General features: G+C 74.2%; 53 protein-coding genes and 1 riboswitch (1 of these 54 running past the window's edge). Of the genes, 32 read left to right on the forward strand and 21 right to left on the reverse strand.

Features of this window, described 5'->3' with window-relative positions; all coding sequences use genetic code 11:
• Positions 1–98: 98 nt before the first annotated feature.
• Positions 99–944, reverse strand: coding sequence for a DUF3027 domain-containing protein (locus BIV57_RS13095; RefSeq protein WP_079170291.1), 846 nt, complete (start codon positions 942–944; stop codon positions 99–101).
• A 382-nt stretch (positions 945–1,326) separates the two neighbouring features.
• Between BIV57_RS13095 and BIV57_RS13100 the strand changes: the two genes are divergently transcribed.
• The 3 genes from BIV57_RS13100 (at position 1,327) to BIV57_RS13110 (ending at position 3,432) form a co-directional block, all read left to right on the forward strand.
• Positions 1,327–1,788 carry a hypothetical protein gene (locus BIV57_RS13100; protein ID WP_071656947.1) on the forward strand — a complete coding sequence of 154 codons (462 nt, stop codon included), beginning with the start codon at positions 1,327–1,329 and terminating at the stop codon, positions 1,786–1,788.
• 11 nt (positions 1,789–1,799) lie between these two features.
• Positions 1,800–2,468 carry a futalosine hydrolase gene (locus tag BIV57_RS13105; protein WP_071656948.1) on the forward strand — a complete coding sequence of 223 codons (669 nt, stop codon included), beginning with the start codon at positions 1,800–1,802 and terminating at the stop codon, positions 2,466–2,468.
• A 79-nt stretch (positions 2,469–2,547) separates the two neighbouring features.
• Positions 2,548–3,432 (forward strand): 1,4-dihydroxy-6-naphtoate synthase, encoded by an 885-nt coding sequence (locus tag BIV57_RS13110; protein WP_071656949.1) that lies wholly within the window; start codon positions 2,548–2,550, stop codon positions 3,430–3,432.
• Positions 3,433–3,439: 7 nt separating this feature from the next.
• On the opposite strand, the gene BIV57_RS26565 is transcribed toward BIV57_RS13110, so the two are convergent.
• The gene (locus tag BIV57_RS26565) at positions 3,440–3,823 is read right to left on the reverse strand and encodes a cold-shock protein (protein WP_071656950.1); all 384 of its coding nucleotides are present in this window, start codon (positions 3,821–3,823) and stop codon (positions 3,440–3,442) included.
• A gap of 142 nt (positions 3,824–3,965) precedes the next feature.
• On the opposite strand from BIV57_RS26565, the gene BIV57_RS13120 reads away from it, so the two are divergent.
• Positions 3,966–4,259: a hypothetical protein gene (locus tag BIV57_RS13120; RefSeq protein ID WP_245797635.1), complete on the forward strand. Its 294-nt coding sequence runs from the start codon at positions 3,966–3,968 to the stop codon at positions 4,257–4,259.
• Here the strand turns inward: BIV57_RS13120 and BIV57_RS13125 are convergent.
• On the reverse strand, positions 4,243–4,857 hold the full coding sequence (locus BIV57_RS13125) for an HAD family hydrolase (RefSeq protein ID WP_071656952.1): 615 nt from the start codon (positions 4,855–4,857) through the stop codon (positions 4,243–4,245). The genes BIV57_RS13120 and BIV57_RS13125 overlap by 17 nt on opposite strands.
• Positions 4,858–5,011: 154 nt before the next feature.
• On the opposite strand from BIV57_RS13125, the gene BIV57_RS13130 reads away from it, so the two are divergent.
• From BIV57_RS13130 to BIV57_RS13140, 3 genes are read left to right on the forward strand one after another with little or no spacing between them, the layout of a single operon-like run.
• Positions 5,012–6,073, forward strand: a complete 1,062-nt coding sequence (locus tag BIV57_RS13130; RefSeq protein ID WP_071656953.1) for a FecCD family ABC transporter permease — start codon at positions 5,012–5,014, stop codon at positions 6,071–6,073.
• Positions 6,070–7,161, forward strand: a complete 1,092-nt coding sequence (locus BIV57_RS13135; RefSeq protein WP_419185706.1) for a FecCD family ABC transporter permease — start codon at positions 6,070–6,072, stop codon at positions 7,159–7,161. The genes BIV57_RS13130 and BIV57_RS13135 overlap by 4 nt, the downstream gene beginning before the upstream one ends.
• The gene (locus BIV57_RS13140; RefSeq protein WP_071656955.1) at positions 7,158–7,949 is read left to right on the forward strand and encodes an ABC transporter ATP-binding protein; all 792 of its coding nucleotides are present in this window, start codon (positions 7,158–7,160) and stop codon (positions 7,947–7,949) included. Before BIV57_RS13135 ends, BIV57_RS13140 begins: the two co-directional genes overlap by 4 nt.
• Before the next feature lie 15 nt (positions 7,950–7,964).
• Here the strand turns inward: BIV57_RS13140 and BIV57_RS13145 are convergent, their stop codons facing one another.
• Complete coding sequence (locus BIV57_RS13145) at positions 7,965–8,963, reverse strand: HAAS signaling domain-containing protein (RefSeq protein ID WP_071656956.1); 999 nt, start codon at positions 8,961–8,963, stop codon at positions 7,965–7,967.
• 196 nt (positions 8,964–9,159) lie between these two features.
• Here BIV57_RS13145 and BIV57_RS13150 point away from each other — a divergent pair, with 196 nt between their 5' ends.
• Positions 9,160–11,676: a helicase C-terminal domain-containing protein gene (locus tag BIV57_RS13150; protein WP_071656957.1), complete on the forward strand. Its 2,517-nt coding sequence runs from the start codon at positions 9,160–9,162 to the stop codon at positions 11,674–11,676.
• A complete protein-coding gene (locus BIV57_RS13155; protein ID WP_071656958.1) occupies positions 11,673–12,248 on the forward strand; it encodes a CGNR zinc finger domain-containing protein in 576 nt (191 codons plus the stop codon). The genes BIV57_RS13150 and BIV57_RS13155 overlap by 4 nt, the downstream gene beginning before the upstream one ends.
• Before the next feature lie 140 nt (positions 12,249–12,388).
• Here the strand turns inward: BIV57_RS13155 and BIV57_RS26425 are convergent, their stop codons facing one another.
• The 3 genes from BIV57_RS26425 to BIV57_RS13165 all read right to left on the reverse strand — a co-directional run bounded on the left by BIV57_RS26425 (position 12,389) and on the right by BIV57_RS13165 (position 14,658).
• Positions 12,389–12,520 (reverse strand): hypothetical protein, encoded by a 132-nt coding sequence (locus BIV57_RS26425; RefSeq protein WP_265736992.1) that lies wholly within the window; start codon positions 12,518–12,520, stop codon positions 12,389–12,391.
• 172 nt (positions 12,521–12,692) lie between these two features.
• Positions 12,693–13,292: an RloB family protein gene (locus BIV57_RS13160; protein ID WP_245797637.1), complete on the reverse strand. Its 600-nt coding sequence runs from the start codon at positions 13,290–13,292 to the stop codon at positions 12,693–12,695.
• Positions 13,285–14,658: an AAA family ATPase gene (locus tag BIV57_RS13165; RefSeq protein ID WP_071656960.1), complete on the reverse strand. Its 1,374-nt coding sequence runs from the start codon at positions 14,656–14,658 to the stop codon at positions 13,285–13,287. The genes BIV57_RS13160 and BIV57_RS13165 overlap by 8 nt, the downstream gene beginning before the upstream one ends.
• A 193-nt stretch (positions 14,659–14,851) precedes the next feature.
• Here BIV57_RS13165 and BIV57_RS13170 point away from each other — a divergent pair, with 193 nt between their 5' ends.
• Together BIV57_RS13170 and BIV57_RS13175 are read left to right on the forward strand one after the other, a co-directional pair.
• Positions 14,852–16,501, forward strand: a complete 1,650-nt coding sequence (locus BIV57_RS13170; protein WP_071656961.1) for a DNA repair helicase XPB — start codon at positions 14,852–14,854, stop codon at positions 16,499–16,501.
• 173 nt (positions 16,502–16,674) lie between these two features.
• Complete coding sequence (locus BIV57_RS13175) at positions 16,675–18,723, forward strand: HelD family protein (RefSeq protein WP_071656962.1); 2,049 nt, start codon at positions 16,675–16,677, stop codon at positions 18,721–18,723.
• Positions 18,724–18,807: 84 nt separating this feature from the next.
• Here the strand turns inward: BIV57_RS13175 and BIV57_RS13180 are convergent, their stop codons facing one another.
• Positions 18,808–19,491 (reverse strand): copper homeostasis protein CutC, encoded by a 684-nt coding sequence (locus BIV57_RS13180; protein ID WP_071656963.1) that lies wholly within the window; start codon positions 19,489–19,491, stop codon positions 18,808–18,810.
• A gap of 48 nt (positions 19,492–19,539) precedes the next feature.
• The gene (locus tag BIV57_RS13185) at positions 19,540–19,932 is read right to left on the reverse strand and encodes a hypothetical protein (protein WP_071656964.1); all 393 of its coding nucleotides are present in this window, start codon (positions 19,930–19,932) and stop codon (positions 19,540–19,542) included.
• A gap of 88 nt (positions 19,933–20,020) precedes the next feature.
• Here BIV57_RS13185 and BIV57_RS13190 point away from each other — a divergent pair, with 88 nt between their 5' ends.
• From BIV57_RS13190 to BIV57_RS13210, 5 genes are all read left to right on the forward strand, one after another.
• Complete coding sequence (locus BIV57_RS13190) at positions 20,021–20,965, forward strand: MurR/RpiR family transcriptional regulator (RefSeq protein ID WP_071656965.1); 945 nt, start codon at positions 20,021–20,023, stop codon at positions 20,963–20,965.
• Positions 20,966–21,015: 50 nt separating this feature from the next.
• The gene (murQ, locus tag BIV57_RS13195) at positions 21,016–21,954 is read left to right on the forward strand and encodes an N-acetylmuramic acid 6-phosphate etherase (RefSeq protein ID WP_071656966.1); all 939 of its coding nucleotides are present in this window, start codon (positions 21,016–21,018) and stop codon (positions 21,952–21,954) included.
• A gap of 57 nt (positions 21,955–22,011) precedes the next feature.
• Positions 22,012–23,544 (forward strand): PTS transporter subunit EIIC, encoded by a 1,533-nt coding sequence (locus BIV57_RS13200; RefSeq protein ID WP_079170285.1) that lies wholly within the window; start codon positions 22,012–22,014, stop codon positions 23,542–23,544.
• A gap of 126 nt (positions 23,545–23,670) precedes the next feature.
• Positions 23,671–24,444 (forward strand): SDR family NAD(P)-dependent oxidoreductase, encoded by a 774-nt coding sequence (locus BIV57_RS13205; protein WP_071656967.1) that lies wholly within the window; start codon positions 23,671–23,673, stop codon positions 24,442–24,444.
• On the forward strand, positions 24,441–25,067 hold the full coding sequence (locus tag BIV57_RS13210) for an HAD family hydrolase (protein WP_245797640.1): 627 nt from the start codon (positions 24,441–24,443) through the stop codon (positions 25,065–25,067). The genes BIV57_RS13205 and BIV57_RS13210 overlap by 4 nt, the downstream gene beginning before the upstream one ends.
• A 110-nt stretch (positions 25,068–25,177) precedes the next feature.
• On the opposite strand, the gene groL is transcribed toward BIV57_RS13210, so the two are convergent.
• The 4 genes from groL to thrC form a co-directional block, all read right to left on the reverse strand.
• On the reverse strand, positions 25,178–26,806 hold the full coding sequence (gene groL / locus BIV57_RS13215; RefSeq protein WP_071656968.1) for a chaperonin GroEL: 1,629 nt from the start codon (positions 26,804–26,806) through the stop codon (positions 25,178–25,180).
• A 263-nt stretch (positions 26,807–27,069) separates the two neighbouring features.
• Entirely contained in the window at positions 27,070–27,273 is a 204-nt protein-coding gene (locus tag BIV57_RS13220; RefSeq protein ID WP_018386095.1) for a cold-shock protein, read from the reverse strand.
• Positions 27,274–27,721: 448 nt separating this feature from the next.
• Positions 27,722–28,000 carry a ubiquitin-like small modifier protein 1 gene (locus BIV57_RS13225; RefSeq protein ID WP_071656969.1) on the reverse strand — a complete coding sequence of 93 codons (279 nt, stop codon included), beginning with the start codon at positions 27,998–28,000 and terminating at the stop codon, positions 27,722–27,724.
• Positions 27,997–29,316 carry a threonine synthase gene (gene thrC, locus BIV57_RS13230; RefSeq protein WP_071656970.1) on the reverse strand — a complete coding sequence of 440 codons (1,320 nt, stop codon included), beginning with the start codon at positions 29,314–29,316 and terminating at the stop codon, positions 27,997–27,999. The genes BIV57_RS13225 and thrC overlap by 4 nt, the downstream gene beginning before the upstream one ends.
• Positions 29,310–29,451: riboswitch (SAM riboswitch) on the reverse strand. It overlaps the preceding gene by 7 nt.
• Before the next feature lie 180 nt (positions 29,452–29,631).
• Between thrC and BIV57_RS13235 the strand changes: the two genes are divergently transcribed.
• On the forward strand, positions 29,632–31,092 hold the full coding sequence (locus tag BIV57_RS13235; protein WP_071656971.1) for an alpha,alpha-trehalose-phosphate synthase (UDP-forming): 1,461 nt from the start codon (positions 29,632–29,634) through the stop codon (positions 31,090–31,092).
• A gap of 16 nt (positions 31,093–31,108) precedes the next feature.
• The gene (otsB, locus tag BIV57_RS13240; RefSeq protein ID WP_245797642.1) at positions 31,109–31,933 is read left to right on the forward strand and encodes a trehalose-phosphatase; all 825 of its coding nucleotides are present in this window, start codon (positions 31,109–31,111) and stop codon (positions 31,931–31,933) included.
• Positions 31,934–31,953: 20 nt separating this feature from the next.
• Here the strand turns inward: otsB and BIV57_RS13245 are convergent, their stop codons facing one another.
• The 3 genes from BIV57_RS13245 to BIV57_RS13255 all read right to left on the reverse strand — a co-directional run bounded on the left by BIV57_RS13245 (position 31,954) and on the right by BIV57_RS13255 (position 34,569).
• Positions 31,954–32,181 (reverse strand): DUF3263 domain-containing protein, encoded by a 228-nt coding sequence (locus BIV57_RS13245; RefSeq protein ID WP_071656973.1) that lies wholly within the window; start codon positions 32,179–32,181, stop codon positions 31,954–31,956.
• A complete protein-coding gene (locus BIV57_RS13250) occupies positions 32,182–33,546 on the reverse strand; it encodes an extracellular solute-binding protein (RefSeq protein WP_071656974.1) in 1,365 nt (454 codons plus the stop codon).
• A 237-nt stretch (positions 33,547–33,783) separates the two neighbouring features.
• A complete protein-coding gene (locus tag BIV57_RS13255) occupies positions 33,784–34,569 on the reverse strand; it encodes a DeoR/GlpR family DNA-binding transcription regulator (RefSeq protein WP_071656991.1) in 786 nt (261 codons plus the stop codon).
• Between the two features lie 240 nt (positions 34,570–34,809).
• Here BIV57_RS13255 and BIV57_RS13260 point away from each other — a divergent pair, with 240 nt between their 5' ends.
• From BIV57_RS13260 to BIV57_RS13295, 8 genes are all read left to right on the forward strand, one after another.
• Entirely contained in the window at positions 34,810–35,754 is a 945-nt protein-coding gene (locus BIV57_RS13260) for an SIS domain-containing protein (protein WP_071656975.1), read from the forward strand.
• Between the two features lie 114 nt (positions 35,755–35,868).
• A complete protein-coding gene (locus tag BIV57_RS13265) occupies positions 35,869–36,804 on the forward strand; it encodes an ROK family protein (RefSeq protein WP_071656976.1) in 936 nt (311 codons plus the stop codon).
• A gap of 44 nt (positions 36,805–36,848) precedes the next feature.
• The gene (gene nagA, locus BIV57_RS13270; RefSeq protein ID WP_071656977.1) at positions 36,849–38,003 is read left to right on the forward strand and encodes an N-acetylglucosamine-6-phosphate deacetylase; all 1,155 of its coding nucleotides are present in this window, start codon (positions 36,849–36,851) and stop codon (positions 38,001–38,003) included.
• A complete protein-coding gene (locus BIV57_RS13275; RefSeq protein WP_071656978.1) occupies positions 38,000–39,010 on the forward strand; it encodes a 1-phosphofructokinase family hexose kinase in 1,011 nt (336 codons plus the stop codon). The genes nagA and BIV57_RS13275 overlap by 4 nt, the downstream gene beginning before the upstream one ends.
• On the forward strand, positions 38,967–39,815 hold the full coding sequence (locus BIV57_RS13280) for a class II fructose-bisphosphate aldolase (protein WP_071656992.1): 849 nt from the start codon (positions 38,967–38,969) through the stop codon (positions 39,813–39,815). Before BIV57_RS13275 ends, BIV57_RS13280 begins: the two co-directional genes overlap by 44 nt.
• Before the next feature lie 392 nt (positions 39,816–40,207).
• Positions 40,208–41,968 (forward strand): ATP-binding cassette domain-containing protein, encoded by a 1,761-nt coding sequence (locus BIV57_RS13285; RefSeq protein WP_071656979.1) that lies wholly within the window; start codon positions 40,208–40,210, stop codon positions 41,966–41,968.
• A complete protein-coding gene (locus tag BIV57_RS13290) occupies positions 41,965–43,767 on the forward strand; it encodes an ABC transporter ATP-binding protein (protein WP_071656980.1) in 1,803 nt (600 codons plus the stop codon). The genes BIV57_RS13285 and BIV57_RS13290 overlap by 4 nt, the downstream gene beginning before the upstream one ends.
• A gap of 113 nt (positions 43,768–43,880) precedes the next feature.
• Entirely contained in the window at positions 43,881–44,732 is an 852-nt protein-coding gene (locus tag BIV57_RS13295) for an SAM hydrolase/SAM-dependent halogenase family protein (RefSeq protein WP_071656981.1), read from the forward strand.
• A gap of 64 nt (positions 44,733–44,796) precedes the next feature.
• Here BIV57_RS13295 and BIV57_RS13300 read toward each other — a convergent pair whose 3' ends face one another.
• Entirely contained in the window at positions 44,797–45,786 is a 990-nt protein-coding gene (locus BIV57_RS13300) for a carbohydrate-binding protein (RefSeq protein ID WP_139275638.1), read from the reverse strand.
• A 196-nt stretch (positions 45,787–45,982) separates the two neighbouring features.
• Entirely contained in the window at positions 45,983–47,635 is a 1,653-nt protein-coding gene (locus BIV57_RS13305; RefSeq protein ID WP_245797644.1) for a sensor domain-containing diguanylate cyclase, read from the reverse strand.
• A 343-nt stretch (positions 47,636–47,978) separates the two neighbouring features.
• On the opposite strand from BIV57_RS13305, the gene BIV57_RS13310 reads away from it, so the two are divergent.
• Entirely contained in the window at positions 47,979–48,512 is a 534-nt protein-coding gene (locus tag BIV57_RS13310) for a flavin reductase family protein (RefSeq protein WP_071656983.1), read from the forward strand.
• 71 nt (positions 48,513–48,583) lie between these two features.
• Here the strand turns inward: BIV57_RS13310 and arfB are convergent, their stop codons facing one another.
• Entirely contained in the window at positions 48,584–49,039 is a 456-nt protein-coding gene (gene arfB, locus BIV57_RS13315) for an alternative ribosome rescue aminoacyl-tRNA hydrolase ArfB (RefSeq protein ID WP_079170288.1), read from the reverse strand.
• 248 nt (positions 49,040–49,287) lie between these two features.
• On the opposite strand from arfB, the gene BIV57_RS13320 reads away from it, so the two are divergent.
• Positions 49,288–50,301, forward strand: a complete 1,014-nt coding sequence (locus tag BIV57_RS13320) for an MHYT domain-containing protein (protein ID WP_175548747.1) — start codon at positions 49,288–49,290, stop codon at positions 50,299–50,301.
• A gap of 142 nt (positions 50,302–50,443) precedes the next feature.
• Here BIV57_RS13320 and BIV57_RS13325 read toward each other — a convergent pair whose 3' ends face one another.
• A complete protein-coding gene (locus BIV57_RS13325) occupies positions 50,444–51,982 on the reverse strand; it encodes an FAD-dependent oxidoreductase (protein WP_245797646.1) in 1,539 nt (512 codons plus the stop codon).
• A 129-nt stretch (positions 51,983–52,111) separates the two neighbouring features.
• Entirely contained in the window at positions 52,112–52,888 is a 777-nt protein-coding gene (locus BIV57_RS13330) for a GNAT family N-acetyltransferase (protein WP_071656985.1), read from the reverse strand.
• Positions 52,889–53,099: 211 nt separating this feature from the next.
• Here BIV57_RS13330 and BIV57_RS13335 point away from each other — a divergent pair, with 211 nt between their 5' ends.
• The 4 genes from BIV57_RS13335 to BIV57_RS23535 form a co-directional block, all read left to right on the forward strand.
• Positions 53,100–54,329, forward strand: a complete 1,230-nt coding sequence (locus BIV57_RS13335) for an HNH endonuclease signature motif containing protein (protein ID WP_071656986.1) — start codon at positions 53,100–53,102, stop codon at positions 54,327–54,329.
• 197 nt (positions 54,330–54,526) lie between these two features.
• On the forward strand, positions 54,527–55,141 hold the full coding sequence (locus BIV57_RS13340) for a hypothetical protein (protein ID WP_071656987.1): 615 nt from the start codon (positions 54,527–54,529) through the stop codon (positions 55,139–55,141).
• 530 nt (positions 55,142–55,671) lie between these two features.
• Positions 55,672–55,989: a hypothetical protein gene (locus tag BIV57_RS24130; RefSeq protein WP_071656988.1), complete on the forward strand. Its 318-nt coding sequence runs from the start codon at positions 55,672–55,674 to the stop codon at positions 55,987–55,989.
• 14 nt (positions 55,990–56,003) lie between these two features.
• A protein-coding gene (locus BIV57_RS23535; RefSeq protein WP_107409561.1) for an SAF domain-containing protein crosses the window boundary here: on the forward strand, positions 56,004–56,420 show its 5' portion. 315 nt of this gene lie beyond the right edge of the window; 417 of the gene's 732 nt are visible here — the first part of the coding sequence; its start codon is at positions 56,004–56,006; its stop codon lies off the right edge, out of view.

The raw sequence follows: 56,420 nt of genomic DNA on the forward strand, positions 1-56,420 counted from the left end.
CCGCCGCTCCGCCCCGGCACCCCGCCCGGGGTCCGTTCGGTGGCAGCGGACCGAGTGGCCCGCGGACGGGTGGAGTGCCGGGGCGGGGGGCGGGCCGCCTACTGGTCGATCTCGATCTGCCACTCGTCCATGACGGGCGGGGGCGGCTTGGGCGGGGCGGGCATGACGGCCGCCTCGGAGTGGCCGCCGCAGCCGTAGGCGAGGGAGACCATGCGGCCGTCGGACGTGGTCGCCTCGTTGCTGCAGATGCCGAACGCCTGGCCCAGTCGCCCGCCGATGCGCATCAGGAAGCCGCAGCTCAAGCACTTCGCGGGGGCCGCCTGCGCCATCGCCGTCGCGGCGCCGAAGGCCTCGTCCCAGCGGTCGGCCGAGGTGTCCAGGCCGAAGCGGGACGGCACCCGCGGGCGGTCCAGGCCCAGCTCCACCGCGACGTCGGCGATCTGGCCGCGGCCGTGGATGTCCGCGCCCACCGCGTCAAGGTCGTCCTCGGCCTCGGCCGTAACCTCACCCGAAAGAGTGGACAGTTCGTCAACCGGCCTACGGGGACGTTCGATCGGCTCGTCCGCCGCGGTGTACCCGGGCTCCAGGCGCGGGTCGTCCGCGTCCACCGGCAGCAGGTCGCCCGGGCCCATGTCGCCCGGCTGCAGCCGCTCGTTCCACGGCACCCACTCGGGCGCCAGCAGCGCGTCGGTGCTCGGCAGCAGGGTGACCTCGTCGACCGTGACGGCCTTGGAGCGCGACGCGCGCGCCACCGTCACGGCCCAGCACCAGCCGCGGTACGCGGGCTCCTTGCAGGCGAAGTAGTGGGTGACGACGCGGTCGGTGTCCTCCGGCCGCGCGTCGACATGCTCGCCGACGGCACCCGCACCGGCGAGGTCCTCGGCGGCGGCACGGGCGAGCCCGACGGCCTCCAAGCAGAGACGGTCGGGGGTACGGCTTCGCATCGCGGCGCTCACGGAATCGATTCTCTCCTACCCTGGCTGCACGGTGGACCTCACTGCCCGTTCGGCCCGCCGCACGTCCACGGAAGACATTCGGTGCGGCGGCCTCGGCACCGCGCGACGCACCGGGCAGCGCCGCGGGTATCGCGGCAGCCGGCGGAGCGGGCGATGCGGCCGCCTGCGGGACCGCGCCGATCGAGCGGCGCAGGGCACCATGTCGTGCAGGGGCGCTCCCATTGTGCGCGATAACGGCACCCGCTGACCACGGGGCCCGCCCGACGCCCTTCCAACGGCCCTGTCGAACCCTGTCGAAGGGGCGCCGTCCGCCGCGCCGCCACCCGACCCGGCGTCGGTCGGCGAGGTGCCGGACGCTAGTCTTCGGATCATGACGATTCGCCGCCGCGCCACCGTACTGGGCGCCGCCGCCCTGTCCCTCGCCGCCCTGTCCGCGTGCGGGATGACGAAGCCGACGCCGGTCGCAACCGTCGGCAGCAACACGGCCACCGCGCACTCCGAGGCCGCCTGCTACCACGGCGGCGACGCGCTGCCCGCGTCCGAGCTGCAGAGCTGCGCCAGCAAGGATGTGCAGAAGCTGACGGTGGTCGACGGCAACAAGGTCCGCTTCGGCGTCGACACCTCGATCGCCAAGAAGGGCTGGTTCATCCTCGTCGGGCAGCGCCAGACCGGGACGACCAGGCTGACCTACCGCACGCTCGACTCCGCGAGCCTGTTCACCGACAGCCAGGGCCAGCAGTCCAAGACCGTGGACGTGAAGATCGTGCAGAGCCCCGACGGCCAGTCCATCCACGGCATGTGGAACTTCCGGCTGCAGCTCAGGGACTCCTGACGGCCCGTCCGATGAGCAGCGCCGCAGCCCCCGCCCTGGTCGTGACCGCCGTGGAGGCGGAGCGCGCGGCCGTCCTCGGCGGCCTGCCGGACGGCGCCCGGGTGCACGCCGTCGGCGTCGGCCCGGCCGGCGCCGCCGCGGGCACCGCGAAGCTGCTCGCCGAGGAGGCCGCCGCGGGGCGGCTGCCCCGCCTGCTGCTCTGCGCCGGCATCGGCGGCGGCTTCGCGCCGCGAGCCCGGATCGGCGACCTGGTCGTGGCGGACGCGATCGTCGCCGCCGACCTGGGCGCGGAGGCGCCGCAGGAGCCGGGCGGCTTCCTCCCCGTCGACGCGCTGGGCTTCGGCACCGGCCGCCGCCTCCCGCCGGCCGACGCGGTCGCCGAGGCGGCGGACCTGCTGGGCGCGGGCGCGCTCACCGGGACGGTGCTCACCGTCACCACGGCGACCGGCAGCGCCGCCACCGCGGCGGAGCTGACCCGCCGTCACCCCGCGGCCCTCGCCGAGGCGATGGAGGGCTTCGGCGTCGCCGAGGCCGCCGCGCTCTTCGGCGTCCCGGTGCTGGAGATCCGCGCGGTCTCCAACGCCGTCGGCCCGCGCGACCGCGGCGCCTGGCGCATCAAGGAGGCGCTGGAGGCGCTGCGCCGGGGATGCGCACGGCTGGCGCCGATGTTGACGCCCTGACAGAGCTGCCGGGCCGAGCAGGACCACAGCAGGAACCGGAGCAGCAACCGGAGCAGCAACCGGAGCAGGAGGAGCCCCCATGACCACCGAGCCGCGGACCGAGCCGCTGACGCTGGTGCACTCGCCGTGCCCGAACGACACCTTCGTCTTCCACGCCTGGACGCACGGGCTCGTCCCCGGCGCGCCGGCGGTCGACCTCTCCTATGCGGACATCGACGTCACCAACGGCCAGGCCGAGCGCGGCGAGCTGGACGTCATCAAGCTCTCCTACGCCCAGCTGCCGTGGATCCTCGACGAGTACGCGCTGCTGCCGACCGGCGGCGCGCTGGGCCGCGGCTGCGGCCCGCTGGTCCTGGTCCGCGACGCGGGCGCGTCCGTGGCGGTGGCGCCGTCGGCGCTCACCGGGCGGACGGTGGCCGTGCCGAGCGAGCGCTCCACGGCGTACCTGCTCTTCCGGCTCTGGGCGGCGGCGGAGGTGCCGGGCGGCGTCGGGTCGATCACCGTGATGCCGTTCGACGAGATCATGCCGGCGGTGGCGGCGGGCAAGGTGGACGCCGGACTCGTCATCCACGAGGCCCGGTTCACCTACCGCGACCACGGGCTCAGCTGCCTCGCCGACATGGGCGAGCACTGGGAGGCCACCACCGGCCTGCCCATCCCGCTGGGCGCGATCGTGGCGCGGCGCAGCCTGGGCGCGGAGGCGCTCGGCCGGATCACCGACTCCATCCGGGCCAGCGTCCGCCACGCCTGGGACCGCCCGGAGGACTCCCGGGCCTATGTGCTGGAGCACGCGCAGGAGATGGACCCGGGGGTGGCGGACCGCCACATCGGGCTCTACGTCAACGAGTTCACCGCGGACCTCGGCGAGGACGGCTACGCCGCCGTCCGCGGGCTGCTGACCCGGGCGGCGGCGGAGGGGCTGGTGCCGCCCGTGCCGAGGGAGCGGCTCGACCCCGCCGGCTGACCCTCCGTCACACGTCCAGCTGGTCGGCGACGGCGCGCAGCACGCTGGCGATCTTGTGGCCGTCTGCGCGGTCCGGGTAGCGGCCGCGCTGCAGGGAGCGGGAGACCTGCTCCAGCCAGGTGGTGAGGTCCTGCACTATCGGCAGCAGTTCGTCCGGCCGCCGCCGCTGCGCCGCGGCCACCGAGGGGGCCGGGTCGAGCAGCTTGACGGAGAGCGCCTGCTCGCCGCGGTGGCCCGCGGCGACACCGAACTCCACCCGCTGGCCGGGCTTCAGCGCCGTCACCCCGTCGGGCAGCGCCGAGGCGTGCACGAACACGTCGCCGCCCTCGTCGCGCGACAGGAAGCCGAAGCCCTTGTCGGGGTTGAACCACTTGACCTTGCCGGTGGGCACGGGTGACCTCTTGTCCTCGTCGAAGGAGCAGGAAGGAGCAGCAGGGCGGGTGGGCGTGGTGCCGCATCAAGAGTAAGCGGGATCACCCCCGAAGGGAGAGCGCATTTGCGGCGCACGCCCGGCAGGGTCCTACCCTGGGTCGGTGAGTTCTACTGCCCCCACCCGGCCTTCCGCGCGACCCGACGCGGACCACCCGGACGCCCGCCGGCCCGGCGATCTGCTGGTGCGGATCGGCGCCGTGCTCTTCCTGGTCGGCGCGGTCGCCACCATCGCGACCGTCGTGCCGTTCCTGATCCACTCCCACCCGCTGCCGACCGCGGCCTACCTGGTGTCGATGGTGATGCCGCTCGGCATGGCCCTCGCCCTGATCGGGCTGCTGACGTCGGCGCTCGCGCAGAAGCGGCGGATCGCGGCGAAGCTCAGCGCCGAGCGCTGACCCAGGCGTCCAACCAGGCCGGAAAGGCCGTCAGATCGTCGAGGACGACGTCCGCGCCGGCCGCCCGCAGCTCGTCCGCGGGGATCGGGCCGGTGGCGACGGCGACGCTCACCGCGCCCGCCGTCCGGGCGCCCTTGATGTCGCCGAGGTGGTCGCCGACGTAGATCGCGGCGTCCGCCTCGCGCAGCGCCTCGCCCTTCTGCTCCGCCCACAGCCGGCCGATCACCTCGTCGGCCGGCAGGTTGAGGTGCTCCACGTGCATCCGGGCGTTGGGGGTGTGCTTGGCGGTGACCACGATCACCCGGCCGCCGTGCGCGTGCACCGCGTCCATCGCCGCGCGGGCGCCGCGCATCGGCAGCGTCGGGTCGATGGCGTGGTCCGGGTAGAGGGAGCGGTACAGGTCGCCCGCCTCGTCGATCCGCGTCGCGGGGAACCACTCCGCCAGCTCCTCGGTCAGCGGCGGGCCGAGCCGGGTGACGGCGAGGTCGCTGTCGACGTGGACGCCGGTCTCCGCGGAGAGCGCGTCCCAGGTGGCCTTGATGCCGGGGCGCGAATCGATCAGCGTCATGTCGAGGTCGAAGCCGACGGTGAGGGACATGCGCCCCACCGTACGCGAGTGATCGCGAGGGGGCCGGGGCCGGGACGGGGCACGGTGGGCACCGCCCGCGGCGGATGGCACAATGGCACGGGTTTGACTTAGGCAAGCCTAAGCAGGCCCCATTCGACCACTGCACAGGAAGTGACGGAGCGTCATGTCCGCACCCGCGCTCGCCGCCCCCGGCGGCGCGTCCGCGGCACCCGCGCCGTCCCGCCCCCGGGCAACCCGCCGCCGGCTGCTGTGGGTGCTCGCCGCGGTCGTGCTGCTGGCGCTGGTGACGCTGCTGAGCCTCGCCGTCGGGGCGCGCGCGATCCCGCCGTCCCATGTGATCGACGCGATCCTGCACGGCGGCAGCTCCAACGACGCCCTGGTGGTGCGCACCCAGCGGCTGCCGCGCACCATCGTCGGCCTCGTGGTCGGCGCCTCGCTGGGCGTCGCCGGGGCCGTGATGCAGGGCATCACCCGCAACCCCATCGCCGAACCCGGCGTGCTGGGCATCTCCAACGGCGCGGCGGGCGGGGTGGTCTGCGCGATCGTGCTCTTCGACGTCCACTCGCTCACCGGCTACGTCTGGTTCGGCTTCGCGGGGGCGCTGATCGCCGCGATCTGCGTCTACGCGGTCGCCTCGGCGGGGCCGGGCGGGTCGACGCCGGTCAAACTCGCGCTCTCCGGGGCGGCGTTCGCGGCGCTGCTCGGCTCCGTCATCTCCGGCGTGATGTCGACGCAGGCGCAGGCGCTGGACGAGTACCGCTTCTGGCTGGTCGGCTCGCTCGGCGGGCGCGGCTGGGACGTGGCCCTCCAGGTGCTGCCGTTCCTGGGGGTCGGGCTGGTGCTGGTGTTCGCGGTGGCCCGCGGGCTGGACGCGCTGGCCCTCGGCGAGGACGCGGCACGCGGGCTGGGCCAGAACGTGGCGCTGGTGCGGGGCGTGGGCGCGCTGGGGGCGACGGTGCTGACCGGCTCCGCGGTGGCGGCGGCGGGGCCGATCGCCTTCGTGGGGCTGGTGGTTCCGCATGCGGCGCGGCGCCTGGTGGGGACGGGGCACCGCTGGGTCCTGGCGATGGCGGCGCTGCTGGGGCCGGCGATGCTGGTCGTCTCCGACGTCATCGGGAGGGTGCTGTTCCCGCCCTCGGAGGTGCCCGCCGGGGTGATGACCGCGCTGATGGGCGTGCCGGTCCTGGTGGCGCTCGTCCGCGGCCGGAAGGTGATCGCGTCGTGAGCAGTACGGACGGACCCGTCACCCGGGGGCGGGTGGGGCGCCGGGGCGGAGGGGCGGCCAACCGGTACGCGGTGCTGCGCGCCGGGCGCGCGTCGTTCCTGATGCACCGCCGGAGCGTCCTCGTCGCGGTGGCGCTGCTCCTCGTCCTGGCGGCGGGCTTCCTGCTCGCGCTCTGCGTCGGCGACCGCTTCACCCCGCCCTCCTCCGTCCTCGCCGCCCTCACCGGCGGCGACTCCCCGGACGCGTTCACCGTCGAGGTGCTCCGGCTGCCCCGCGCCACCGTCGGCCTGCTCGTCGGCGTCTGCCTCGGCCTCTCCGGCGCCACCGTGCAGACCGTCGCCCGCAACCCCCTCGCCAGCCCCGACATCATCGGCGTCACCCAGGGCGCCGCCGCCGCGACCGTGGTGTGCACGGTCCTCGGCGTCGCCTCCGCCGCCGCCATGCCGTTCGTCGCCATCGGCGGCGGCATCGCCGCCACCGCGCTCGTCTACGGCCTGGCCTGGCGCCGCGGCCTGCACGCCCAGCGGTTCGTGCTGATCGGCATCGGCATCAGCCTCGCCCTGCAGTCCGTCGTCCACCTCTTCCTCACCAAGGGCGACGCCCTCCAGGCCCAGCAGGCCAAGGTGTGGATCACCGGCAGCCTCAACGGCACCACCTGGTCCTCCGCCTGGCCGCCCGTCATCGCGCTGGCCGCCTGCCTCGTCCCGCTGGTCTGGGCGGCCCGCGCGCAGCGCGCCGTCGCCCTGGACGACGCCACCGCCACCGGCCTCGGCACCCGCCTGGACCGCTCCCGGCTGGGGCTGATCGCCATCGGCGTGGTGCTCGCCTCGGTCGCCGCCGGGGCCGCCGGGCCGATCTCCTTCGTCGCGCTGGTCGCCCCGCAGCTGGCCCGCCGCCTCACCCGCACCTCCCAGCTGCCGCTGGTCTGCGCGGGGCTGGCCGGCGCGGTGATCGTCACCGTCGCCGACATCCTGGCCCGCGTGCTGCTCTCCCCGACCGAGCTGCCGGTCGGGGTGCTGACTGCCGTCGTCGGCGCCCCGTACATGCTGTGGCTGCTCGCCCGCTCCCGCACCGGAGGCCGTTCATGACCCGCCTCACCGCCCGCGGCGTGACCCTGGGCTACGAGTCCCGAACGGTCGTCGAGGGCCTCGACCTGGACGTCCCGGACGGCCGCGTCACCGTCATCATCGGCCCCAACGCGTGCGGCAAGTCGACGCTGCTGCGGGCGCTCGGCCGGCTGCTGCGGCCCGAGGCCGGGCAGGTGCTGCTGGACGGCCGCGACATCGCCCGCACGCCCACCAAGGAGGTGGCCCGGGAGATCGGGCTGCTGCCGCAGACGCCGATCGCCCCCGAGGGCATCACCGTCGCCGACCTGGTGGGACGCGGCCGCCAGCCGCACCAGACCTGGTGGCGGCAGTGGTCGGAGGAGGACGAGCGGGCCGTCCTCGAGGCGCTGGCCCGCACCTCCACCGCCGAGCTCGCCGAGCGCTCCGTCGACGAGCTCTCCGGCGGCCAGCGGCAGCGCGTCTGGATCGCGATGGCCCTCGCCCAGGGCACCGACCTGCTGCTCCTCGACGAGCCGACGACCTACCTGGACGTCGCGCACCAGGTGGAGGTGCTGGACCTGGTGCGGCAGCTCAACCGCGACCAGGGGCGGACGGTCGTCGCCGTGCTGCACGACCTCAACCAGGCCGCCCGCTACGCCGACCACCTGGTGGCGATGCGCGGCGGGCGGATCGTCGCCGAGGGCGCGCCGGCGGACGTCGTCACCGCCGAGCTGGTGGAGGAGGTCTTCGGGCTGCGGGCCGTGGTCATCGAGGACCCGGTGACCGGGACCCCGCTGATCGTCCCCGGCCGCCCGTGGGACTCCCGCTGACCCCGCTGACCCCGGCTACTCCTCGCCGCGGGCGGCGCGGCGGCGCATCAGCCGCCAGCACAGGAAGAGCGAGGTGACGATCGCGCCCGTCCAGCCGAGCACCGGCAGCATGTGCTCCAGCGCCTTCACCACGTCGTGCTTGCCCAGCGGGGGCGCGCCCATCCGGCCCGTCCGCCGCGCCCACAGCCATACCGCGCCGCCGGCCAGCACCAGGCCGGGGATCAGCACCGACGCCGTCATCCGCTCCACCGGCCGCAGCCGGGGCGCGAAGTAGAGCAGCGCCCAGCCCGCCAGCAGCAGCGGCCAGAAGCCGGAGACGGGGCCGGCCAGCAGCAGGGCGATGCCGAGGAGTTCGCGCGGGTGCCGGACCAGCTGGACGATCAGCGAGCCGACGGCGCCGACCAGCGGCGGGGGGCCGGAGCGGGGCTCGCGCTCGCGTACGGCGGAGGCGGCGGCGGGCTTCGCGTCCCGCGCCTGCCCTCCCGCGCCGCCCTCGTCCTCCTCCTCGTCGTCCTCGTCGTCGTCGAGGTCCTCGTCGCGGACCATCAGCAGCGGCGCGCCCGCCGACCGCTTGTCGAACCGGACCCGGCCGCCCTCGCCGACCAGGTGGTCGTCGCCGAACTCGCGGCCGTCGCCGACCGCCGGGTCGACGATCACCGGGGTGCCGTCCTCCGCGACGGGCGCGGCCGGCGCCCGCCGGTCCTCGGGCTCGCGCGGCGGGGGCGGCGGCGCGGCCGCGGCCTCCGCGCGGCGGCGGGCGGACCGCTCCGCGTCCCGCCGGCCGGTGCCGCCGCCCGCGTCGCGGGCCTTGGCGACCACGTCCTCCGGGGTGCCCATCCGCGCCAGCGCGCGCCGCACGGTCGTCGGGCTGCCGCCGTCGCCGATCCGCGCGTTGAGGTCCTCGCGGACCCGCGCGACCAGCTCGACGCGCTCCCCCGGCGACATCTCGCGCTGCGCGGCGTCGCCGACCTGGCTGAGGTAGTCGTAGACCAGGCGCTCGCCCTCGATGCCCATCGGCGACCCACTCCCCGGTACCCGGTACTCGGCGCCGTCCGGCCGAGCTGTCGAACTCAGGCTACCCAGCGGGGCGTTGGCGCGGCACCAGCCGCGCCGGACGTGCCCGGACACCGGGCGGCGCGCACTGTGACCTCCGCCGCGGCGAGCGCCGCGCGGGCCCGGTCGCCGACACCCGTCCGCTAACGTGGGCCGGATGAGCAACCGGCGGACCCCTCTCCCCCGCACGCTGGCCGAAGCGCTGCGGCAGCGCGGCGACGAGGCGCTGGGCGCGCTGCTGCGCGCCCGCCCGGATCTGCTCGCGCCGGTCCCCGGCGACCTCACCCAGCTGGCGACGCGCGCCGGCACCCGGGCCTCGGTGCTGCGCGCGCTGGAGCGGCTCGACCGGTTCACGCTGCAGGTCGCCGAGGCGGTGGCGGTGGCCCCGGACGGGGCGCCGCGCCGCGCGGTGGAGGCGCTGCTGCCGGGGGCGCCGCGCGGCGCGGTGCCGGCGGCGGTGGAGCGGCTGCGGGAGCGGGCGCTGCTGTGGGGGGCGGCGAACGGCTCGGAGCTCCATCTGGTGCGCACCGCCCGCGATCTGCTCGGGCCCTCGCCCGCGGCGGCCCCCGCCCAGCAGGGCCGGCTGGCGACGGCCGGGCTGGGCCCCTCGCTGGCGGACTGCTCGGCGCTGGTGCAGCCGTCCCGGCTGCAGGAGATCCTCGCCGACGCGGGCCTGCCCGGCACGGGCGACGGCGTCTCGGCGGCGGCCGCGCTGGCCGCGCACTTCGCGGACGGCCCGCGGCTGGAGGCGCTGCTGGCGAACGCGCCGGAGTCGGCGCGCGGCGCGCTGGGCGAGCTGGTGTGGGGCCCGCCGACCGGCCAGGTGCGGGACGCCGCCCGCCCGGTGCGCGCCGCCGAGGCGCGGACCGGGGTGGAGTGGCTGCTCGCCCGCGGGCTGCTGCTGCCGGCCGGCGCGGACACCGTGGTGCTGCCCCGCGAGGTGGCGCTGGCGCTGCGCGGCGGACGCGTGCACCGCGAACTGGAGCCGTCGCCGCCGCCGGTGGAGGCCGCCGACCGCGGCGCGGCGACCGTGGACGCGGCGGCGGCCGGCGAGGCGCTCACCGCGGTGCGGCTCGTCGAGGAGCTGCTGGAGCCGTGGGACGCGGGCGGCCCGCCGGTGCTGCGCTCCGGCGGCATGGGCGTGCGCGAGCTGCGGCGCGCCGCGGTTGTGCTGGAGGTGCCGGACGAGCAGGCCGCGTTCTGGCTGGAACTGGCGTACGCGGCGGGTCTGTTCGCCTCCTTCGGGGAGGACGACGAGCTGGGCGAGGTGTTCCTGCCGACCCCCGCCTACGACGAGTGGCTGGGCCTGCCGGCCGCCGAGCGGTGGGCGCGGCTGGTCGGCGCCTGGCTCTCCGGCACCCGGGTGCCGGGGCTGACGGGACGTCGGGACGCCAAGGGCCGGGTGCTGAACGTGCTCGGCGACGGGCTCAACCGCGCGGCGGCGCCCGAGGTGCGCGGGGCGGTGCTGCGCGAACTGGCGGCGCTGCCGCCGGGGTCGGCCCCCGCGGCGGGCGCGCTCGCGGCCCGGCTGCGGTGGCGGCGCCCGCTGCGCGGCGGCGGCGACACCGCGGCCATGGACGAGCTCGCCGGCTGGGCGGTCGCCGAGGCCGGGCTGCTCGGCGTCACCGGCCGCGCCGCGCTCGCCTGCTACGCCCGCGTCCTGGTCCCCCCGCCCGCCCCGGACGAGGCCCCGGCGCCGGAGGCCGCCGCGCGCGGCGCGACCGCAGCCGCCGCCGCGGCCGCCATGGCCGCCGTGGAGCTGGAGCCGCTGCTGCCGGAGCCGGTGCGGGAGGTGCTGCTGCAGGCGGACCTCACCGCGGTGGCGCCCGGGCCGCTGGTGCCCGAGGTGGGGCGGCGGATGGGCGTGCTCGCCGACATCGAGTCCAAGGGCGGCGCCACCGTCTACCGCTTCACCCCCGCGTCGGTGCGCCGCGGCCTCGACGCCGGGCTCACCGCCGCCGACATCCAGGCCTTCCTCGCCGGGCACTCCGCCACCCCCGTCCCGCAGCCGCTCGCCTACCTGGTGGACGACGTGGCCCGCCGCCACGGGCTGCTGCGCGTCGGCACCGCCGGGGCGTACCTGCGCTGCGACGACGACGCCGTGCTCAGCGAGCTGCTCGCCGACCGGCGCACCGCCGGCCTCGGGCTGCGCCGCCTGGCGCCCACCGTCCTGGCCGCGCAGGCCGCGCCGGACACCCTGGTCGCGCGGCTGCGCGAGCTGGGCTACGCCCCGGCCGCCGAGTCCGCCGCCGGGGAGGTGGTCGTCGCCCGGCGGGACGCCCGCCGCACCGGCCCGCGCCGCCCGCCGGAGCCCGTCCACGAGGGGCCGCCCGCGCCCGACGCGGCGCTGCTGGCCGCGGCCGTCCGCGCGGTGCGGGCCGGCGAGGAGGCGGCCGGCGCGGCACCGGACGGCACCGCCGCCGCGGCCGATCCGGACGCGCCCGTGCCCCGCACGCCCGCCGCCGACATCCTTGCCACCCTTCAGGCCGCCGCGCTGACCGGCGGTCAGGTGCTGATCGGCTACGTCTCCCAGGAGGGCCGGGCCACCCGCCGCGTCATCGAGCCGGCCCGGGTGGAGGGCGGCTGGGTGGAGGCGTACGACCATCTCACCGACGCGGTGCGGTCGTTCGCGCTGCACCGGATGACCGGCGCCGCCGAGCGGGACCCGGCATGACCGGCCGCGGGCGGCCCGGGCCGTTCGACCTCCCGCAGCCGGGCGGGCGCGCTCCCGCGCCCCAACCGCTGCGCCTGGTGCAGGACTTCGTGAACACCCTCGACGCCGAGCACGGGATCGACCTGCTCGCCGAGGACGCCGCCGGCTGGCTGCACGCCAAGGGACTGGGCGGCGGCGGGCCCGTCCGGCCCGCCGAGCTGGCCCGCCTCGTCCGGGTCCGCGAGGCGCTGCGCGCGCTGCTGCTCGCCCACACCCCGGGCGGCGGACCCGCCGGGGAGGCCGCCGAGGTGCTCAGCGCCGCGGCGGGGCCGCTGCGCTGGCGGATCGACGCGGACGGCGCGGTGCACCCGGAGGCGGCGTCCGCGCCGGGCTCCCGGGCGGTGGCCGCGGTGCTGCTGGGCGCGGTGCACCGGGCGCAGGCCTCCGGCGACTGGCCGCGCCTGAAGGCCTGCCCCGGCCCGCGCTGCGGCTGGGCCTTCTACGACCGCTCCCACGGCGCGCGCTCCACCTGGTGCTCGATGGACGTCTGCGGCGCCCGCGCGAAGATGCGCCGCTACCGCGCCCCGCGCTGAAGCGCGCCGTCAGCGCAGCATTCGGCAGAGGTCCTCGGCGGGGCCGGCGAGGGCCAGCAGGGCGCCGGACTTGTCCGGGTACTCGCCGCGGAGCAGGAACGACAGGTACGTGGTGGCGATCAGCAGCCGGTGCGGCGGGCTCAGGTGTCGGTGAGCCCTGCGGCCCAGTGGTCGCCGCCCATCACCACGATGTCCTTGCCGAACCACTGCTTGGTGTCGGAGCCGCCGGTGTCGCGGACGACCGTGCGGGCGACCAGCGACCGGCCCCGCACCCTCCGACTATCACCCTCCGCCGCCGGCGCCACTCGGAACGACCGCCGCAACCGATCCATCCCGAACTCCCCCTCCAGGCCGCGGGGTTGTCGTTCTCCGCCTGTTGCAGGCAAATCCGCCACTCCGTCCCCGCCGTGCCGACAGTTTCTCCCGCAGCGGCACTCAGCCGTATCAGCGGCGCGCCTCTCGCCGCTGGGCCAGCAACCCGTTGACGAGCACATCGACATCGGTCCAAGGGTTGACATCGCGAGGCGCCTCCGGGCTGAGCGGGGCAGCGCCGCGCAGGTCCGCAGCCCGGCGGGCTGCGACGGGGTGAAGGGGGCGCAGCACCTCGTAGTCGACACACTTGCGATCCGCGCGATAGCCGCACCCGGCATGCGTCTCGAGGAGCTTCTGCGCCGCTTCTGACGTGCGATATCCACGCACCTCCTGGAAGTGCAGCAGCAACCACAGCTCGAAGCACGGGTTGCTGAGCGCGACGCTGAGCCCGGCGGCGCGCGCCTCACGCAGCGCGTCGGCGAGGTCCGGATGAGCGCTCGGTGCCTCGACGTCCATGACGCACCACACCTCGTCGTACGGAGTGAACCGGTCCTCGCGGCAGTGCGCGGCACGCATCTGGTGCTTGGTCGCCGCGCGAACCAGTTCTGTCGGCACGCCATGGCGGGGACCGATCTCAACCTTGACCGGAAGCCCCCTCAGGTCGGCGCGCAGACCCAGCAGATACTGGCGCTCAGTACACTCCCCCTCGCAGTAGATCAGGATCCTACGCAACTCCGGCCGTCTCGCCGACCTCCGTCCCAACGGCTTCCCCCGCCTCACCCGCACCTCCTTCCGCGGTATCCGCAGCGACCCGCCGTAGCAGTTCGTCGTCGAGATGCGGCAACGCTCCGTAGCGACCCGAGAGATAGCGCCTCTCAAGGTTGTCCCGAGAGTCCGGCGAGTCGCGGACGTAGAAGTCCGTGATCGGAAACAGCCGGGTTGCCAGCGTCTCCAACGGCTTCTCGGTGAACCAGACCTGGTCCCGGGACAACTCGGTGCGCGCATGAGGCCCGAGCAGGGACGCCTCATGGGTCGTGAACACCAGTTGCGCGCCGTGCCTATTGAGATCCGCGTTCTGGAACATGCCCACAAGGGCGTCGGCGAGATACGGGTGAAGGCGAGCGTCGAGTTCGTCCACGGCCAGGACGCTGCCGGCCGCCAACGCCCCCAGGACCGGTCCGAGCATACCGATCCAGGTGCGCGTTCCGCTGGACTCCTCGTTCAGCTCCAGATCGAACACGCCTTCCTCGGTTCGATGTTGGACAGTGACCCGATACTCGGGCCCGTCGTTCTTGACCGGACGTCCGAGCGCCTCGCTGAGCGCCGTCGTGACCCGCTTGTACTCCGCCAGATACTTCTCGTCGTGCCGGCTGAACTCAAGATGCTCGACTCCGAGGTCGGCGAACCGAAGCAGGTCCACCAAGGTGGAGCTTCCGGTGTCTCGGCGGCGCAGGAGCCCGACGGTGTAGTCGAGCCGGGCAGCGAAGTTGCCATCGGTCGCCGTGCGCATTCCGTTCCGGAACCATCGGTGAAGGCGGCCGAGGAGCTCGTGGTTCTGTGCGGCAGCCACAGACAGGTAGAGGCTGTTGGGTCGGAGGAGATCCGAGATGGTCTTGCGACGTCCGGTCAGCGAACGCCCGAAGGAGAGCGAAGCAGGATCGCTGCCGGTTCGGGTGTACAGCGCGCGCCTCTTGCCCTCGGGGAAGCACGCCAGCCACTCCTCCAGGACGCAGGCGTCGTCGACGGTGAATCCGAACTCGTAGCGGATGCCGTCGACAACGAAGTCGAGTTCGTAGGTGCTGGGGTGGGTTTGGGGATCCGGACGCAGGCGGAATGGCCTGCGGGGCACTCCGCCGGACGGATCCCAGCGGCGAAACGAGTCGAGTACAGCCCGGCGCATCCAGCTCATCGCGTCCACCAGATTGGACTTCCCCGATGCGTTGGAACCGTAGATGGCGGCGACTGGGACAGCTTTCAGTGACGCCGCGCCGGGCACGGGCCTCTGCGCGCGAGCCCCTCGGTCGTCCCCCGCGATGAGCGACAGCTCCTGTTCATCGCGAATGGAGGCGTGATTGGTCACCTGGAAGCGAAGAAGCATGGCGACCCCCTGACGATGCGGTCGTTGTTGTCGTTAGAGGCAGCATCTCGTCGTACTACGACGATAGCCAGTTCTTGGCGGCATGCGAGGTGAACTTCAGCCGATCGTGGGAGCAAACTCCGGCCGCCTCGCCGGATGAGGCACACTGGAGGGTCGCCCCCGCCTCCAGCCCCGCGTCGAGAGGACAACCGCCGTGCCCAACGGTCCCCTGATCGTCCAGTCCGACAAGACGCTGCTGCTGGAGGTCGACCACCCCGACTCCGAGGCGTGCCGGCGCGCGATCGCGCCGTTCGCCGAGCTGGAGCGGGCGCCCGAGCACATCCACACCTACCGGGTGACGCCGCTCGGCCTGTGGAACGCGCGCGCCGCCGGGCACGACGCCGAGCAGGTCGTCGACGCCCTGGTCACGCACTCCCGCTACCCCGTGCCGCAGGCCCTGCTCGTCGACGTCGCCGAGACGATGGACCGCTACGGCCGGCTGACGCTCAGCAAGGACCCCGCCCACGGCCTCGTCCTGACCACCACCGACCGGCCCGTGCTGGAGGAGGTGCTGCGCAGCAAGCGCATCGCCCCGCTGGTCGGCACCCGGATCGACCCGGACACCGTCGCCGTCCACCCCTCCGAGCGCGGCCAGATCAAGCAGCAGCTGGTGAAGCTCGGCTGGCCCGCCGAGGACCTCGCCGGCTACGTCGACGGCGAGGCCCACCCCATCGAGCTCGACCAGGACAGCTGGCAGCTGCGCCCCTACCAGGAGCAGGCCGCCGAGGGCTTCTGGCACGGCGGCTCCGGCGTCGTGGTGCTGCCCTGCGGCGCCGGCAAGACGCTCGTCGGCGCGGCCGCCATGGCCCGCGCCAAGGCCACCACCCTGATCCTGGTCACCAACACCGTCTCGGCCCGCCAGTGGAAGCACGAGCTGGTCCGGCGCACCTCGCTGACCGAGGAGGAGATCGGCGAGTACAGCGGGACGAAGAAGGAGATCCGCCCCGTCACCATCGCCACCTACCAGGTGATGACGACCAAGCGGAAGGGCGTCTACCCGCACCTGGAGGTCTTCGACTCCCGCGACTGGGGCCTGATCATCTACGACGAGGTGCACCTGCTGCCCGCGCCCGTCTTCAAGTTCACCGCCGACCTCCAGGCCCGCCGCCGCCTCGGCCTCACCGCCACACTGGTGCGCGAGGACGGCCGCGAGTCCGACGTCTTCTCCCTCATCGGCCCCAAGCGGTTCGACGCTCCCTGGAAGGAGATCGAGGCGCAGGGCTACATCGCCCCCGCCGACTGCGTCGAGGTGCGGGTCTCGCTCACCGACTCCGAGCGGCTCACCTACGCCACAGCCGAGCAGGAGGAGAAGTATCGCTACTGCTCCACCACCGCCACCAAGCGCAACGTCGCCGAGGCGCTGGTCGCCCGCCACAAGGGCGAACAGGTGCTGGTCATCGGCCAGTACATCGACCAGCTGGACGAGCTCGGCGCCGACCTCGACGCGCCCGTCATCAAGGGCGAGACCAGCAACGCCCAGCGCGAGAAGCTCTTCGACCGGTTCCGCACCGGCGAGCTGAACGTGCTGGTGGTCAGCAAGGTCGCCAACTTCTCCATCGACCTGCCCGAGGCGGCCGTCGCCATCCAGGTCTCCGGCACCTTCGGCTCCCGCCAGGAGGAGGCCCAGCGCCTCGGCCGGGTGCTGCGCCCGAAGTCGGACGGCCGCGTCGCCCGCTTCTACTCGGTGGTCGCCCGCGACACCGTCGACCAGGACTTCGCCGCCCACCGGCAGCGCTTCCTGGCCGAACAGGGCTACGCCTACCGCATCGTGGACGCCGACGACCTGCTCGCCGGCCGCGACTGACCGGGCCGCCGCACCGGGTTTAAAGGTTGGACGGGCGGGCCAAGGGCCCGTAACGTGGTGCGTTCCGCCCTGCGAACGCACCGCCTCCGCAGGGCGCCGGCCGGACGGAAACCGGCTCGGCGTTCTTCACCGCGTTCACGCACCACCCCAACGCCCACGCGGAGGCTGACGAAGTGCGCCCCACCACCGACGACCCGCTCGAACTCGAACGCGCCCACCTGCGGGAGAGCCGGGCCGCCCTGCGCGCCATGCGCAAGGACTTCGAGAACCTCGACCTCACCGACATCGCCGCCTCCTGGGTCAGCGCCGAGGTGGTCCGCGGCGAGGTCCGCGACCGCATCAAGACCCTCGCCGACCTCGCCGAACTCCCGCTGTTCTTCGGCCGCGTCGACTACCTGCACCCGCCGGGCGGCGCCCCGGCCGGCGAGGACGACGGCCCCGAGCGCTACTACATCGGCCGCCGCCACGTCCACGACGCCGGCGGCGAGCCGATGGTGCTGGACTGGCGCGCCCCCGTCTCCCAGCCGTTCTACCGGGCCAGCCGCACCGAGCCGCTGGACGTCGCGCTGCGCCGCCGGTTCGGCTACGAGCGGGGCGAGCTGACGGCCTACGAGGACGAGCACCTCACCGACCCGGCCGAGGCCGCCACCGCCTCCAGGCTGCTCGCCGCCGAGATCGAGAAGCCCCGCGTCGGCCCGATGCGCGACATCGTCGCCACCATCCAGCCCGAGCAGGACGTCATCGTCCGTATGGACATCGGCGACACGCTCTGCGTCCAGGGCGCCCCTGGCACCGGGAAGACCGCGGTGGGCCTGCACCGCGTCGCCTACCTGCTCTACTCCCACCGCGAGCGGCTGAAGCGCACCGGCACGCTGGTCGTCGGCCCCAACGACTCCTTCCTGCACTACATCGAGCAGGTGCTGCCCTCGCTCGGCGAGCTGGACGTCGCGCAGGCGACGGTCGGCGAACTCGTGGGCAAGCAGACCGGGTTGGCGGTGCGCGGCACCGACACCGCGCGCGCCGCCGGCCTCAAGGGCGACGCCCGGATGGCCGAGGTGCTGCGCGGCGCGGTCCGCAGCCACGTCGGCCGGGTGGAGGAGTCGCTGGTTTTGGTGCGCGGCTCGCGGCGCTGGCGCGTCCCGCAGCACGAACTGCAGGAGCTGGTCGATCAGCTGCTGGAGCGCGAGATGCGCTACGGCGCGGCCCGCGACGCGCTCCCGCAGCGCATCGCGCACGCGGTGCTGACCCGGATGGAGCTGGCCGGCGAGGCGCCGGACGACCGGGTGCAGAACGCGGTGGCCCGCTCGGCGCCGGTCAAGGCCGTGGTGAAGGCGGTGTGGCCGGCGGTCGACCCGGCGAAGCTGGTGCTGCGGCTGCTCTCCGACGCGGAGTTCCTCGCGGCGGCGGCGGACGGCCTGCTGACGGAGGACGAGCAGGCGGCGGTGCGCTGGGCGAAGCCGGCCCGCGGGGTGAAGACCGCGCCGTGGACGGCGGCCGACCTGGTCCTGGTCGACGAGGCGCTGGACCTGGTGGAGCGCACGGGCAGCCTCGGCCATGTGGTGCTCGACGAGGCGCAGGACCTCTCCCCCATGCAGTACCGCGCGGTGGGCCGGCGCTGCTCGACGGGGTCTGCGACGGTGCTCGGCGACATCGCGCAGGGCACGACGCCGTGGGCGACGGGCTCGTGGGAGGAGGCGCTCCTCCATCTGGGCAAGAAGGGCGCGGCGGTGGAGGAGCTGACCGCGGGCTTCCGGGTGCCGAAGGAGATCATCGACTACGCGTCGCGGCTGCTGCCGCACATCGCGGAGGGGCTGGCGCCGGCGTCGTCCGTCCGCGAGGCGCTGGGGTCGCTGACGCGGCGCGAGGACGGCGACGTCGCCGCCGCGGTGCGGGGCGCCCTGCGGCACGAGGGGTCGGTGGGGGTGATCGTCGCGGACGCGCGGATGGCGCAGGTGCGGTCCGCGCTGGAGGCGGCGGGGGTCGCGTTCCTGGACGACCCGGGGGCGGAGACGACGCAGGAGCGGCGGGTGACGCTGCTGCCCGCGTCGCTGGCGAAGGGTCTGGAGTACGACCATGTGGTGGTCGACGAGCCGTCGTTGATCGTCGAGGGCGAGCCGGACCGGCGGACCGGCTTGCGCCGGCTGTACGTGGTGCTGACGCGTGCCGTCTCGGGCCTGACGGTGGTCCACTCGGTGCCGCTGCCCGAGGAGCTCGCCGCCTGACGGCGGTCCCTCTTCGCCGCCCCTCCGCCCCGGGTGGGGTGCCGGGGCGGCGGGCCGGCGGACACGGCACCGCGCGGCCGCGCGTCAGCCGTCCAGGGCGGTGCGCCAGACCTCCACCTTGGCCGCGTCCACCGGCGCCGCCCACGAGCCGCCGCGCACCGCCGAGCCGACATGGAAGGCGTCGACGCCGAACCCCTTCAGCCCGGGCACGTGCTCCAGCTTCAGCCCGCCGCCGACCAGCAGGCGCGGCCCTCCCCGGCCCGCCTCCCGCTCCAGCACGGGCATGCCCGCCGGCACACCGTCCGCCGAACCCGCCGTCAGGAACGTGTCCAGCCCGGGCAGGCCCGCCAGGGCCTCCCGCGCCGCGTCCCGGTCGCGCACCCGGTCGACCGCGCGGTGGAACGTCCACCGGCAGCCCTCCAGCGCGTCGACGACGCCCTTCACGGCGTCGACGTCGACCTCGCCGTCCGGGGTGAGGAAGCCCAGCACGAACTCCTCCGCGCCCTCGCGCCGCAGCGCCGCCGCCGCGTCCCGCAGCGCGTCCACGCCCTCCGGGCCGCCCGCCGCGAAGGAGTCCTCCGCGCGCAGCATCACCCGCAGCGGGACGTCCACCGCGGCGCGGATCTCCGCGAACCCGGCCGGGTCCGGGGTGAGCCCGTCGGCCGCCATGTCGCGGACGATCTCCAGCCGGTCCGCGCCGCCGGCGACCGCGGCCCGGGCGTCGTCCGCACCGGTCGCAATGACCTCGAACAGAATTGGTCTAGACACCTGCTTAGCGTGCCATACGAACGGGCCCCGCCCCCGCCGCAACCCGCCTCACCGCACGTCCGCGTCCGCCAGCGAGCCCACCGCGGCCACCTCGCGGCCCGTCGTCCCGCACACCCACCGCGGGTCCGGACCCAACTCGGGCTCCACCGACAGCGGATGCAGATCCGCCGCCCCGCCGTCCTCCGCGTGCAGCGGGCACACCGGCCAGCGCCCGTACCGCTCCAGCAGGGCGTCCTGCATGTCCTGCGCCACCAGACCGGCGAGGAACTCCGCGCCCTGCGGCCACTGCTCCACCCACCAGCGGCGATGCCGGACCGCCTCCTCCAGCAGGGAGACCACCGGCGCCTCGCACACCCCGGTCGCCTCCAGGTCCGCATGCACCAGCGCCCGCGCCGCGTGCAGCACCCCTTCCAGATCCCCGCGCTCCTCGTTGTTCTCCATAACCCCAGCCTCACCCCTCACACAGATCACATCGACGAGATGACCAAAGTACTTGCGACGTCCCACCTCAGAAAATTATCTTCACAGTATGGCCGCACCGAAGAAAGAAAACTTCAGCGAAGGACCCATGCCCCGGGCCACCTCCGCCGACGCGCTGCGCGCCAAGGTCCGCGCCCTGCTCCCCTCCATGACGCGCTCCATGCAGCGCATCGCCGAGACCGTCGCCGAGGACCCCGCCGGCTGCTCCCGGCTCACCGTCACCGAGCTGGCGCACCGCACCGACACCAGCGAGGCCACCGTGGTGCGCACCGCGCGCCGCCTCGGCTACCCCGGCTACCGCGACCTGCGCCTCGCCCTCGCCGCGCTCGCCGCCCGCCAGGAGACCGACGCCGGCCCCGAGGTGATGGCCGGCATCGCCCTCGACGACCCGCTCCCCCAGGTCGTCGCCAAGCTCGCCCACGACGAGCAGCAGGTCCTCGCCGACACCGCCGCCGGACTCGACCCCGCCCAACTGGAGGCCGTCGTCGCCGCCATGGTCGACGCCCGCCGCATCGTCGCCTTCGGCATCGGCGCCTCCGCCCTGGTCGCCGAGGACCTCGCCCAGAAGCTGCTCCGCATCGGCCTCGTCGCCCACGCCCACGGCGAGATGCACCAGGCCATGACGGACGCCGTCCAGCTGCGCCCCGGCGACGTGGCCATAGGCGTCTCGCACTCCGGCGGCACCGTCGACGTCGTCGAGCCGCTCCAACTGGCCTTCCACAACGGCGCCACCACCGTCGCCGTCACCTCCCGCCCCGACGGGCCGCTCACCCAGTACGCCGACCACGTGCTGGCCACCGCCGCCGGGCAGGAGAGCGACCTGCGCCCCGCCGCGATGAGCAGCCGCACCAGCCAACTGCTCGTCATCGACTGCCTGTTCATCGGCGTCGCACAGCGCACCTACGAGACCGCCCGGCGCGGCCTCGCCGCCTCCTACGAGGCGCTCGCGCCGCGCCACCGCACCGCCCTGGACGAGGGCGGCACCCGCCGTTGAACCCCGAAGAGACGCCCGCACCCGCACCCCGAGAGATTGAGCCGCCCGCCATGAGCACCGCCCCGTACGCCGAACTGCGCGCGCAGCTGGAGACGCTGACCACCGAGGCCGTCCGCCCCGACCTCGCCGACATCGACCGGCTGCCCACCGAGGAGATCGCCCGCCGGATGAACGCCGAGGACGCCGCCGTCCCCGCCGCCGTCGCCGAGCAGATCCCCGCCATCGCCGCCGCCATCGACGGCATCGCCGCCCGGATGGGGCGCGGCGGACGGCTCGTCTACGCCGGCGCCGGCACCGCCGGCCGGATCGGCGTCCTCGACGCCAGCGAGTGCCCGCCCACCTTCAACACCGCGCCCGGCCAGGTCGTCGGCCTCATCGCGGGCGGCCGCAGCGCCATGACCGACGCGGTCGAGGGCGCCGAGGACGACGCCGCCGCCGCGGCCGCCGACCTGGACGCGCTCGGCCTCACCGCGGACGACACCGTCATCGGCATCTCGGCCTCCGGCCGCACCCCCTACGCCATCGGCGCCGTCCGGCACGCCCGCGCCAAGGGCGCGCTGACGGTCGGCTTCGCCTGCAACGCCGGCTCCGCGCTGGGCGCCGCCGCCGAGCACGCCATCGAGGTCGTCACCGGCCCCGAGCTGGTCAGCGGCTCGACCCGGCTGAAGGCCGGCACCTCGCAGAAGCTGGTCCTCAACATGATCTCGACGGTCACGATGATCCGGCTCGGCAAGACCTACGGGAACCTGATGGTCGACGTGCGGTCGTCGAACAAGAAGCTGCAGGCCCGCTCCCGCCGCATCGTCGCCCTCGCCACCGGCGCGGACGACGCGGCCATCGAAAGCGCCCTCGCCGCCACCGGCGGCGAGGTCAAGAACGCCATCCTCGTGATCCTCGGGGATGTCGACGGAGAGACCGCCGCCCGCCTCCTTCTCGAGTCGGACGGCCATCTGCGCACCGCCCTCGAAGCGGCCCGCGGCGCCTCCTGAAGCACCTCCGGCACGTCCCCACCCTCTCTGCAACGACGCACTGAACTGAGCACCACCATGGACAAGTACAGCCAGACCGCGGCCGATCTGCTCGACCTCGTCGGCGGCCCGGAGAACGTCACCTCCGTCGCCAACTGCATGACCCGGCTGCGGCTGGGCATCGCCGACCCCGCGCGGGTCCGGGACCAGCAGATCAAGGACCACGGCAGCGTCCTCGGCACGGTCGACGACGACACCTACCAGATCATCCTGGGGCCGGGCGCCGTCACCAGGGTCGCCGACGCCTTCGGCACGCTGATCGAGGAGCGGCGTGCGGCCGCGCCGGCGGCCGGAACCGGGACCGGGACCGGGACCGGGACCGCGGGCGACGACGCCGCGGCCCGACTGGCCGCCGAGGGCGCCGCGATCAGGGCCCGTCAGAAGCAGCGGAACGCCACCCCGTTCAAGCTCTTCCTGCGGCGCATCGCCAACATCTTCGTGCCGCTGATCCCCGCGCTGATCGCGTGCGGCATCGTCGCCGGCGTCAACGGGCTGATCACCAACCTGCACTGGCTGCCCGCCATCCAGCCCGCGCTCGGCGCCATCAGCGGCGGCTTCATGAGCCTCATCGCGGTGTTCGTCGGCTACAACGCGGCCAAGGAGTTCGGGGGGACGCCCATCCTGGGCGGCGCCGTCGGCGCGATCGTGGTCTACGCCGGGGTCGCCGACATCTCCGCCTTCGGCGAGAAGCTGAGCCCGGGACAGGGCGGCGTCATCGGCGCGCTCGGCGCGGCCGTGCTCTGCGCCTCCCTGGAGAAGTGGCTGCGGCGGGTGGTCCCCGAGGCGATCGACGTGCTGGTCACCCCGACGCTCGCGGTGCTGGTCTCCGGCCTGGTGACGCTCTTCGTCCTGATGTACGTCGCCGGGCAGATCTCCACCGGCATCGGGCACGGCGCCGGCTGGCTGCTCGCGCACGCCGGCGCGGCGGCCGGGCTGATCCTCGGCGGGCTCTTCCTGCCGCTGGTGATGCTGGGGCTGCACCAGGCGCTGATCCCCATCCACACCACGCTCATCGAGCAGCAGGGCTACACCGTGCTGCTGCCCATCCTGGCGATGGCCGGCGCCGGCCAGGTGGGCGCGGCGGTCGCCATCTACCTGCGGCTGAAGAACAACGCGTCGATCCGCAGGACGATCCGCTCGGCGCTGCCGGCCGGCTTCCTGGGCGTCGGCGAGCCGCTGATCTACGGCGTCTCGCTGCCGCTGGGCCGCCCGTTCGTCACCGCCTGCGCGGGCGGCGCGCTGGGCGGCGGGTTCGTCGGCCTGCTGAGCCAGCTGGGCACGACGGTCGGCTCGACGGCGATCGGCCCGTCGGGCTGGGCGCTGTTCCCGCTGCTGGACGGCAGCCGCGGGATCGGACCGGCGGCCGCGATCTACGGGATCGGGCTGCTGGTGGGGTACGCGGCGGGCTTCGCGGCGACGTACTTCTTCGGCTTCAGCAAGGCCATGCTGGCGGAGCTGAACGCTCCGGCTGCGACGCCCGGCGAGGGGGCCGGCGAGGCCGACGAGGAGCCGGCCATAGCGGCGCCGGAGCGGGCCGCGGTCGACGCCTAGCCCGCGCCTGGCGCCTGGCCCGCGCCCAGCCCGCGGCCGTCGCGGCGCACGGTGCGCCGCCCACGTCCCGGCATCCCGCCCGGCCCTCCGGGCCGAGGGGATGCCGGGGCGTTTAATGTGAGCCCCATGAGTGATGTTGAGAGGAAGACCGCGGTCGTCACCGGGGCCAGCGGGGGGATCGGGGCGGCGACCGCCCGCGCGCTCGCCGCGGCCGGGTACCACGTGGTGGTGACGGCCCGCCGGCTGGACCGGCTGGAGGCGCTCGCCAAGGAGATCGGCGGCACGGCCCGCACCCTGGACGTCACCGACCGCCCCGCGGTGGACGCCTTCGGCGCCTGGTTCGCGGAGGAGTTCGGCGCCTCCAGCAGCTTGTCCGTTCTGGTGAACAACGCCGGCGGCGCGATCGGCACCGAGACGGTGGCCGCCGGCGACCCCGAGGACTGGCGGACGATGTACGAGGTGAACGTCCTCGGCACGCTGCACGTCACCCAGGTCCTGATGCCCCGTCTGATCGCCTCCGGCGACGGCGTGGTCGTCATCCTCTCCTCGGTCGCCGGGCTGGTCCCCTACGAGGGCGGCGGCGGCTATGTCGCGGCCAAGCACGCCGAGCACTCGATGGCCGGGACGCTCCGGCTGGAGCTGCTGGGCGAGCCCGTCCGGGTGGTGGAGATCGCCCCCGGGATGGTGCAGTCCGAGGGCTTCGCGGTGACCCGCTTCCGCGGCGACGAGACCGCCGCCGCGAAGGTCTACGCGGGCGTGCCGGACCCGCTGACGTCGGAGGACGTCGCGGAGACCGTCGCCTGGGCGGTGACCCGTCCGCCGCACGTCAACATCGACCTGCTGGTGGTGCGGCCCCGGGCGCAGGCGGCGGCGCACAAGGTCCTGCGGATCACCGAGTGATCCCGGCCGCGCTGCTGTGCGACATGGACGGCACGCTGGTCGGCACCGAGCGGCAGTGGCTGGCCGTCGGCGCGGCGCTGCTGCCGGAGGGGACGCCGCAGGCCGCGGTGGAGTCGCTGGCCGGGATGGGCTTTCCCGAGGCGTCGGAGGCGCTGACGGCGCTGGGCGCGGACCCGGCGGCGGTGACGGAGGCGGCGCTGGACGCGGCGTTCACCGCGCGGGTGCGCGCGGAGGGCGTCTCCGTCCGCCCGGGCGCGCTGGAACTGCTGGACGCGGCGCGGGCGTTGGGGGTGCCGATCGCCCTGGTGACGGCGTCCGAGCGGCACCTCGCCGAGCATGTGGTGGGGGCGGCGCTGGGCGCGTGGCGCTTCGCGGTGATGGTCGCGGGGGCGGAGGCGGGCGCGGGCAAGCCGGCGCCGGATCCGTATCTGAAGGCGGCGGCCGAGCTGGGGGTGGCCGCGGAGGACTGCCTCGCCGTGGAGGACACGCTCACCGGTGTGACGGCCGCGGTCGCGGCGGGATGCCGCGTCGTGGCGGTGCCGAGCGTCGCCGGCAGCATCGCCGCGGGCGAGCGCGTCACCCTGCGGGACACGCTCGTCGGGTTCGACCTCGCGTCCGCCTGACCGGCCGCCCGAACCCGGCGCCGCGCGGACGCGGAAGGGGCGGTGCGGCCGGTCGTGAAACCGGCGCGCACCGCCCCTGGTGACGCGTGGAGCTCAAGATCCGGGACGGATCAGAAGTCCATGCCGCCGCCCGGCATGCCGCCGCCCGCGGGGGCCGCAGCCTCCTTCTCGGGCTTGTCGGCGATGACGGCCTCGGTCGTCAGGAACAGACCGGCGATCGACGCCGCGTTCTGCAGCGCGGAGCGGGTCACCTTGGTCGGGTCGATGACGCCCGCGGCGACCAGGTCCTCGTACTCGCCGGTGGCCGCGTTGAGACCGTGGCCGGCCGGCAGGTTGCTGACCTTCTCCGCAACGACGCCGCCCTCGAGGCCGGCGTTGATCGCGATCTGCTTCAGCGGGGCGCTGACGGCCAGACGCACGATCCCGGCGCCGGTGGCCTCGTCGCCCTCGAGCTCCAGCTTGGCGAACGCGTCCTTGGACGCCTGCAGCAGGGCCACGCCGCCACCGGCGACGATGCCCTCCTCCACGGCGGCCTTGGCGTTGCGCACCGCGTCCTCGATGCGGTGCTTGCGCTCCTTCAGCTCGACCTCGGTCGCCGCGCCGGCCTTGATGACGGCGACGCCGCCGGCCAGCTTGGCGAGGCGCTCCTGGAGCTTCTCGCGGTCGTAGTCCGAGTCGGAGGCCTCGATCTCGGCGCGGATCTGGTTGACCCGGCCCTCGACGGCGGAGGTCTCGCCCGCGCCGTCCACGATCGTGGTCTCGTCCTTGGTGATGACGACCTTGCGGGCGCGGCCCAGCAGGTTCAGGTCCGCGTTCTCCAGCTTGAGGCCGACCTCCTCGGAGATGACCTCGCCACCGGTGAGGATGGCGATGTCGCCGAGCATGGCCTTGCGGCGGTCGCCGAAGCCGGGGGCCTTGACGGCGACCGACTTGAAGGTGCCGCGGATCTTGTTGACGACCAGCGTCGACAGGGCCTCGCCCTCGACGTCCTCGGCGATGATCAGCAGCGGCTTGCCGGACTGCATGACCTTCTCCAGGACCGGGAGCAGGTCCTTGACCGCGGAGATCTTGGAGTTGGCGATGAGGATGTAGGGGTCCTCGAGCTCCGCCTCCATGCGCTCCATGTCGGTCGCGAAGTACGCCGAGATGTAGCCCTTGTCGAAGCGCATGCCCTCGGTGAGCTCGAGCTCGAGCCCGAAGGTCTGCGACTCCTCGACGGTGATGACGCCTTCCTTGCCGACCTTGTCCATCGCCTCGGCGATGACGCCGCCGATCTCGGTGTCGGCCGCGGAGATCGAGGCCGTGGAGGCGATCTGCTCCTTGGTCTCGACGTCCTTGGACATGTTGCCGAGCTGCTCGGCGACGGCCTCGACGGCCTTCTCGATGCCGCGCTTGAGGCCCATCGGGTTGGCGCCGGCGGCCACGTTGCGCAGGCCCTCGCGGACCAGGGCCTGGGCCAGGACGGTCGCGGTCGTCGTGCCGTCACCGGCGACGTCGTCCGTCTTCTTGGCGACCTCCTTGACGAGCTCGGCGCCGATCTTCTCGTACGGCTCCTCGAGCTCGATCTCCTTGGCGATCGAAACGCCGTCGTTCGTGATCGTGGGGGCGCCCCACTTCTTCTCGAGGACGACGTTGCGGCCACGCGGGCCAAGCGTGACCTTGACGGCGTCGGCGAGCTGGTTCATACCGCGCTCAAGGCCGCGCCGCGCCTCCTCGTCGAACGCGATGATCTTGGCCATGTGAAGTGGTCCTCCCGGACGGGGTGGCTTCTACCCGGGACCGCGCCGGCGCCCGCGACGGACGGCACCCGGGGACGGCTTCCTGGCCGCCGCCCCCGTGGGCCTCACCGCTCGGTCCACTGTCACTCTCAACCTCAGAGTGCTAACGCCCATGATTAGCACTCGCGGGGGTCGAGTGCAAGAACGAACCGAAACGAAGGGGCCCGCCCGGCAAGCCGGGCGGGCCCTGAAGTCGTGGTCGCGAAGGCGCGGCCAGCGGGAGGTCAGCCGGTGACGCGGACCATGTCGGCCTGCGGACCCTTCTGGCCCTGAGAGATCTCGAACTCGACCCGCTGCCCCTCCTCAAGGGTGCGGTAGCCGTCCATCTGGATCGCGCTGTAGTGGACGAAGACGTCCGCCCCACCGTCGACCGCGATGAAGCCGTAGCCCTTCTCCGCGTTGAACCACTTGACGGTGCCCTGAGCCATTACCAACTCCCCTATTGCCGGCCCCTGTCACGGATTCCGCACTGCACGGAACCGGGTCTCGTCTCTCCGGTGCATGCGGCGCGTGCGGTGGAGCCTCGACCGACGCTGAATGTATCCGCACCAATGCCCAGCGCAACAGGTCGCGGGGGACAGAAAAATCAACGATCAGGAAACGACGAAACGGGAGGAAAAGGGCCTGCGGCGCATAGCGGGCCGGACGAATGAGGACGGGCCTCGCATCCCGCCCCCCGCACGCAGACGCACGCGCGTGCCGTGTTCGAGACAATTCGGGCCGGGGACTGCGCGGGCCCAGAGATTCCGCTTCCTCGCCGCCACCCTACCGCCCCTGTCATGACATTCGTGCATCGCCCTTGTTGTCCGGTAAAGCGAAGGGCCGGGCTCCGGAAAGGTATTCCGGAGCCCGGCCCTGGGCCGGCCCTATGGGGCGTCAGCAGCCGCCCGCCACCGCGGGAATGATCGAAACGCCCGCGCCGTCCGGCGTCGCCGTCTCCAGGCCCTCGGAGAACCGGACGTCGTCGTCGTTCACATAAACGTTGACGAAGCGGCGCAGCTTGCCGTTGTCGTCCAGGATGCGGGCGCGAATGCCGGGGTGGCTGTTCTCCAGCGCGTCCAGCACCTCCGCGAGGGTGCCGCCGTCGGCGGGCACCTCGGACCGGCCGCCGGTGTAGGTGCGCAGGATGGTCGGGATGCGGACGTTGACGCTCATGCGAGGCCAGCCTCTCGGAAGGAGTCCAGGGTCGGGTCGATGACGGCGGTGGCGCCGGTGGTGTCGGCGATCGCGTCGAGGGTCTTGAGGCCGTCGCCCGTGTTGAGGACGACGGTCTCCTCGGCGGGGTCGATCCGCCCGTCGGCGATCAGCTTGCGCGTCACGCCGAGCGTGGTGCCGCCCGCCGTCTCGGCGAAGATGCCCTCGGTGCGGGCCAGCAGCCGCATCGCGTCGCGCACCTCGTCGTCCGTGGCGTCCTCCACCGCGCCGCCGGTGCGGCGGGCGATGTCCAGCACGTACGGGGCGTCCGCCGGGTTGCCGATGGCCAGCGACTTCACGATGGTGTCCGGCCGCACCGGGCGGATCACGTCGTGGCCGGCCTTGTAGGCGGTCGAGACCGGGGAGCAGCCCTTGGCCTGGGCGCCGAAGATCTTGTAGGGCTTCTCCTCGACGAGGCCCAGCTTGATCAGGTCCTGAAGGCCCTTGTCGATCTTGGTGAGTTGGGAGCCCGACGCGATCGGGATCACCAGGTTGTCCGGGAGCCGCCAGCCCAGCTGCTCGCAGATCTCGTAGGCGAGGGTCTTGGACCCCTCCGCGTAGTACGGGCGGAGGTTGACGTTGACGAAGCCCCAGTTCTCGCCGATCTCGTCGCCGATCAGCTCGGTGCAGAACCGGTTGACGTCGTCGTAGTTGCCCTTGATGGCCACCAGGTGCCCGCCGTACGCCGCGGCCACCACCTGCTTGGCCTGCTCCAGGTCGGAGGGGATGAAGACGCAGGACTTCAGCCCCGCGCGGGCCGCCGCCGCGGCGACCGCCCCGGCGAGGTTGCCCGTCGAGGAGCAGGAGAGGGTGTCGAACCCGAACGCCCGGGCGGCCTCCAGGGCCTGCGAGACCGGGCGGTCCTTGAAGGAGTGGGTGGGATTCCCCGAGTCGTCCTTGACGTACAGGCCGCCGGTGACGCCCAGCTCGCGCGCCAGGTTCTCGGCGCGCACCAGCTTGGTCAGGCCCGGCTCCAGGTTCGGCCGGGAGGCGACGTCCGCGGGGACGGGCAGCAGCGGCGCGTAGCGCCAGATGTTCGCGGGGCCGGCCTCGATCTGCTCCCGAGTGATCTCCGGGAACTCGTAGGCGATCTCCAGCGGCCCGAAGCACTCCAGACACGCGAAGGACGGTCCGAGCGGCACGCGGGTGCCGCACTCGCGGCAGACCAGGGCGACGGCGTTGCCGAAGTCGGGAGCGGAGGCGGTGGTCGGGTCGGACGTCCCGGAGGACGTGCGGGGTGCGGCTGACACAGCCAAAACGAGGCCCTTTCTCCTCATCTTCCCCGGGCGTATCTCGCCACAGGACGGACTTGGCACCTTCCCCGCCGGGGCCTCACACGCATGAGCGTGAGGATCGGCTGGAGGGTTGCCGGGGCTTCAACGGGCCGTTCCCTCTGCCCCTCTGGATGAGCGTTGACGGCCGCGCCGTCCGTTTCCGGGGACGCCTGCCGTGTTTGTTTCTCGCGACCGACTGTAGCCGACGGGGGGTGGGGGCGATCAACCGCGTCCCAGTCCGTGGAAAGGTCCGCCGGTCGGCGGGGGTCGCACCGGCAGGGGGTTTCAGCGGCGGGCCGGGTGGCTAGGTTTCGGCTCATGAGTGGAGTGCGCGCATCGGTCCTGGCCGCCTCGAACCGCGGGCCGGTGTCGTTCCGGGTCGGGGACGACGGCTCGCTGGAGGCGCGCCGCGGCGGCGGCGGCCTCGTCTCGGGGCTCTCCGCCGCCGGCGGCGGGCCGGACCGCAGATGGGTCTGCGCGGCCCTGTCCGACGCCGACCGGCACGCCGCCCGGGAGGCCCCGGACGGCCGCCTCGACCTCGCCGGCCTCGACGTCGGCGACCAGCCCGTGCGGATGCTGGACATCGACCCCGGCACCTTCAGCCGCGCCTACAACGGCATCGCCAACTCCACCCTGTGGTTCGTCCACCACCTGATGTACGACGGCTCCACCCAGCCGGTCTTCGACGCCCACTTCCGCCGGCAGTGGGCGTCCTACCTCGACTACAACCGGGCCTTCGCCGAGGCGCTCGCCGAGGAGGCCGCCGACGGCGCCACCGCGGTCGTCCAGGACTACCACCTGTCGCTGGCCCCCGCGATGCTCCGCGCGCTCCGGCCCGACCTGCGCATCGGCCACTTCTCGCACACCCCCTGGGCGCCCCCGGACTACTACCGGATGCTGCCCGACGACGTCGCCGCCGCCGTGCTGGAGGGCATCCTCGGCGCCGACCGGGCCGGGTTCCTCACCGACCGCTGGGCGCGCGCCTTCGCCGACTGCTGCCGCGCGGTGCTGGGCGCGGACGTCTCGGAGGACGGCGGGAGCCTCGCCGTCACCCACCGGGGCCGCACCACCGAGCTCGGCGTCCACGGCCTGGGCACCGACGCGGAGTTCCTGCGCGAGCGGGCCTACCGCCCGGACGTGGACGCCCGCCGCGCCGCGCTGCTGGAGCGGATCGGGCCGGGCCGCAAGGTGATCGTCCGGGTGGACCGCACCGAGCTGTCGAAGAACATCGTCCGCGGCCTGCTCGCCTACCGGGAGCTGCTGCGCCGCCATGCCGAGTGGCGCGGCCGGGTGGTGCACGTCGCGTTCGCCTACCCCTCCCGCCACGACCTGCCGGAGTACCGCGAGTACACCGCGGCGGTGCAGCGGGTGGCGCGGGAAATCGAGGACGAGTTCGGGACGGCCGACTGGTCGCCGCTGATCCTCCATGTCGAGGACGACTTCCCGCGGTCGCTGGCGGCCTACCGGATCGCGGACGTGGCGCTGGTCAACCCGATCCGGGACGGGATGAACCTGGTGGCCAAGGAGATCCCGGTGGCCTCCGAGAACGGCTGCGCGCTGGTGCTGAGCCGGGAGGCGGGCGCCTTCGCGGAGCTGGGCGGGGAAGCCGTCCCGGTCAATCCCTTCGATGTGGACATGACGGCCGAGGCGCTGCGGGAGGCGCTGGAGATGCCGGACGACGAGCGGGCCGAGCGGAGCAAGCGGCTCGCCGCGGCGGCGGTGGCCCTGCCGCCGCAGAAGTGGTTCCTGGACCAGTTGGAGGCGCTGCGGCATGAATGACGGCACGGAGGACGGCGTGAGCACGAACGACGGGGTGCGGAAGGCGGCCGAGCTGCTCGGCGCGGAGCCGTCGCGCGCGGTGGCGGCGGTGGACTTCGACGGGACGCTGGCGCCGATCGTGCCGCGCCCGGAGGACGCCCGCGGCGACGCGGCGGCGGTCGCCGCGCTGGGCCGGCTCGGCGAACGGATCGGCACGGTGGCGGTGGTGACGGGCCGTCCGGCGGAACTGGCCGTGGAGTACGGCGGGTTCGCGGAGGTGCCCGGGCTGGAGCGGATGGTGGTGCTGGGCCACTACGGCGCGGAGCGGTGGGACGCGGCGGCGGGCCGCGTCGAGCCGGTCGGCGAGGCGGTGCCGGCCGGGCGACTGGCCGAGCTGCGGGCGGGGCTGGAGCGGCTGACGGCCGATCGGGAGCAGGCACCGGAGGGCGTCCGGCTGGAGGACAAGGGCCGGGCGCTGGCGGTGCACGTCCGGGAGACGGACGACCCGGTGCGGGCGCTGGCGCTGCTGGACGGGCCGGTGCGGGCGCTGGCGCGCGAGGTGGGGATGGTGGTGGAGCCGGGCCGGATGGTCCTGGAGGTGCGTCCGGCGGGTGTGGACAAGGGCGCGGCGCTGGCGTCGCTGTGCGGGGCCGCGGGGACGCCGGTGCTCTACGCGGGGGACGACCTCGGGGACGTGCCGGCGTTCCGGGAGGTGCGCAGGCGGGGCGGGTTCCTGGTGTACGTGGCGGCGGAGACCGGGGAGGCGCCGGTGAAGGCGCTGGCCGCGATGGCCGACGTGATCGTCGACGGGGTGCCCGGCCTCGCGGAGTTCCTGTCCGCGGTCGCCGACCAGCTCGCCTGAGCGCCCTGTCCGCCGCCCGGTCAGCCGTGCAGGTGCCGGCGGCGGGCCTCGCGGACCCGGCGGAGCCGGTTGACCAGGACCGGCGCGTGGGCCAGCGCCTCCTCGCGGTCGAGCAGGGCGTTGAGGACCTGGAAGTAGCGCGTCGGGGACATGCCCAGCTCCTCGCGTATCGCGCGCTCCTTGGCGCCGGGACCGCGGAACGTCCGCCCCTCCAGCGCGAGCACCGCCCGCTCCCGGTCCGTCAGCATTTACGTGTCCGTCTCGGACTGCTTCGCCGCGGCTATCGCCGCCCTGAGCCGCTCCACGACCGCCGCCGGCCCGTTGCCGCCGCCGACGGCCGCGGTGAGCGCCTTGCCGGTGCCGTTCTGCAGCACCGACTCCACGTCGGACCAGCCGGTGGCGCCCTCGGGGTAGGCGGTGACGGAGCCGCGCAGCGCGTCCAGCCACGGGGTGAGGTCGCCGCCGCGCTCGGCGGTGACGGTGTCGCGGCCCTGGCCGGTGGTGGGCAGCAGGCCCTCGCCGGCGTCGGTGAACGCGGCCTGCTGCTCGGGCGCGTAGAGGAAGTCGAGGAACTGCTTGACGGCGTCCTGGTTGCCGTTCTTCTTGAACGCCACCATCCAGTCGCTGGTGGTGAGGGCGGACGTCTGGGCGCCGGTGCGGCCGGGCATCTGCGCGGTGGCGTACTGCAGGGCCGCCCCCTTGCCCGTGCTCGCCGCGGTGAGGCGCCGCACCAGCGAGGGGTCGGCGCTCATCATGCCGACCTTGCCGGCGAGGAAGCGGGACTCCAGGGCCTCCTCGTTGACGCCGGACGGGTTCTGGCTGCCCGTCAGCCCGCCGGTGACGAGGTTCTTCTGCACCCAGGCGAGCGCGCCGGACTCCCTGCTGCCGCCGAGGGCGAGCTGCCCGTCGCCGTCGGTGAGGGAGGCACCGCTGCCGAGCATCCACTGGGTGGCCTCGGCGAGGGCGCCGCTCTGCGCGCTGCCGGCCGTGGTGCCGGTGGCCAGCGCCATGCCGTAGGGGGTGTCGGTGCCGGACCGCTTGAGCTTCTCGGCGGCGTCCTTCAGCTCGCCCCAGGTGGCGGGGGCGCTCTCGATGCCGGCCTTGCGGAACAGGTCCTTGTTGTAGACCAGCAGGTGGGGGCGGGCGCCGAAGGGGATGCCGTACTGCACGCCGCTGATCGAACCGGCCTGCCGCAGCGTGCTGTTGAGGTCGCCGCGGACGGTGCCGGAGAGCACGTCCTGCGCGCGGAGGAGCTGGCCGCTGGAGGCGAGCGAGGCGTAGGAGTCGGAGAGCAGCAGATCCGGCACCTGGTTGTTCTTCACCATGACCGACACCTGGGAGTCGATCTGGGACCAGGGGATGAGCTGGACGTCGACGCCGATGCCGGGGTGGTCGTGCTCGAACTGCCCGATGACGGTGGACCAGTAGTGCTTGGTGGAGGCCGCGCCGGTGCCGCCGTAGTCGGCCGCGATCAGGCGCAGGGTGACCGGGCCGCCGGTGCTGGCGGTGCTGGTGGGGGCCGCGTCGCTGCTGGTCGTGGAGGTGCCGCCGGAGGGGGCGGGGCTGCCGCAGCCGCCGAGTGCGAGGGCGCCGACGAGGGTTCCGGCCGCCACGGCGCCGCCCAGGGCGCGCCCCGGTCCTGCCCCGTGTGTGCCTCGCCGTCTCATCGTTCCCCTCAGCGTTCCCTTCCGTCCCCGCTGCCGTCGCTCCGCGGTCGGCCCTCCGCGGTCGGCTCGTTCCGCGGCAGGCTACCGGATCTGACGAGGGATCGAGTCGGACCAGTCACCTATGTCGGACATATGACACGCGAGTTTCACAGGGTTCACAGCGTGCGGGCCGTGTGGCTCCTCTCACGCGGTGATGACGCGCACCCCGGCATCGGTGAACTCGGCCACCGCGGCCTCGTCCACGCCGGAGTCGGTGACCAGGACGTCGATGCGGTCCGGGCCGCAGATGCGGGCGAAGGCGCGGCGCCCCACCTTGCTGGAGTCGGCGACCACCACCACCTGGTCGGCGCGCTCGGCGAGCAGCCGGTTGGTGCTGGCCTCGCCCTCGTGGTGGGCGCTGGCGCCGGTGGCCGGCTCGATGCCGTCGACGCCGAGGACGGCGATGTCCAGCGTCAACTCCCCCAGCACGCCTGCCGCCAGGGGCCCGATGAGCTCGTAGGACTGCGGCCGGGCCACCCCGCCGGTGACGACGATCTTCACATGGGGCCGCACCGCCAGCTCGTTGGCGATGTTGAGCGCATTGGTGACCACGGTGAAGGCGGAGCGCTTCTCGCCCTGCGGCGGGTCGGAGCGGACGGCGAGGGCGCGCGCCACCTCGGTGGTCGTGGTGCCGCCGTTGAGGCCCACCACCGAGCCGGGGGTGACCAGTTCGGCGGCGGCCTGGGCGATCAGCTGCTTCTGGGTGGCGTGCCGGGCGGTCTTGTAGCGCAGCGGAAGGTCGTAGGAGACGTTGTGGGCGACCGCGCCGCCGCGGGTGCGGGTCAGCATCTGCTGCTTGGCGAGCTGGTCCAGGTCCCGGCGGATGGTGGCGGCCGACACATCGAGCCGCTCGGCGGTCTCCTCGACCTCCAGCCGCCCGTCCTCGGCGAGCAGCTCCAGCAGCGCGTTCCAACGCTCGTAACGGGACACCCGCGTCACCCCTCTGATCGGTCCGCCGGTTCGCACGTTCGCTTGTTCGCAGACTCTACGCAGAAACGCGCGACTTCCGGTTCCTCCGGCCGAAGCCTTGCACACCAGGCCAGCGACCGGGGCCCGGGGCCTCTAACGAGTGGCCCTCTTGCTGGTTTGTGCTCACAAGTGCTATCAATCAAGCACAATCACACAGCTCTATTCTGACCCGTCCCCTGCCCGCGACGCCAGGAGAGAACGATGCCCAGCAGCAGTTCCTCGCTCACATCCCAGGAGATCGACTCCCAGCCGCAGTGCTGGCGACGCGCGGCCGAGACCGCGACCGCCGGCCCGGCCGGGACCGGCGAACTCGCCGCGCTCCCCGAGCCCGGCGAGCGCGTCGCCGTCATCGGCTGCGGCACCTCCTGGTTCATCGGCCAGTCCTACGCGGTGCTGCGCGAGCGCGCCGGCCAGGGCGAGACCGACGCCTTCACGCCGACCGAGTTCCCGGCCGGCCGCACCTACGACCGCGTCGTCGCGCTCTGCCGCTCCGGCACCACGACCGAGGTGCTGGAGCTGCTCAACCGGCTCCGCGCCGAGCGCAGCGGCTCCCGTCCGCGCGTCACGGCGGTCACCGCCGACCCCAAGACGCCGATCATGGACGCCGTCGATGACATCCTTGTCCTGGACTACGCCGACGAGCAGTCCGTCGTCCAGACCCGCTACGCCACCACCCAACTCGCCCTGCTCCGCGCGCACCTGGGCGACGCGGACGGGGTGGCCCGCGCGGCCGCGTCCGCCGAGGCCGCGCTGCGCGAGGAGCTGCCGGCGGCGGCGCTCGCGGCGGAGCAGTTCACCTTCCTCGGCGCCGGCTGGACGATCGGGCTCGCGCAGGAGGCCGCGCTGAAGATGCGCGAGGCCGCCGGCGCGTGGACCGAGGCGTACCCGGCGATGGAGTACCGCCACGGCCCGATCAGCATCACCGGTCCGGGCCGGGTCTCCTGGGCGCTCGGCGCGGTCCCGGAGGGGCTGCGGGAGCAGGTCGCCGAGACCGGCGGCACGCTGATCGCGGACTCCGAGGCGGGCGGGCTGGAGCCGATGGCGGACCTGGTCCGGATCCAGCGGCTCGCGGTGGCGCTGGCGGAGGGGAAGGGCTACAACCCGGACTCGCCGCGCAACCTGACCCGGTCGGTCGTGCTGAAGTAGTCGCCGCGGGAACGTCCACCGCGGCCGCGGTGGACTAGACCTTTATGGACGGCTCGGCGAGACTGTGCGGCGAAGGCTCGCCGCACGCCGTTTGACGGAGGATCGGAAACACCCTTGAAGCACGTCATAGCCCTCGACGTCGGGGGAACCGGGATGAAGGCCGCCCTGGTCGCGGCCGACGGCACCCTGCTCCACGAGGCCCGCCGTCCCACCGGGCGCGAGCGCGGCCCCGACGCCGTCGTCGAGGCCGTCCTCGACTTCGCCGCCGATCTGCGCGCCGAGGGCGAGAAGCGCTTCGGCGTGCCCGCGGTCGCCGCCGGCGTCGCCGTCCCCGGCGTCGTCGACGAGAAGAACGGCGTCGCCGTCTACGCCTCCAACCTCGGCTGGGACCGCGTCCCCTTCCGCGACCTGCTCGGCCACCGCCTCGGCGGCGAGGGCGGCGTCCCCGTCGCCCTCGGCCACGACGTGCGCTGCGGCGGGCTCGCGGAGGGGCGGATCGGCGCCGCCCGCGGCATCGAGCGGTACTTCTTCCTCGCCCTCGGCACCGGCATCGCCGGGGCCATCGGCATCGAGGGCCGGATCGAGTCCGGGGCCAACGGCGCCTCCGGCGAGATCGGGCACATCCAGATCCGCCCCAACGGCCCGCAGTGCGGCTGCGGCGCGCTCGGCTGCCTGGAGTCCGTCGCCTCCGCCTCGGCCGTCGCCCGCGCCTGGTCGGCCTCGGGCGGCGGCCCCGGCGCGAGCGCCGCCGACGCGGCCCGCGCGGTCGAGGCCGGCGACCCCGATGCGGCAGCCGTGTGGCAGTACATGGTGGATGCGCTCGCCGACGGCATCGTCACCGGCCTGCGGCTGCTCGACCCGAGTACCTTCGTGATCGGCGGCGGCCTCGCCGAGGCCGGCGACACCCTGTTCGAACCGCTCCGGCGGGCCGTCGCCGAACGGGCCCGGTTCCAGGCGCCCCCGGCGCTGGTCCCGGCGCGGCTGGGCGACACCGCCGGATGCCTCGGCGCCGGACTCCTCGCCTGGGACCTGCACGGCGCAGGCCACTAGCGGGGGACCCCTGACGGACCACCAGAAAGGTTTGGCTGCCCGATATGACCGCGGACCGCAGTCTGCTGCTGAGGGGTGCCCGGGTCGTGCGGCCCGGCCGCGTCTCGACCGAACCCCTGCTCGTCGAGAACGGCCTGCTCGCACCCGCCCCCGCCGGCACACCCGACGGCCTTGAGGCAGTCGACCTGACCGGGCGCTGGATCGTGCCCGGGTTCGTCGACCTCCACACCCACGGCGGCGGCGGCACCAGCTACTCCACCACCGACCCGGACGAGGCGCGCACCGCCGTCGCCCTGCACCGCGCGCACGGCACCACGACAACGATGGCGTCCCTGGTCACCGGCGAGCTCGACGACCTCGTCCGGCAGGCCGCGATGCTCTCGGAGCTGGTGGAGGACGGCGAACTGGCCGGCGTCCACTTCGAGGGCCCGTTCATCTCCCAGCACCGCTGCGGCGCCCACAACCCCGACCTGCTGCGCGACCCCGACCCAGCGGACGTCCGCAAGCTCGTCGAGGGCGCCCGCGGCGCGGCCCGGATGATGACGCTCGCCCCCGAGCTCGCGGGCGGCATGGAGTCCGTCCGGCTGCTCGCCGACAACGGCGTCATCGCCGCCGTCGGCCACACCGACAGCGACTACGACGCCGCGCTCGCCGCCGTCGACGCCGGCGCCACGGTCGCCACCCACCTCTTCAACGCCATGCCCGGCCTGCACCACCGCGCCCCCGGCCCGATCGCCGCGCTGCTGGAGGACGAGCGGGTCACCGTCGAGCTGATCACCGACGGCATCCACCTCCACCCGGCCGTCGTCGACCTGGTGTGGCGCTCGACCGGCTCCCCCGGGCGGATCGCCTACATCACCGACGCGATGGCCGCGGCCGGCATGAGCGACGGCAAGTACATGCTCGGCCCGATGGAGGTCAACGTCGAGGACGGCGTCGCCCGCCTCGTCCAGGGCGGCTCCATCGCCGGCTCCACGCTGACGCTGGACACCGCGCTGAAGCGGGCCGTCCAGGTCAACGAGATCCCCATCGAGCAGGCCGTGGTGCCGCTCAGCCTGGTGCCGGCCCGGCTCCTCGGCCTCGACGGCGACCTGGGCACGCTGGAGGACGGCAAGCGCGCCGACCTCGTCGTCCTCGACGACGACCTGGAGGTCGTCGCCGTGATGCGCGGCGGCAGTTGGGTGCACGGCGCCCCGTGATCGTCACCGTCACCCCCAACACCGCGCTGGACATCACCTACCGGCTCGCCGGCGACGGCCCGCTGCGGCTGCACACCACCAACCGGGCCGCCGCGGTCACCGCCCGGGCCGGCGGCAAGGGCCTCAACGTGGCCCGGATCGCCGCCGCGCTCGGGCACCGGGTGGTCGCCACCGGCCTCGTCGGCGGCGCCGTCGGCGAGGAGCTGCGCGCCGAACTGGCCGCCTCCGCGCCGACGGTGGACGACGCGCTCCACCCGGTGGCCGGCGCCACCCGGCGCACCGTCACCCTGGTCGACGGCAGCGGCGACGCCACCATCGTCAACGAGCCCGGCCCGCAGGTCTCCGCCGCGGAGTGGGCCGCCTTCCGGGCGCACGTCCGGGAGTTGGCCTCCCGCCCGGGCGTCCGGGCCGTCGCGCTCTGCGGCTCGCTGCCGCCCGGAGCGCCCGCCGACGGCTACGCCGAGCTCGTCGCCGACGCCCGCGCCGCCGGCGTCCCCGTGCTGCTGGACGCCTCCGGCGAGGCGCTCGCCCGCGGCCTGGCGGCCCGCCCCGACCTGGTCAAGCCCAACGCCGACGAACTGGGCCAACTCGCCGGGCTGGACGGTCCGGTGGACGGTCCCGAGGCCGCCGTCGCCGCCGCCCGGGCGCTGCCCGCGGGCGCGGTCGTCGCCTCCCTCGGCGCGGACGGACTCGTCGCCGTGGCCGGCGACGCGCCCGCGATCCATGTGCCCGCCCCGGAGCGGATCGCGGGCAACCCCATCGGAGCCGGCGACAGCGCGGTCGCCGGCCTGCTCACCGGCCTCGTCGAGGGTCTCGACTGGGAGCGGCGGCTGCGTCGCGCGGTCGCGCTCTCGGCGGCGACCGTCGCCGCCCCGGTGGCGGGCGACTACGACCGGGGCGTGTACGAGCGTTTGACGGCGCGGCTGGCGATATCCGCCGCGCCCTGGGAAAGGACTGCCGAACATGGCACTGGTGACGACCGGCGAACTGGTCTCCGAGGCGGCTGAGGCGGGACGCGGTGTCGCCGCGTTCAACGTCATCACCCTTGAGCACGCCGAGGCGATAGCGGCGGGCGCGGAGGCGGCCGGGCTCCCGGCGATCCTGCAGATCAGCCAGAACGCGGTGAAGTACCACGGCGGCCGGCTGGGCCCGATCGCCGCCGCGTCGGCGGCCGTCGCCCGCGACTCCTCGGCGCGGCTCTCGCTGCACCTGGACCACGTCGAGGACGAGGCGCTGCTGCACGCGGCGCCCGAGCACGGCTTCTCCTCGGCGATGTTCGACGCCTCCAAGCTGGCCTACGCGGACAACGTGGCGGCGACGGCGGAGGCGGCGGCGTTCGCGCACCGCCACGGGATGTGGCTGGAGGCGGAGTTGGGCCGGGTCGGCGGCAAGGAGGGCGACGGCCCCGCCGACGCGCACGCGCCGGGGGCGCGGACGGATCCGGACGAGGCGGTGGCGTACGTCGCCGCGACGGGTGTGGACGCGCTGGCGGTGGCGGTCGGCAGCAGCCACGCGATGACCTCGCGGTCGGCGTCGCTGGACCACGAGCTGATCGCGCGGCTGGCGGCGGCGGTGCCGGTGCCGCTGGTGCTGCACGGGTCGTCGGGGGTGCCGGACGAGGTGCTGGCGGCGGGGGTGCGGGCCGGGATGGTGAAGATCAACATCGGTACGGCGCTGAATGTGGCGTTCACGGGGGCGGTGCGGGGGGTGTTGGACGGGGACGCGGGCTTGGTGGACCCGCGCAAGTACCTGAAGCCGGCGCGTGCCGCGACGGCGGACGTCATCGCCCACCTGGCCAAGGTCGCGCACTAGCCGGCGGGGGCGCCGGGGCCGCTGTCCGCCGCCCCTCCGCCCCGGCACCCCGGCACGCCGGCACCCCGCCCGGGGTCGGCGCGGTGAAGGCGCCGTCGGCTGCTCGCGGGGATGCCTACGTACCGTCATGTGACCGGGATCACACGGTAATTAGTGGGCGGGCCCGCCCTCCGCTCCCCCAAGGGTGCGCACGCGCCGCTGAAGGGTGCGCGGGCCGTCCGAAGGGCCGGCGCGAAGGGAGGGGGCCGACTGCCGGGGCTCAGGCCCGAGGCCGCCCGCACACGGCGTTCCGGCGGCTCCGCGCCCGCCTTTACATCCCTCATGGCGCAGGCCACAGTGCCAGCACCGACTACCGGGGGTGTGCAGCCGTGTGGGGTCTCCTTCGCTACAGCATGCGAGTCGCGCCGGGGGCGACCGCCGTCAATCTGCTCTGGTCGGTGGTGACCACCGCCGCCCAGACCGGGGTGCTGGTCGCCACCGGCCGCCTCGTGGGGGCGCTGCCGGACGCCGTCCGGCACGGGTGGACGGCCCGCGTCACCGCCGATCTCGCCGTCCTCGTCGCGCTCTTCACCGTCTCGCAGGTCGTCCCCGTCCTGTGGGAGCACGGCCGCTACCACCTGAAGAACGTCGTCAAGACCGCCGTCTCCGCCGACGTCTCCGACCGGATGCTCGCCCCCGCCGGCGTCGCCCACCTCGAGGACCCCGCCGTCCAGGACGAGTACACCCGCGCCGCCGGCTTCATCGGCTACACCATCCGCGACGGCGCCAACCAGGCGCAGCGGATGCTGCAGAACCGCCTCTCCGCGCTCGCCGCCGCCGCCCTGATCGGCGTCCTCTTCCACTGGTGGCTCGCCGTCCTCGCCCTCGCCGCGCTGTGGGCCACCGAGAGCTACCACGCCCGGATCCTCTACCGGGAGGACGACACCTGGCACGGCGAGTCCGAGCACCACCGCGACGCCGAGTACCACTTCGGGCTCGGCATGGGCCCCGCCGCCAAGGAGCTCCGCGTCTTCGGCCTCGGCCGCTGGCTCACCGACCGCTACGACGACCGCTGGACCACCGCCTCCGCCCCGATGAACGCCGTCCGCCGGGCCACCGCCGCCCGCGGCGCGCTCGTCTCCACCTGCGGGCTCGCCGTCTTCGGCGCCGCCATCTGGTTCACCGCCGCGGCCGCCGCCGACGGCGCGCTCCCGCTCGCCGCCACCACCTCCGTCGTCGGCGCGCTGCTCCGGCTCGCCACCGACGTCAGCGGCTACGTCGTCTCCGTCACCCGACGCGGCAGCGTCTGCCTGCGCGCCCTGCGGCGCCTCCCCGGGATGATCGCCGAGCGCGCCCCCGAGCGCGGCGGCACCGCCGCGCTCCCGGACGGCGCCCCGCACCACGAGATCCGCTTCGAGAAGGTCTCCTTCCGCTACCCCGGGCAGCGGCGCGACATCCTCCGCGACCTCGACCTGACGATCCGCGCCGGCGAGGCCCTCGCCCTGGTCGGCGTCAACGGCGCCGGGAAGTCCACCCTCGTCAAGCTGCTGACGGCCGCTCATCTGCCCACCTCCGGACGGATCCTGGTGGACGGCGTCTCCCTCGCCGACCTCTCCCCGCAGGCGCGCGCCGCCTGGCAGCGCCGCGCCTCCACCATCACCCAGGACTTCCTGCGGCTGCCGCTCAGCGCCGCCGAGAACGTCGCCCTGCGCGAGGTCGGCGGCGACCCCGCGGACCGCGCCGCCCTGGACGACGCCGCCGAGCGGGCCGGCGCCGCCGACCTCGTCGCCCGCCTCCCGCACGGCTGGGACACCGTCCTCGACAAGGCCCACGCGAACGGCACCGACCTCTCCGGCGGCGAGTGGCAGCGCATCGCCCTCGCCCGCGCCCTGCACGCCACCGCGCACAGCTCCGGGGTGCTGATCCTGGACGAGCCCGCCGCCGCGCTGGACGTCCGCGCCGAGGCGGCCCTCGTCGAGCGCTACCTCGAACTCACCTCCCGCGTCACCTCGCTGATCATCTCGCACCGCTTCTCGGTCGTCCGGGACGCCGACCGCATCGTCGTCCTGGAGGGCGGCCGCGTCACCGAGCACGGCACCCACGCCCAACTCCTCGCCACCGACGGGAAGTACGCCACCATGTTCCGCACCCAGGCCGATCGGTACGCGGCATGAACCGGGCCTCCCGCTCCCGGCGCGCGCTCCGCGCCCTCGCCCTGTGGCCGGAGACGGCCCTGCGCGCCGCCCCCGGCCACACCGCGCTGCTCGCCGTCTGCGTCACCGTGCAGGCCGTCGCCGCGCCCGCGCAGTCCTTCGGGCTGGCCCGGCTGCTGGACGGCGTCACCGCGCACGACCGCCCGCGCATCAGCGTCGGCGCCGCCGTGATCGTCGCCGCGCTGCTCGGGGTCGCCGTCGTCAACGCCTTCTCGCTGCTGCTGGAGTCCGGCCTCTACGACCGGCTGCACGGCCATGTCCACCGCGAGCTGCTGCGCGTCAACAGCCTCGTCCCCGGCATCGAGCACCACGAGGACCCGGCCGTCGCCGACCGGCTCTCCCAAGTCCGCGACGACGTCGAGGACATGGCGCACTCCGCGCTCTACCTGATGGCGCCGATCGCCACCGCCGTCTCCACCGTCACCTCCCTCGGCCTGCTCGCCTCCGTCCACCCGCTGCTGCTGCTCGTCCCGCTCTTCGGCCTCGCCCGGATGTGGGCGGCCACCCGCGCCGCCCGGCTGCGGCAGCGGTCCGTCGAGGAGGGCGCCGCCCGCGGACGCGTCCACCGCGAGCTGGTGCGCACCGCCGCCGACCCGGCGCACGGCATCGAGCTGCGGGTCTTCGCGCTCCGCCCGTTCCTGCTGCGCCGCATGGAGCGGCTCGCGGCCGAGCTCAACGGGATGCAGCGCACCGCCTTCCGCCGCGGCGGGCGGGCCGAGGCGCTCACCGTCCTCGCCTTCGGCCTGCTCTACGCCGCCTCGGTGGTCTTCGCCGTCGCCCTCGCCCGCGAGGGCCGCATCACCCTCGGGCAGGTCGCCCTGGTCGTCACGCTCACGCCCGCCGTCCAGGGCATCGTCGCCTCCCTCGCCAACAGCATGAGCACCGCGGGGAACATGGCCCGCGTCTTCGGCCGCTACCGCTGGCTGCGCGACTACGCCGAGGACGCCGCGCGCCGCGCCCCCACCGGGCCCGCGCCGACCCGCCTCGCCGAGGGCATCGCGCTGCGCGGCGTCGGCTTCCGCTACCCCTCCGCCGACCGGCCCGCGCTCTCCGGCATCGACCTGGACCTGCCGGCCGGCGCCACCGTCGCCCTGGTCGGCGAGAACGGCGCCGGCAAGTCCACCCTCGTCAAGCTGCTGGCCAAGCTCTACTCCCCCACCTCCGGGACGATCACCGCGGACGGCGCCGACCTCGCCGCCGTCGCCCCGGACGCCTGGCGGGCCCGGCTCTCCGCCGGCTTCCAGGACTTCACCCGCTTCGAGTTCACCGCCGGCGAGACCATCGGCGTCGGCGACCTGCCCCGGCTCGGCGACGAGCCCGCGCTGCGCGGCGCCGCCGCCCGCGCCGACGCCGGCCCGCTGCTGGAGCGGCTGCCGGACGGCCTCGCCCAGCGCCTCGGCAAGCGCTTCAAGGACGGCGCCGACCTCTCCGGCGGGCAGTGGCAACGCCTCGCCCTGGCCCGGGCGTTCCTCCGGGAGGGCCCGCTGCTCCTGCTGCTGGACGAGCCCACCGCGGCGCTCGACCCGGAGGCGGAGCACGCCCTCTTCGCGCGGTTCGCGGACGCCTCGCGCGCGGCGGCGCGCCGCACGGGCGGCATCACGCTGCTGGTGTCGCACCGCTTCTCCACGGTGCGGACGGCCGATCTGATCGTCGTCATGGAGGGCGGGCGGATCACCGAGCGGGGCAGCCACGAGGAGCTGGTGGCGGCGGGCGGCCGCTACGCGGAGCTGTTCGAACTCCAGGCCCGCGCCTACCGCTAAGCCCGCTCAGGCGCGGGGCCGCCGGGGGACGGACGCTGACGCCGCGGGTCCGCCCTGCCCACTCGCGCCGTTCCCCGCGCCCCTCGCGGGACCGCAGCGCCTAACCTGCCGGTATGTCCACGACTGCCGCGGGCACCGCCCCGTGCCTCTCGTTCCTCACCGACTTCGGCCTCCAGGACGTCTTCGTCGCCGCCTGCCACGGCGTGATGGCGACCCTCGCCCCGCACTCCCGGATCATCGACGTCACCCATCTGGTGCCGCCCGGCGACATCCGGCAGGGCGCCGCGCTGCTGGCGCAGGCGCTGCCCCATCTGCCGCCGGCGGGCGTCCATGTGGCGGTCGTCGACCCGGGGGTGGGGACGTCCCGCCGCGCGATCGCGGTGTCCACGGAATCCGGACACCGCCTCGTCGGGCCCGACAACGGCCTGCTGCTGCCGGCCGCCGACGCGCTCGGCGGCGTCGCGGAGGCCCGCGAGCTGAGCAACGCGGCCCTGCACCGCCACCCGGTCTCCCGCACCTTCCACGGCCGGGACGTCTTCTCCCCGGTGGCGGCGCGGCTCGCGGTCGGCACCCCGTTCGCCGAGGTCGGCCCGGAGCTGGACGCGGCGGCGCTGGTGCGGCTCCCGGAGCCGCGGCTGGCGCTGCTGCCGGGCGGCGCCGCCGAAACGGAGATCGTCACGGTGGACCGCTTCGGCAACCTGCAGACCGGCCTGGACGCGGCCCTGTTGGACCGCCTCGGCCTGGTGCCCGGCCCCGGCGCGCGGGTGCGGGTGGGGGCGGCGGGCGCGCCGGACGGCGGCGGGGAGGTCCCGCTCGCCACCACGTTCGGGGACGTGCCCGTCGGCGGGGCCGTCGCCTACCTGGACTCCTCGGGCCTGCTCACCCTCGCCGTCAACGGCGGCAGCGCGGCCGCCCGCTTCGGTCTGGGCGCGGGCGAGGTGCTGCGGGTGAGTGGCTGCGGGTGAGTGGCGCGGACAACAGCTGATCGTTATCCGGCCGTGACCGCCGCGTCGCACGCGGCGGTGCGGTTCACCAGCCGGAGGCATCGCCCTGAAGCTGCCCCTGGGCCAGCTTCATCTGGTCGATGTTGTAGGTGCAGACCTCGCCGGCGTCGCACTTCATCTGGATGGTGTGCCGGCCGGGGCTCAGCTGGATGTACGAGTAGGTGGTCTGCCAGTTCTCCCAGCTCGGCTTGGCGCCGCCGAACACCTTGAGCGCCATGGTGTTCGTCTTCTTGCCGTCGATGTATATCGACGCCGACGCCTTGTCCTTGGCGTCGCCGTCGCCGCCGTTGGCGTACCGCACGAAGAGGGTGTACTGCCCGGCGGTGGCCGTGTTGACCTGCCAGCCCGCGGTGGCGCCGACCGTCCCCATGCCCTGCACGAACTGGCCGCCGGGGCTGAGCGCGCCCTTGTGGTTGCCGGCCAGCGAGGCGCCGCCGGAGAGCTGCAGCTTGGTGGCGTCCGTCGACTGGGAGCCGGACTTGGGCTTCCCGGTCGGCTTCTTCGCCGGGGCGTGCGTGCCGGACTGCGCCTTGGCGGTGGGCGAGGACCCGGCTTTCGCCTTCCCGTCGCCGCCGCTGCCGGGCAGTATCGCGATGACCACCCCCGCGACCACCGCGAGGATCACACCGGCGCCCGCGACGAGCAGCCCCTTGCTGGGCCCGCCACCGCCGCCGCCGTGGTGCCCGCCGGTCTCCTCCGGCGGGACGTAGCGGGGCGGGGGCATCTGCTGCTGGTACGCGGGCCCCTGCTCCGGGTAGGCCGCCGGGGGCGCCGGCTGCTGCTGGTAGCCGGCCGGGTGGCGGCCGACCTGGGTGGCCTGCGTGTAGGAGGTCCGCGGGACCCCCGGGGCCGCGGCGCCGGGCGCCGCCTCGACACCGGCGCCGTACGTGGCGCCCGCGTCATAGCTGCCCCCTGCTGCCCCGGCCTCGCCGCCGTCAGGGCGGTAGAGGTAGGCGAACGGGTCGTCCTGCTCGTCGGGCAGGCCGTTGGTGCCGGCCGTCATCGCGGTCGTCAACTCCCAACTCCGGCGGGTACAGATGGCCGCCTGGCACCCTACCTCTCCGAGCCAGGGCCGAATGCCGCCTGCGTCCGGTCCGTTATCTTCGCCACAGGACCGTCCGTATTTTTCCGGACACCGTTCATCTCGTCTTTAGCCCGGGTACCCGGGCCGATACCGGCCCCGCCGGCCCCGCGGAGCGCCGGCCCGGCCCTCAGCCGCGACGGGAGCGGGCCCGGCCGCGCTTCTGACGGTACATCCGCTGATCAGCCGTCTGGAGCAGCTGATCGGCCGTCATACCCGCCGCCGCCCAGCCGATTCCGAAGCTGACGCCGACCCGCACCGACACCCCCGTGGCGCCCTCCAGGAGGATCGGCGCGGTCACCGCCTGCTCCAGCCGCGCCGCCAGGTCCGCGGCCTCCTCCTCGACCACATGGTCGGCGAGGACCACGAACTCGTCGCCGCCCAGCCGGGCGACGGTGTCGCCGACCCGCACCGCCTGCTGCAGCCTGCGGGCCACCTCCACCAGCACCGCGTCGCCGGCATGGTGCCCATAACGGTCGTTGATGGGCTTGAATCCGTCGAGATCGCAGAAGATGACGGCCACCGAGCGATCGTTTCCGCTCGGGACCGCGCCCCCCAGCGACAGCGGGGAGAGATGCGGCAGCTGCGGGAGCATCCGCTCCAGACGGGCCCGCAGCTCGGCCGCGTTGGGCAGCCCGGTGAGCGAGTCGTGGCTGGCGCGGTGCACCAGCGCCTCCTCCTCGCGGCGCCGCTCGTCGATGTCCTCGACGTGGGTGAGCAGGTAGTGCGGCCCCTCGCCGGTGTCCACCAGCACCGAGTTGCGCAGGCACACCCAGATGTAGGTGCCGTCCCGGCGGGAGAGCCGCACCTCGGCGAGCCCGCCGCCCGGCGGGGCGTCCAACAGCGTCTGCAGGTCCTCGGGATGGACGAGGTCGCTGAACGCGAAGCGACGCAGAGCGGTCGCACTCCTCCCCAGCATCCGGCACAACGCGTCATTGGCGCGCAGCAGTTTGCCAATGCGTTCACCGGGATAGAGCTCGGTCATCGCCATCCCGCTCGGCGCGTACTCGAACGCCTGCCGGAAGCTCTCCTCGCTGGCCCTCAGTGCCTTCTGCTCGCGCTCCAGCCGGGCCATCGCCCGCTGCATGCCGAGCCGGAGGTTGGCGTTGGTGAGGGCTATCGCCGCGTGCAGCGCGTACAGCTCCATGCTCTCCCGCACCCACGCCCCGGGCCGCCTACCACTGCGCGGCCGGTCCACGGTGATCACGCCGAGCAGCTCCCGGGAGGCGGTGTGCATCGGCACCATCAGCACGTCGCCGGGCTGCCACTCGGTGGGGTCGGAGGAGACGGTGATGCCGGGGTTCGTCCAGCGCGGGACACCGTTGCCGAGGAACCGGCCGCCGCGCTCCTGGGGTATGAACCGCAGCGAGCCGAGCCGCTCGGCCCCGGCGAGCATCTGCTCCCAGGCGGCGCGCGGCGCGCTGGTGCCCAGGTAGCTGTCGCGCAGGTCCTCGGTGCCGGCCACCGCGGCGACCATCAGATCGCCGCCGGGGCGCACCAGGTGACACGCCGCCAGCTGGTAGTCGGTGCCGGCGACGACGCCCTCGGCGACCGCCTGAAGGGTGTCCGGCAGCGGCCGGTGCACATTGAGGTTGGCGACGGCGCCGTGCAGCGCGCGCAGCGAGGAGAGCCGGACGTAGGGGTCGGTGCCGCCGGCGGCGCGGCTCTCGAACCCGGCCCCGTTCTGCTGGGGCGCGCGGCGCGGCCCGCCGGACTGCTCCGGGACGAGCGGGGAGACAGGGGTGTCCATCGACGACGACATCACCGCGGACTCACCCTCCACTCCCGCCTCCGTCCCGCCACTGCGTGCCACCCGCGGCCGCAAGGGGCCTCCGCTCAAAGAATGCACCACTCGCGGCCGTTCGGTCACTCCCGGTGCCTGGCAGGACGCGCAATACCGATCCGAAACTTCCGGATTCGAGTCGTATGTCGTCCGGAATCTTTACCTTCTCTGGAACGCCGCTATCCTGGGTAATTCGCCCATGGCATATGCGAAGCCGTATCCGGTACTCCGGACCCATTCGCCCCTCGACCAAGGGCCGAGCCCCGACCCCTCCTCCGGACCCATGTGCCCGGGCCGCCGCGCGGCCTACAGTCGAGGGGTGCACAGCCAAGAAGGAGCGTTCGTGGAAGCCCGTTCCGATGCCGCGGAACCGCAGGCCGGCGTCGAGGAGTTCAAGGCCGCCCTGGCCCGCCTCGCCGGCGGAGTGACCCTCGTCACCGCCTTCGACCCGGACGACGGGCCGCGCGGCGAGGACGTCGGCATGACCGCCACCGCGTTCCTCTCCATCTCGCTGGAACCGCCGCTCGTCATGGTGAGCGTCCGCACCGGCTCCCGGATGGAGGACGTCCTGGACCGCCAGCCGTGCTGGGCCGTCTCGATCCTCTCCGACAGCCAGCGCCACATCGCCGGCCGCTTCGCGCTGCGCGGCCGCATCAGCGACCGGCTGCTCTTCGAGGACATCGCCTACTACCGCGGCGAGCACAGCGGCGCCCCCGTCCTCGGCGGCGCGCTCGCCTGGGTCGAGGCGCGCACCGAGCAGCGCATCGAGGCCGGCGACCACACCCTGTTCATCGGCCGGGTGCTCGCCGCCCGCACCCCGAGCGCGGACGGCAGGCCGCTCGCCTACTTCCGGGGCCGCTACCACCAGCTGGGCTGACGGCCCCCCGGCGCGTCACCGCTCGCCGCGTCAGCACTCCCGGCGTCACCGCTCGCGCGTCACCTCGCGCGTCACCACTCGCCGCGGCGGCCCTTCTTGACGTCGCCGCGCCGCTTCTTGTCCGTCAGCCGCCGCTCGTTGACGCCCCGGCTCTTCCGCGTCGGCCTGCGCCGCGGGGGCGGCGGCGCCACCGCCTCGTCCAGCAGCGCCTGCAGCCGGCTGAGCGCGGCCTGACGGTTGCGCCACTGCGAGCGGTGCTCGGCGGCGTGCACCGCCAGCACCCGGCCGTCCAGCAGCCGCGGCCCCAGACGGGCCAGCGCCCGGTCCCGCAGCGGCCCCTCCAGCACCCCGCTGGCCACCACGTCCCAGCGCGCCTCCACCGCCGAGTCGGTGGTGTTGACGTGCTGCCCGCCCGGCCCCGAGGCACGCGAGAACCGCCACACCACCTCGGCCTCCGGCACCGCGGGACGGGTGGCGGGGCGCGGCGGCGCGGCCGCTCGGCGGGCTGCGGGACGCGACGGGTTCATGCCTCCATCATCGGAGGCGCCGCCCCGTTCCGTCACCCCGGTTTCCGCCGGGCGCTCAGACCCTCGGCCCGAGAACCGGACCGCCGGTCGGACCGCGCGTCGGGCAACCCGTGGGGCAACCCGTCGGGCAACCGTCCCTGATGGAGGGTCAGAGTCCGTTTCCTGACGATCCTTCGGAGATGACGGGTCCATCACGATCTGCGCACGGAATCGAACGCACCGTTGAACACCCAGGACAATGCTGTCCCATGGCCACAGTCCACCAATTCACCTACGGCCCGGTGACCCCTGTACTCGCGTATCTGATGTCCTGTCTCGGCTGCCACCTCGGCCTTCTGGCGATGACGAGGGCCCGCGCCGTCGGCCGCAGCAGCGTCGGCTGGCTCTCGCTCGCGGCGGTGGCAATCGGCGGGACCGGCATCTGGGTCATGCACTTCATCGCCATGCTCGGCTTCAGCATCTCCGGGCGCCGGATCGCCTTCAACCTGCCCCTCACCCTGCTCAGCGCCGTCATCGGGATGGTCTTCGTCGGCCTCGGCCTGGCCATCGTGCTTCGCGGCGGCCGCCGCGTGCTGCCGCTGGCCACCGCCGGCGTCCTCACCGGCCTCGGCGTCGCCGCCATGCACTACACCGGCATGTACGCGATGGACATGCAGGCCCACCTCTCCTACGACCCGCTGCTGTTCGGCGCCTCCGTCGTCATCGCCGTCGTCGCCTCCACCGCCGCGCTCTGGTTCACCCTCAGCGTGCACCGCTGGTACACCGTGCTCAGCGCCACCGTGGTGATGGGCGTCGCGGTCACCGGCATGCACTACGTCGGGATGTACGCGCTGCGCGTCAAGCTCGTCGGCGACGGCACCGCGGCGGTCGGCGGCATCAGCGCCGACTCCATCCTGCTGCCGCTGATCCTGGGCGTCTGCCTGGTCTCGGTGGTGCTGCTCTTCATCATCGCCCTCTCCCCCGGCGAGGAAGAGCTCGAGGACATCGCCCGCCACCAGGCCCGGCTCGCCGAGTCCGCGTCCGCCTACGGGTCCGCCTCCGCCCCCGCGTCCGCCTACGACCAACCCGCTCCCCCGGCCGCGCAGCCCGACCAGGGCCTCTCCGCCGGCTTCGCCCACGGCCCCGTCGCCCCCGCGCCGACCGGCGAGGAGAGCGTCTTCCGCCCCCGCATCGACCCCGACACCGGACGCGCCACCCGCCCCGGACGCGCCGCCCGCAGCGGCCGCTCCGGACGCGGCTCGCGCGTCGCTCGCAACCGCTGACGCGCCCCGCAGCCCGTCACAGCCGTTGAGCCGCGACCCCGCTCACGCCTTCCCCGCGAACCGGAAACCCCAGGGCCCGCCGACACCGTCGACGGGCCCTTGATGATTTCCGGGATGATCTCCGCGTTCAGGCGGCCGGCGTCTACTCGCGCTCCAGCGGCACCGCCGCCGGCGTGCTCGGCTCCGCCCCCGTCAGCACCCGCCGCACCACCTTCGGCGCGAAGAGCGCGGACGGCCCGCCCGTCAGCGTCAGCACCTCCAGCACGGCCCGGCTGACCTCCTCGTCCCCGTTGCGGCGGCGCACCGCGGCCCGCACATAGCCCTGCAGCGCCCGGTCCACCAGCGGTGTCGCCCCGGCCGTCGCGCCCGGCAGCGACCGGTCCGCACCGGCGGCCACCCGCCACGCCAGGTCGGCCGCACCGGCCAGCGCCCGCTGCACCCGCGCCGTGGTCGGCACCCGGTGCAGCCCCGCCAGCGCATCGCGCAGCGCCACCGCCTGACGGGCCGCCACCGCCATCCCCTGGCCGTAGATCGGGTCGAAACTCGCCAGCGCGTCGCCCAGCGCCAGGAACCCGGCCGGACGCCGCCCCTTGCGCTCGTAGCGGCGCCGCACATTGGACGTTCCGCGGAAGCCGCGCACCGGGCCGTCGATCTCCGCGCCGGTCAGCACCTCGCTGATCACCGCCTGCGGCATCCCGGCGGCGAACGCCCGGAAGCCCGCCTCGTCGGTGGGCGGCTCCTCGCCGCGCAGGCCCGTCAGGGTGACGATCCATCGGCCGCCCTCGATCGGCAGCAGCGCACCGCCGCGCGGGTCGTCCGGCCCCATCACCAGGTAGACGCCCTGGTACGGCAGCCCGGCGGCGTCGCTGGCGCTGCGGCCCGGCCCGGCCTCGGCGTCGCTGTCCTTGGCGTCGCTGGCCTTGGCGTCCTCTGGCGTAGCGCCCTCCGGCGTGGCGTCCTTGGCGGCGCCGCGCGGGCGGAAGATCGCGGTGGCATAGCCGACGCCTGCGTCCACCAGCTCCTCGATCGGCGGTTCGGCGCCCAGGTCGGTGAGCCAGCGGAAGGCGTGCGAGTCGCGCCCGGAGGCGTCCACCACCAGGTCGGCGGCGATCTCGCGGCTCTCGCCGGACTCGCGCTCCCGCACCGTCACCCCGCGCACCCGGTCGGCGGTGCCGGTGAGCCCGACGGCCTCCGTCCCCTCCAGCACGGTGATCTGACGGCGGCTCGCGCCCAGCACCCGCTTGCGGACCTGGTCCTCGATGAGCGGGCGGCTGGCGCTCAGCACCTCGTGGGACGCCGGGAAGCGGCGCGTCCACGCGCCCTGCCACTGCACCACGTCCGCGGGCTGGCCGATGCGCACGGCGCCGCGCTCCACCAGCTCGTCCGTGATCCCCGGGAGCAGCGCGTCCAGCGGCCGGTGCGCACCCGCGATCAGCGCGTGGATGTGGTGCCCCTGCGGCACCCCCGCCCGCGGCACCGGCTCGTCCGGGTAGCGGTCGCGCTCGACCACGGTGACGGTGTCGGCGTAGACGGTGAGCACATGGGCGGCCAGCAGGCCGGCGATGCCCCCGCCGAGGACCACGGCATGCCGGGGCGGACGGTCCGTCCGCACCGGCTCCCCGCCCGCCCGCCGCTGGATCTGCACGTCGACCATCCCGCGCCCGTCCCTTCGTCCCGCCATCAGGAAGCCTCTGCAACCCCGACATTACGGGACCGGTGAAGGGAACGTCGGCGCGGGTCGGGGGCCGCTCCAGCGGTCCGTGCGGCGGTCTGTGCGGCGGTCCGTCCAGCAGTCCGTCCAGCAGTCCGTCTAGAGGTCCGGAAGTGACATGTACAGACGTCGGCCGGCGGGACGGAACCCGACGCGCTCGTAGACCCGGCGGGAGCCGTCCCCCGAGTACTCCAGCCAGACGGACCGGGCCCGCCCCTCCGCGAACATCGCCGCGGCGAGCCCCGCCGTCACCGCCGCCGCGATCCCCCGGCCGCGGAATGCCGGACGGGTGCCGATGCCCGCGATCTCCGCCGTCCCCTCGGCGGGCGCCGAGCAGGAGCCCGCGCCCGCGCACCCCACCGCGTCGTCCGCCCGCACGAACCGGACGGCCCCGCCGCTGCGCTGAGCGCGCTTCAGCCGGGCGACGCCCTCGTCCGACGGCGGGAACTCGCCGTCGAAGGCCTCCGAGAGCGCGGCGTCGACGGCCCGGAAGTCGGCGTCCGCCTCGGGCACCTCGACGTCGATCCCGGCCGCGCCCGACGGCGGGGCCAGGCTCTCCGGGACGCAGAGCAGCACCTCGTGCTCCTCCTCGACGACGAATCCGGCCTTCCGCAGCGCCGCCTCCACCTCGGGCACGGCGAGCGGCGCGAACTCCAGCCGCGGCCGCAGCCCGCGGTCCCGGAACGCCTTCACCATCCCGGCGACGTCACCCGGATCGGGCTCGCTGCCCGGCAGCGGGGTGGCGTAGTTGACGAACGGATTGCTGGTCGCCGGGTCGACGCCCACGACGAACCCGCCCACCTCGACCGGCTCCGGCCGCCGCCGCAGATTGGCGACGGCGAACCGCTGCACATCGGCGTCACTGTCCGCGCCCATGCCCGGCTCCCCCTCTGCTGTGTGTGGTGTTGCTCATGCTCACGACGGCCCTACCCAACCGCGAGGCGGGCCCGGACGCCAGCCCCCGGTGCGGAATGGAGTTATCCACAGGCCCGGTATGACTTATTCCAGGACCCATAATTGTGCTGCGGATTCAGAGATAATGGAGGCAATCCCACGGCACCGCAATTCTCCCCGAAAGGGGTGTCCCATGGCCTTGTCCCTCTCAGCCGGACAACTCTGGAACCTCGCCGAGCAGCCCTTCGATCCCGCCCGGCTTCCGGAGCTGGCTGCGACCGCCGAGGCCCAGACGCTTTCCGGGATCGACGCCGTCCCGCTGGCCGCGGCGCTCGCCCGGGCGATGTCCTGGATCCAGGCCCATCTGCACACCGCGCTGGCCGCGGCCGTCCATCTGGAGGACGGCGAGGATCCACGAGAATCGGCCTCCCGGATCGAGGAAATCGCGATCCACCTCCACGAGGCGGCCACCACCACGGACGCCCGCTGCTCCGACGCGACGGAACTCGTCCGCCGCCTCCCGCAAACGCTGAAGCAGCTGAAGCTCGGGGCCATTTCGCCCGCGCAGGCCCGCCTCATCGCGACACACACCCGGCCGCTCGGCAACGACGAGGCCGTCACCGCGGTGGACGCCAAAATGGCGGGCCGCGCCCCGGCCCAATCCCGTACAGCCACCGATCGCATGATCCGGCGTCAGATCGTCGCGGTGGATCCCGAGGGCGCGGAGGCCCGGCACCGGACGCGGAAGAAGGACCGCGACGTCTGGGTCTACGACCGCGAGGACGGCATGAGCCAGTTGGGCGCGTACCTGCCCGCCGAGCAGGCCACCCGGATCTACGCGGCGGTCGACGCGCGGGCCCGCCAGGCGGTGCCCGCCGGTGACGAGCGCACCCTGGCCCAGCGCCGCGCGGACGCCCTGCTGGAGCTGACCACGACGGGGAGCCGCGCGGTGGTCGCCACGGAGATCCGGGTGACGGTGCCGCTGGATGTCCTTGCAGGACGGACAGACGCGCCGGGCGAGCTCGACGGCCACGGCGCCATCACGCCGGGCCTGGCACGGGAGTTGGCGCACGCGCCGGAGGCGACATGGCGTCGGATCGTCACCGACCCGGTCACCGCGGAGGTGGTCTCGGTGGGCCGCACCCGCTATCGCCCGCCGGCGGCGATGGCCCGCCTCGTCCGCCTCAACGACCCCGAGTGCACCTTCGCCACCTGCTCCGTGCCCGCGGCGCGCTGCGAGCTGGACCACCTGCGGGAATGGTCGCGGGGCGGCGAGACGTCGGTCGCCAACCTGGGCCCGGCGTGCGCGGGCCACCACCATCTGCGGCACGAGGCGGGCTGGCGGGTCCGGAGGGAGGGGGACGGCCGGGTGGCGTGGACGTCGCCGTCCGGGCGGACCTATCGGAAGGCCCAAGCCGCCTGATCTGTCCGGGATTTGGCGTCCGGGCATGGCCATGTCGATTTGTCGGGGAACGTGAATGCCGGGGTTAGGGGAGGTGAGTGCGGGGTATGGCGGTGGGCAAGGTCGCGGGAGGGGCCCTAGACCTGGCGGGCGTTCGAATCGTTGCTCTACGCTGACGTTCGGTCACCGCCGGGGATTGTGGGGTCGAGGTGAGTCACGTGGAGTCCGCACTGTGCAGGGGGCGCGCGGCCCGGTGGTCGAGCACGGCGATCTGCGCGGCGGCGCTGGCCCTGGGAACGACGGCCTGCGGCAGCCACCATGTGGACCAGCTGAGCGGGGGGAAGTCGTCGGACGCGCAGAAGGTGGCGCACGCGAGCGCGAGTCCAACTGACACGGACAGCCCGGCGGTTGCGAAGGCGAAGGTCGCTGCGCTGGCGGCGTACCGCGATTATTGGACGACTCGCAACGCGGCAATGGCCAGCGGCAACCCGAACGACACCGCACCCGACAAATACACGATCGACAAGGCGATCGGCGAGCTGTACGGAACTCTCGTCCAGATGAAGCACATGGGGATGGTTTCCCGCGGAGGTCCCGTTCTCAACCCGACCGCCACCTCGGTAGCGCTCAACTCGCCGCCTTCGAAGCCGAGCATGGTCAGCATCCATGATTGCCTCGACTTCCGGAACTACAAGGTCATATCGTCCGCTTCGGGGAAGCAGGTCAAGCCGAAGAAGCAGATCCTGCGATACCAGGCCGATGCCACCGTGCGAACCGTCGGAAGTGACTGGCGCGTTTCGACAATGACGTTCCACCAGGACCAGCCATGCTGAGGCAGGCATTAACGCTCGGAGCGATAGCCGCCCTGGCACTCGCATGGGCAATCGTCTCCGGCGGAACAGCCGTCGCCGACAGCGGGAAATGCGTCAGCACTCCGGTCGGCGTGGTGTGCACTGCCCAGCACAGCGGGAGCAAAGGATCGGGATCGGGGTCAGGGAGCTCCAGCAGTGGAAGCTCCGACCCCTGCAGCTACCGTGCCTACACGGCGAACGTGCCCGCTTCCGATCCGTCCCGCAAAGGGAACCCGGGCGGCCTGACCGTGCAGGGCTGCCCGAGCGGCACTGCTTTCCTCAACGGAGGCGGCGGCGGCACCGGGAACCTGCTTGCCCCTGCCGCCGCCGCGGCAGCCGCCGCGCCTACGCACGCTGAACTTGAGCAGGCCGCCAGATCGTCCCTCACGCTTCCGTCCCCATCCATCGAAACCGCCCCCGGAGCGGGCAAGTTGGCCCTCGTGGGCCTACCCGTCTGGGTATGGCTCGGTGATGGCGGCGCGTCGATCGGGGACCAGTCGACGTCCGCGGCCGTGAAGGGGGTCACAGTCACCGCACACGCCAGCGTCGCGTCCCTGACCTACGACATGGGGGACGGGACCACCATCACCTGCCACGGCGCGGGGACTCCGTACCAGGCCTCGTACGGGGACAAGCCCTCCCCCACCTGCGGGCACACCTACACCACCTCCTCCGCGAACCAGCCCGGCGGGGAGTACAGCATTCGGGCCACCGCAACGTGGACCGTCAACTGGAACAGCACCAACGGGCTCGGCGGGCAGTTCACCGTCACCCCGGACGCCGCCGTCGCCCAACTGCGGGTGGGCGAGCTGCAGGTCGTCAACGAGTAAGCGAGGCAGGGGACGTGGAGAACCACACCACACAGCAGGGGACCGCCGGTACCGCCGCCCCCTGGGCCGGGTCCGCCGGCACCGGCAACGGCAACGGCAACGGCAACGGCAATGGCGCGGGCACCGGACCCGCCGCCGTCGTGCCGCCGAAGGCGCTCCGCGCGCGGCGGCGCCGGCCCGCGGTGATCCTGCTGTCCATCGCCCTGATCGCCGCCGGCGCGCTCGGCGGCGCCGTGCTCTACCAGCGCACCGGGCAGCGCGTCGCCGTCCTCGCCCTGGCGAAGGACGTCCCGACCGGGCAGCAGCTCAACGCGAGCGACCTCAAAGAGGTCCAGATATCGCTCGACCCCGGCCTCTCCCCCGTCGGCGCGTCCAGCTACGACAAGGCCCTGACCATGCGCGCCACCGCCGACCTCAAGGCCGGCTCGCTG

It is taken from the genome of Mangrovactinospora gilvigrisea (assembly GCF_001879105.1).
Taxonomy (GTDB): domain Bacteria; phylum Actinomycetota; class Actinomycetes; order Streptomycetales; family Streptomycetaceae; genus Mangrovactinospora; species Mangrovactinospora gilvigrisea.

Bases quoted from the DNA above. Each gene is read 5' to 3' on its own strand.
- BIV57_RS13145 (WP_071656956.1), bottom strand. From the start codon at position 8,963: ATGGGCATCGAGGGCGAGCGCCTGGTCTACGACTACCTCAGCCAGGTC.
- BIV57_RS13225 (WP_071656969.1), bottom strand. From the start codon at position 28,000: ATGAGCGTCAACGTCCGCATCCCGACCATCCTGCGCACCTACACCGGC.
- BIV57_RS13285 (WP_071656979.1), top strand. From the start codon at position 40,208: ATGCGAGTCGCGCCGGGGGCGACCGCCGTCAATCTGCTCTGGTCGGTG.
- BIV57_RS13325 (WP_245797646.1), bottom strand. From the start codon at position 51,982: ATGGCGGGACGAAGGGACGGGCGCGGGATGGTCGACGTGCAGATCCAG.
- BIV57_RS13110 (WP_071656949.1), top strand. From the start codon at position 2,548: ATGACCACCGAGCCGCGGACCGAGCCGCTGACGCTGGTGCACTCGCCG.
- BIV57_RS13155 (WP_071656958.1), top strand. From the start codon at position 11,673: ATGACCGGCCGCGGGCGGCCCGGGCCGTTCGACCTCCCGCAGCCGGGC.
- BIV57_RS13335 (WP_071656986.1), top strand. From the start codon at position 53,100: ATGGCCTTGTCCCTCTCAGCCGGACAACTCTGGAACCTCGCCGAGCAG.
- BIV57_RS13100 (WP_071656947.1), top strand. From the start codon at position 1,327: ATGACGATTCGCCGCCGCGCCACCGTACTGGGCGCCGCCGCCCTGTCC.
- BIV57_RS13295 (WP_071656981.1), top strand. From the start codon at position 43,881: ATGTCCACGACTGCCGCGGGCACCGCCCCGTGCCTCTCGTTCCTCACC.
- BIV57_RS13130 (WP_071656953.1), top strand. From the start codon at position 5,012: ATGTCCGCACCCGCGCTCGCCGCCCCCGGCGGCGCGTCCGCGGCACCC.
- BIV57_RS13105 (WP_071656948.1), top strand. From the start codon at position 1,800: ATGAGCAGCGCCGCAGCCCCCGCCCTGGTCGTGACCGCCGTGGAGGCG.
- BIV57_RS13140 (WP_071656955.1), top strand. From the start codon at position 7,158: ATGACCCGCCTCACCGCCCGCGGCGTGACCCTGGGCTACGAGTCCCGA.
- BIV57_RS13125 (WP_071656952.1), bottom strand. From the start codon at position 4,857: ATGTCCCTCACCGTCGGCTTCGACCTCGACATGACGCTGATCGATTCG.
- BIV57_RS13280 (WP_071656992.1), top strand. From the start codon at position 38,967: ATGGCACTGGTGACGACCGGCGAACTGGTCTCCGAGGCGGCTGAGGCG.
- BIV57_RS13185 (WP_071656964.1), bottom strand. From the start codon at position 19,932: ATGGAGAACAACGAGGAGCGCGGGGATCTGGAAGGGGTGCTGCACGCG.
- thrC (WP_071656970.1), bottom strand. From the start codon at position 29,316: ATGAGGAGAAAGGGCCTCGTTTTGGCTGTGTCAGCCGCACCCCGCACG.
- BIV57_RS13260 (WP_071656975.1), top strand. From the start codon at position 34,810: ATGCCCAGCAGCAGTTCCTCGCTCACATCCCAGGAGATCGACTCCCAG.
- BIV57_RS13190 (WP_071656965.1), top strand. From the start codon at position 20,021: ATGGCCGCACCGAAGAAAGAAAACTTCAGCGAAGGACCCATGCCCCGG.
- BIV57_RS13330 (WP_071656985.1), bottom strand. From the start codon at position 52,888: ATGGGCGCGGACAGTGACGCCGATGTGCAGCGGTTCGCCGTCGCCAAT.
- BIV57_RS13200 (WP_079170285.1), top strand. From the start codon at position 22,012: ATGGACAAGTACAGCCAGACCGCGGCCGATCTGCTCGACCTCGTCGGC.
- BIV57_RS13205 (WP_071656967.1), top strand. From the start codon at position 23,671: ATGAGTGATGTTGAGAGGAAGACCGCGGTCGTCACCGGGGCCAGCGGG.
- arfB (WP_079170288.1), bottom strand. From the start codon at position 49,039: ATGAACCCGTCGCGTCCCGCAGCCCGCCGAGCGGCCGCGCCGCCGCGC.
- murQ (WP_071656966.1), top strand. From the start codon at position 21,016: ATGAGCACCGCCCCGTACGCCGAACTGCGCGCGCAGCTGGAGACGCTG.
- BIV57_RS13320 (WP_175548747.1), top strand. From the start codon at position 49,288: ATGGCCACAGTCCACCAATTCACCTACGGCCCGGTGACCCCTGTACTC.
- BIV57_RS13150 (WP_071656957.1), top strand. From the start codon at position 9,160: ATGAGCAACCGGCGGACCCCTCTCCCCCGCACGCTGGCCGAAGCGCTG.
- BIV57_RS13290 (WP_071656980.1), top strand. From the start codon at position 41,965: ATGAACCGGGCCTCCCGCTCCCGGCGCGCGCTCCGCGCCCTCGCCCTG.
- BIV57_RS13235 (WP_071656971.1), top strand. From the start codon at position 29,632: ATGAGTGGAGTGCGCGCATCGGTCCTGGCCGCCTCGAACCGCGGGCCG.
- BIV57_RS13220 (WP_018386095.1), bottom strand. From the start codon at position 27,273: ATGGCTCAGGGCACCGTCAAGTGGTTCAACGCGGAGAAGGGCTACGGC.
- groL (WP_071656968.1), bottom strand. From the start codon at position 26,806: ATGGCCAAGATCATCGCGTTCGACGAGGAGGCGCGGCGCGGCCTTGAG.
- BIV57_RS13095 (WP_079170291.1), bottom strand. From the start codon at position 944: ATGCGAAGCCGTACCCCCGACCGTCTCTGCTTGGAGGCCGTCGGGCTC.
- nagA (WP_071656977.1), top strand. From the start codon at position 36,849: ATGACCGCGGACCGCAGTCTGCTGCTGAGGGGTGCCCGGGTCGTGCGG.
- BIV57_RS13245 (WP_071656973.1), bottom strand. From the start codon at position 32,181: ATGCTGACGGACCGGGAGCGGGCGGTGCTCGCGCTGGAGGGGCGGACG.
- BIV57_RS13165 (WP_071656960.1), bottom strand. From the start codon at position 14,658: ATGCTTCTTCGCTTCCAGGTGACCAATCACGCCTCCATTCGCGATGAA.